Origin of the sequence: Litoribacter populi, assembly GCF_007483685.1 — a bacterium.
In the GTDB taxonomy this organism is placed as follows: Bacteria; Bacteroidota; Bacteroidia; order Cytophagales; family Cyclobacteriaceae; genus Litoribacter; species Litoribacter populi.
In genome coordinates this window covers 3,104,143-3,161,813 of sequence record NZ_VMKN01000001.1, presented here as the reverse complement: position 1 = coordinate 3,161,813, position 57,671 = coordinate 3,104,143, and the positions used below count along the sequence as shown (strand labels likewise).

At 42.8% G+C, this 57,671-nt stretch carries 49 protein-coding genes and 1 riboswitch (1 of these 50 running past the window's edge); of the genes, 40 read left to right on the top strand and 9 right to left on the bottom strand.

Annotated elements, in window-relative coordinates:
- The 5 genes from FPL27_RS13720 to FPL27_RS13700 form a co-directional block, all read right to left on the bottom strand.
- A protein-coding gene (locus tag FPL27_RS13720; RefSeq protein ID WP_143961632.1) for a trans-sulfuration enzyme family protein crosses the window boundary here: on the bottom strand, nucleotides 1–762 show its 5' portion. It extends 405 nt beyond the left edge of the window; only the first 762 of its 1,167 coding nucleotides appear in the window; the start codon lies at nucleotides 760–762; the stop codon falls past the left edge of the window.
- 7 nt (nucleotides 763–769) lie between these two features.
- A riboswitch (SAM riboswitch) is annotated at nucleotides 770–874 on the bottom strand.
- 574 nt (nucleotides 875–1,448) lie between these two features.
- The gene (locus tag FPL27_RS13715; RefSeq protein ID WP_143961631.1) at nucleotides 1,449–2,267 is read right to left on the bottom strand and encodes a universal stress protein; all 819 of its coding nucleotides are present in this window, start codon (nucleotides 2,265–2,267) and stop codon (nucleotides 1,449–1,451) included.
- A 393-nt stretch (nucleotides 2,268–2,660) separates the two neighbouring features.
- The gene (locus tag FPL27_RS13710; protein ID WP_143961630.1) at nucleotides 2,661–3,467 is read right to left on the bottom strand and encodes a universal stress protein; all 807 of its coding nucleotides are present in this window, start codon (nucleotides 3,465–3,467) and stop codon (nucleotides 2,661–2,663) included.
- A gap of 750 nt (nucleotides 3,468–4,217) precedes the next feature.
- On the bottom strand, nucleotides 4,218–4,586 hold the full coding sequence (locus FPL27_RS13705; RefSeq protein ID WP_143961629.1) for a four helix bundle protein: 369 nt from the start codon (nucleotides 4,584–4,586) through the stop codon (nucleotides 4,218–4,220).
- A gap of 1,156 nt (nucleotides 4,587–5,742) precedes the next feature.
- On the bottom strand, nucleotides 5,743–7,161 hold the full coding sequence (locus FPL27_RS13700; RefSeq protein WP_143961628.1) for an SLC13 family permease: 1,419 nt from the start codon (nucleotides 7,159–7,161) through the stop codon (nucleotides 5,743–5,745).
- A 472-nt stretch (nucleotides 7,162–7,633) separates the two neighbouring features.
- Here FPL27_RS13700 and FPL27_RS13695 point away from each other — a divergent pair, with 472 nt between their 5' ends.
- From FPL27_RS13695 to FPL27_RS13685, 3 genes are all read left to right on the top strand, one after another.
- Nucleotides 7,634–8,353, top strand: coding sequence for a LytR/AlgR family response regulator transcription factor (locus FPL27_RS13695; protein WP_143961627.1), 720 nt, complete (start codon nucleotides 7,634–7,636; stop codon nucleotides 8,351–8,353).
- A gap of 4 nt (nucleotides 8,354–8,357) precedes the next feature.
- Complete coding sequence (locus FPL27_RS13690) at nucleotides 8,358–11,402, top strand: histidine kinase (RefSeq protein WP_143961626.1); 3,045 nt, start codon at nucleotides 8,358–8,360, stop codon at nucleotides 11,400–11,402.
- Between the two features lie 553 nt (nucleotides 11,403–11,955).
- Complete coding sequence (locus tag FPL27_RS13685) at nucleotides 11,956–12,234, top strand: YciI-like protein (protein WP_143961625.1); 279 nt, start codon at nucleotides 11,956–11,958, stop codon at nucleotides 12,232–12,234.
- A 294-nt stretch (nucleotides 12,235–12,528) separates the two neighbouring features.
- On the opposite strand, the gene FPL27_RS13680 is transcribed toward FPL27_RS13685, so the two are convergent.
- Both FPL27_RS13680 and FPL27_RS13675 read right to left on the bottom strand, forming a co-directional pair.
- The gene (locus tag FPL27_RS13680; protein WP_143961624.1) at nucleotides 12,529–12,945 is read right to left on the bottom strand and encodes a hypothetical protein; all 417 of its coding nucleotides are present in this window, start codon (nucleotides 12,943–12,945) and stop codon (nucleotides 12,529–12,531) included.
- A 451-nt stretch (nucleotides 12,946–13,396) separates the two neighbouring features.
- On the bottom strand, nucleotides 13,397–14,002 hold the full coding sequence (locus tag FPL27_RS13675; protein ID WP_143961623.1) for a hypothetical protein: 606 nt from the start codon (nucleotides 14,000–14,002) through the stop codon (nucleotides 13,397–13,399).
- Nucleotides 14,003–14,626: 624 nt separating this feature from the next.
- Between FPL27_RS13675 and FPL27_RS13670 the strand changes: the two genes are divergently transcribed.
- Together FPL27_RS13670 and FPL27_RS13665 are read left to right on the top strand one after the other, a co-directional pair.
- Nucleotides 14,627–15,718 carry a glycosyltransferase gene (locus tag FPL27_RS13670; protein WP_143961622.1) on the top strand — a complete coding sequence of 364 codons (1,092 nt, stop codon included), beginning with the start codon at nucleotides 14,627–14,629 and terminating at the stop codon, nucleotides 15,716–15,718.
- 517 nt (nucleotides 15,719–16,235) lie between these two features.
- Nucleotides 16,236–17,246: a hypothetical protein gene (locus tag FPL27_RS13665; protein ID WP_143961621.1), complete on the top strand. Its 1,011-nt coding sequence runs from the start codon at nucleotides 16,236–16,238 to the stop codon at nucleotides 17,244–17,246.
- An 820-nt stretch (nucleotides 17,247–18,066) separates the two neighbouring features.
- Here FPL27_RS13665 and FPL27_RS13660 read toward each other — a convergent pair.
- Nucleotides 18,067–18,507, bottom strand: coding sequence for a hypothetical protein (locus tag FPL27_RS13660; protein WP_143961620.1), 441 nt, complete (start codon nucleotides 18,505–18,507; stop codon nucleotides 18,067–18,069).
- Nucleotides 18,508–18,638: 131 nt separating this feature from the next.
- Here FPL27_RS13660 and FPL27_RS13655 point away from each other — a divergent pair, with 131 nt between their 5' ends.
- From FPL27_RS13655 to FPL27_RS13490, 35 genes are all read left to right on the top strand, one after another.
- Nucleotides 18,639–19,340 carry a hypothetical protein gene (locus FPL27_RS13655; protein WP_143961619.1) on the top strand — a complete coding sequence of 234 codons (702 nt, stop codon included), beginning with the start codon at nucleotides 18,639–18,641 and terminating at the stop codon, nucleotides 19,338–19,340.
- Between the two features lie 98 nt (nucleotides 19,341–19,438).
- A complete protein-coding gene (locus tag FPL27_RS13650; protein ID WP_143961618.1) occupies nucleotides 19,439–19,993 on the top strand; it encodes a hypothetical protein in 555 nt (184 codons plus the stop codon).
- 133 nt (nucleotides 19,994–20,126) lie between these two features.
- Complete coding sequence (locus FPL27_RS13645; RefSeq protein WP_143961617.1) at nucleotides 20,127–20,744, top strand: hypothetical protein; 618 nt, start codon at nucleotides 20,127–20,129, stop codon at nucleotides 20,742–20,744.
- A 7-nt stretch (nucleotides 20,745–20,751) separates the two neighbouring features.
- Nucleotides 20,752–22,011, top strand: a complete 1,260-nt coding sequence (locus FPL27_RS13640; RefSeq protein ID WP_143961616.1) for a hypothetical protein — start codon at nucleotides 20,752–20,754, stop codon at nucleotides 22,009–22,011.
- A 24-nt stretch (nucleotides 22,012–22,035) separates the two neighbouring features.
- On the top strand, nucleotides 22,036–22,197 hold the full coding sequence (locus FPL27_RS19840) for a hypothetical protein (RefSeq protein WP_185974379.1): 162 nt from the start codon (nucleotides 22,036–22,038) through the stop codon (nucleotides 22,195–22,197).
- 3 nt (nucleotides 22,198–22,200) lie between these two features.
- Nucleotides 22,201–22,803, top strand: coding sequence for a hypothetical protein (locus FPL27_RS13635; RefSeq protein ID WP_143961615.1), 603 nt, complete (start codon nucleotides 22,201–22,203; stop codon nucleotides 22,801–22,803).
- Between the two features lie 26 nt (nucleotides 22,804–22,829).
- Nucleotides 22,830–23,735 carry a HEPN domain-containing protein gene (locus FPL27_RS13630; RefSeq protein WP_143961614.1) on the top strand — a complete coding sequence of 302 codons (906 nt, stop codon included), beginning with the start codon at nucleotides 22,830–22,832 and terminating at the stop codon, nucleotides 23,733–23,735.
- Nucleotides 23,736–26,809: 3,074 nt separating this feature from the next.
- Nucleotides 26,810–27,985 (top strand): hypothetical protein, encoded by a 1,176-nt coding sequence (locus FPL27_RS13625; protein WP_143961613.1) that lies wholly within the window; start codon nucleotides 26,810–26,812, stop codon nucleotides 27,983–27,985.
- Between the two features lie 70 nt (nucleotides 27,986–28,055).
- Nucleotides 28,056–29,015 (top strand): UDP-glucuronic acid decarboxylase family protein, encoded by a 960-nt coding sequence (locus FPL27_RS13620; protein ID WP_143961612.1) that lies wholly within the window; start codon nucleotides 28,056–28,058, stop codon nucleotides 29,013–29,015.
- Between the two features lie 57 nt (nucleotides 29,016–29,072).
- Entirely contained in the window at nucleotides 29,073–30,179 is a 1,107-nt protein-coding gene (gene gmd / locus FPL27_RS13615) for a GDP-mannose 4,6-dehydratase (protein ID WP_143961611.1), read from the top strand.
- Between the two features lie 14 nt (nucleotides 30,180–30,193).
- Nucleotides 30,194–30,949, top strand: coding sequence for a hypothetical protein (locus FPL27_RS13610; RefSeq protein WP_143961610.1), 756 nt, complete (start codon nucleotides 30,194–30,196; stop codon nucleotides 30,947–30,949).
- Nucleotides 30,950–30,953: 4 nt separating this feature from the next.
- The gene (locus FPL27_RS13605) at nucleotides 30,954–31,883 is read left to right on the top strand and encodes an NAD-dependent epimerase/dehydratase family protein (RefSeq protein ID WP_143961609.1); all 930 of its coding nucleotides are present in this window, start codon (nucleotides 30,954–30,956) and stop codon (nucleotides 31,881–31,883) included.
- Nucleotides 31,876–32,925, top strand: a complete 1,050-nt coding sequence (locus FPL27_RS13600; protein WP_143961608.1) for a glycosyltransferase family 2 protein — start codon at nucleotides 31,876–31,878, stop codon at nucleotides 32,923–32,925. The genes FPL27_RS13605 and FPL27_RS13600 overlap by 8 nt, the downstream gene beginning before the upstream one ends.
- A complete protein-coding gene (locus FPL27_RS13595) occupies nucleotides 32,897–34,072 on the top strand; it encodes a glycosyltransferase family 4 protein (protein ID WP_185974378.1) in 1,176 nt (391 codons plus the stop codon). Before FPL27_RS13600 ends, FPL27_RS13595 begins: the two co-directional genes overlap by 29 nt.
- Before the next feature lie 73 nt (nucleotides 34,073–34,145).
- The gene (locus FPL27_RS13590; RefSeq protein ID WP_185974377.1) at nucleotides 34,146–35,036 is read left to right on the top strand and encodes a glycosyltransferase family 2 protein; all 891 of its coding nucleotides are present in this window, start codon (nucleotides 34,146–34,148) and stop codon (nucleotides 35,034–35,036) included.
- Nucleotides 35,037–35,072: 36 nt separating this feature from the next.
- Entirely contained in the window at nucleotides 35,073–35,675 is a 603-nt protein-coding gene (locus FPL27_RS13585; protein ID WP_143961605.1) for a serine O-acetyltransferase, read from the top strand.
- 143 nt (nucleotides 35,676–35,818) lie between these two features.
- The gene (locus FPL27_RS13580) at nucleotides 35,819–36,673 is read left to right on the top strand and encodes an ABC transporter permease (RefSeq protein WP_143961604.1); all 855 of its coding nucleotides are present in this window, start codon (nucleotides 35,819–35,821) and stop codon (nucleotides 36,671–36,673) included.
- 1 nt (nucleotide 36,674) lies between these two features.
- The gene (locus FPL27_RS13575) at nucleotides 36,675–37,910 is read left to right on the top strand and encodes an ABC transporter ATP-binding protein (RefSeq protein ID WP_143961603.1); all 1,236 of its coding nucleotides are present in this window, start codon (nucleotides 36,675–36,677) and stop codon (nucleotides 37,908–37,910) included.
- A complete protein-coding gene (locus tag FPL27_RS13570; RefSeq protein WP_143961602.1) occupies nucleotides 37,907–38,692 on the top strand; it encodes a class I SAM-dependent methyltransferase in 786 nt (261 codons plus the stop codon). The genes FPL27_RS13575 and FPL27_RS13570 overlap by 4 nt, the downstream gene beginning before the upstream one ends.
- Nucleotides 38,682–39,647, top strand: a complete 966-nt coding sequence (locus FPL27_RS13565) for a glycosyltransferase family 2 protein (protein WP_143961601.1) — start codon at nucleotides 38,682–38,684, stop codon at nucleotides 39,645–39,647. The genes FPL27_RS13570 and FPL27_RS13565 overlap by 11 nt, the downstream gene beginning before the upstream one ends.
- Complete coding sequence (locus tag FPL27_RS13560) at nucleotides 39,610–40,719, top strand: glycosyltransferase family 2 protein (protein ID WP_143961600.1); 1,110 nt, start codon at nucleotides 39,610–39,612, stop codon at nucleotides 40,717–40,719. Before FPL27_RS13565 ends, FPL27_RS13560 begins: the two co-directional genes overlap by 38 nt.
- Entirely contained in the window at nucleotides 40,709–41,701 is a 993-nt protein-coding gene (locus FPL27_RS13555; RefSeq protein ID WP_143961599.1) for a glycosyltransferase family A protein, read from the top strand. The genes FPL27_RS13560 and FPL27_RS13555 overlap by 11 nt, the downstream gene beginning before the upstream one ends.
- A complete protein-coding gene (locus tag FPL27_RS13550) occupies nucleotides 41,698–42,558 on the top strand; it encodes an alpha-1,2-fucosyltransferase (RefSeq protein ID WP_143961598.1) in 861 nt (286 codons plus the stop codon). The genes FPL27_RS13555 and FPL27_RS13550 overlap by 4 nt, the downstream gene beginning before the upstream one ends.
- Nucleotides 42,559–43,395, top strand: coding sequence for an FkbM family methyltransferase (locus tag FPL27_RS13545; protein ID WP_143961597.1), 837 nt, complete (start codon nucleotides 42,559–42,561; stop codon nucleotides 43,393–43,395).
- 7 nt (nucleotides 43,396–43,402) lie between these two features.
- Complete coding sequence (locus FPL27_RS13540; protein WP_143961596.1) at nucleotides 43,403–44,539, top strand: glycosyltransferase; 1,137 nt, start codon at nucleotides 43,403–43,405, stop codon at nucleotides 44,537–44,539.
- Nucleotides 44,540–45,709, top strand: coding sequence for a glycosyltransferase family protein (locus FPL27_RS13535; RefSeq protein WP_143961595.1), 1,170 nt, complete (start codon nucleotides 44,540–44,542; stop codon nucleotides 45,707–45,709). It begins immediately after the preceding gene.
- Nucleotides 45,699–46,373: an HAD-IB family phosphatase gene (locus FPL27_RS13530; protein WP_143961594.1), complete on the top strand. Its 675-nt coding sequence runs from the start codon at nucleotides 45,699–45,701 to the stop codon at nucleotides 46,371–46,373. The genes FPL27_RS13535 and FPL27_RS13530 overlap by 11 nt, the downstream gene beginning before the upstream one ends.
- Nucleotides 46,366–47,175, top strand: coding sequence for a wbuO protein (locus tag FPL27_RS13525; RefSeq protein WP_143961593.1), 810 nt, complete (start codon nucleotides 46,366–46,368; stop codon nucleotides 47,173–47,175). The genes FPL27_RS13530 and FPL27_RS13525 overlap by 8 nt, the downstream gene beginning before the upstream one ends.
- A 397-nt stretch (nucleotides 47,176–47,572) precedes the next feature.
- The gene (locus FPL27_RS13520; protein ID WP_235893439.1) at nucleotides 47,573–48,391 is read left to right on the top strand and encodes a hypothetical protein; all 819 of its coding nucleotides are present in this window, start codon (nucleotides 47,573–47,575) and stop codon (nucleotides 48,389–48,391) included.
- Nucleotides 48,381–48,647: a hypothetical protein gene (locus tag FPL27_RS13515; RefSeq protein ID WP_143961591.1), complete on the top strand. Its 267-nt coding sequence runs from the start codon at nucleotides 48,381–48,383 to the stop codon at nucleotides 48,645–48,647. Before FPL27_RS13520 ends, FPL27_RS13515 begins: the two co-directional genes overlap by 11 nt.
- Before the next feature lie 1,086 nt (nucleotides 48,648–49,733).
- On the top strand, nucleotides 49,734–50,498 hold the full coding sequence (locus FPL27_RS13510) for a DUF6577 family protein (protein ID WP_143961590.1): 765 nt from the start codon (nucleotides 49,734–49,736) through the stop codon (nucleotides 50,496–50,498).
- Nucleotides 50,495–51,598, top strand: a complete 1,104-nt coding sequence (locus FPL27_RS13505) for a nucleotidyl transferase AbiEii/AbiGii toxin family protein (RefSeq protein ID WP_143961589.1) — start codon at nucleotides 50,495–50,497, stop codon at nucleotides 51,596–51,598. Before FPL27_RS13510 ends, FPL27_RS13505 begins: the two co-directional genes overlap by 4 nt.
- 528 nt (nucleotides 51,599–52,126) lie before the next feature.
- On the top strand, nucleotides 52,127–53,146 hold the full coding sequence (locus tag FPL27_RS13500) for a polysaccharide deacetylase family protein (RefSeq protein ID WP_143961588.1): 1,020 nt from the start codon (nucleotides 52,127–52,129) through the stop codon (nucleotides 53,144–53,146).
- A gap of 297 nt (nucleotides 53,147–53,443) precedes the next feature.
- Nucleotides 53,444–54,676 (top strand): hypothetical protein, encoded by a 1,233-nt coding sequence (locus FPL27_RS13495; RefSeq protein WP_143961587.1) that lies wholly within the window; start codon nucleotides 53,444–53,446, stop codon nucleotides 54,674–54,676.
- Nucleotides 54,677–55,552: 876 nt separating this feature from the next.
- Nucleotides 55,553–56,191: an FkbM family methyltransferase gene (locus FPL27_RS13490; protein WP_143961586.1), complete on the top strand. Its 639-nt coding sequence runs from the start codon at nucleotides 55,553–55,555 to the stop codon at nucleotides 56,189–56,191.
- A 157-nt stretch (nucleotides 56,192–56,348) separates the two neighbouring features.
- Here FPL27_RS13490 and FPL27_RS13485 read toward each other — a convergent pair whose 3' ends face one another.
- Nucleotides 56,349–57,290, bottom strand: coding sequence for a lysylphosphatidylglycerol synthase transmembrane domain-containing protein (locus FPL27_RS13485; RefSeq protein ID WP_185974376.1), 942 nt, complete (start codon nucleotides 57,288–57,290; stop codon nucleotides 56,349–56,351).
- Nucleotides 57,291–57,671: the final 381 nt, after the last annotated feature.

Sequence of the window (57,671 nt, the reverse complement as noted above, 5' to 3'; positions counted from 1 at the left end):
GGTTTCCATACTCTTGGCTAGCAACCATGAATTGAAAGGTGAAATTGCCGGGCCTGTATGACGGGTGAAGAATCTGACATCCTGGATCAATTCCTCTGTGCCAAGGATCAATCCCCCAAGCACTCTACCCTGGCCGTCAATGTACTTGGTGGCCGAATGCGTGACCAGATGCGTGCCCCACTTGGCGGGCTGCTGCAGATAAGGGGTGGCAAAGCAATTGTCCACCACCAAAATAAGGTTGTGGGCCTTGGCAAAACTTCCCAGCCATTCCAGATCTATGATTTCAAGGCCCGGATTGGAAGGGGTCTCCACAAAAAGCATCCTGGTATTGGGTTGGATCAGCTTTTCCCAATTGGCGATGTCGCTGATGTCACCATACGTATGCGTGATGCCCCATTTTGGAAAAACCCTAGTCAGCAATTGGTGGGTAGAGCCAAAAAGGGATCGGGCAGCCAAGATATGGTCGCCTTGCTGCAGAACGGAGGCAATACTGGCAAACATCGCAGCCATGCCCGAGGCGGTGGCAACCCCGTCAGAGGTGCCTTCAGCAGCGCAAACCTTGCTGATGAGATCGTCTGAATTTGGATTGCTGTACCTTGAATAGATGTTGCCCGGGATTTCCTCTGCAAACATTTGCCGCGCTTCCTCCGCGTCGTCAAAGGTAAAACTGGATGTAAGATAAATGGGTGATGAGTGCGTCCGTTGGTCCGAACGGCCAGCCGTGGTCCTAACCGCGCTGGTCTCTGGGTTTTGGTAAGCCATGAATGCTAATTTATAGTTCCTTTATGGGTAGGTCTTGGCACCTTTTTCCCCCGTATGGGGACGGTTGCCAGAGGGTCCTCGAGCCTAATCTCTCGCCTCTTCTTTATAAATCAGTTGCCTGAAGTGTAGGGTAAAGTAAGGGATTATTTTTTGGAGAACCAAGGTTTCCCCACTTCATTATTCATCATTCGACATTTATCATTCGACATTCATCATTAAAAGTATGTGATTGACTGTTTTTCTTCGTACTTCGTATTTCTAACTTCGTACCTCCGAATTGGTACAAAGATACCATGTACCATCTACACCGCTGATTTGACCGCTTTCTTCAGCCTTCTTGCCCAGACTTCATCATTCATTATTCATCATTTCGGTTAGAGGTTTATTACCCGGCGCTGACGCGCGGCGGGTGGATTAAAGTTGAAGGCAGATGAAGATTGCCACCCACATAAGGAGATCGTTGCGAGGGAGGCGGAACCCTGTCTGCCGGTAGGCAGGGTTCTATGTAGTGTGCAGCCACGGAAGGGATGAGGGTACCGCAGCGACGTCAATTAAGGTGGATTCCGGCAGCCCTCATCCCGGCCGTAAATAAAATTTCCTGCTGGGCGTCGAGATAGGACAATGACAACAACGACAACAGTCCCGGTTAGGCGCAGTTTACCTCTTTCGGGAGGCCGACCCCGAATCTAAATATTAACACTTAACACCGGGATATCCGATTTAAAAAGCACCGTATCCGTCACCCCAATCTGATAGCTGCGCGCCCCCTTTCTATTCCCGCTCGCAATGGCGATAATACCAATCTGGTTCATCTCAGAAAATTGGAGAATCCCTTTCTCCACTTCCGGGGCATTGAATATATGCTTTTGGATAATGAGATCATGCTCACCCACTAAAAATCTTTCCATGGCCTCCATGGCATTTTCGCTGTCCTTTTCAGGGGAGTTTATGTAGACAAAGTTGAGGCTAGCCTGCAGGAAGTTGATCAATGGCTTTAGCTTGATGTAGGCAGGCTTGCTGTCTGCCGAAAAGATGGAAGCAAACGCTATTTTTCTAAGGGAGGCACTGTCCAGTACCGACTTGACCGCTAGAACAGGGCAAATCGATTGGCGGATTACTTTTTGGAGATTGGAACCCAAGAATTTGTCCGGTGTGTGCCCTTTACCATAGGCCCCCATCACAATCAGGTCAGCATTGAGACGCTTGGCATTTTCCAGGATTTTATTGGCCGGCAAACCTATATCCACGAAAGTTTCCACTGGGTTGGTGCTGATGGCATGTTCCAGTACGAAGGTGTCCAGTTTTTCCTTGGCCTCAGCCTCGAGTTCCATCAGCTCTTTGTGCTTATTGCGTTGCTCATCCGAGAGGCTCCCCCAGTCCAATGGGGAATTAACCACATTTATACAAGTAATATGGGCATCGCCCTTCGCTGCGATTTTCACCGCACTCAGCAGCGCATTTTCCGAATAGCCGGAGAAATCAATGGGAACTAATATTCTTTTCATAGTACTTTGGGGTCAAAAACTATAGTTAAAAATATACTCCTAATTATAAGTAAGTTACTAAAAATTAATGGTTAATGCTCAAATCAATATAGCAAAGTTTCGTGTTTGTCACGTGGTTGTACGTCCCGAAAGCGCTGCGCGGTTCTGGGCTGTTGTCTCGTCCGCCACGGCGGACTAGGTTGTCATGGTTGTCATTGTTCTATTCAGTGTGCAGCCACGGCTGGGATGAAGGTACCGCAGCGACGACAATGAACCTAGGTTCCGGCAGCCTTCATCCCGCCCTTAGGTATTTTCCTGCTGGGCGCGAAGATAGAACAATGACAACCCGACAACCGAGCCGGGGAGGCGCAGCCGACCCACGGCGGGACAACAGCGCAGCGGACAACCACGCCCCTAACTCTTTATCACCATCAACGGCACATGCGTATGATACGCCGTCTCTACCGTATGACTCTTACTGAACAACTGCTCAAAAAAGCTCCTCGTCTTGCTGAACATCACCAACATGGTATTCGGATGGTCTTTTAGAAACCTGTCCAGTCCCTTATTAAAGTTCTCATCCTTTTGGTTGAAAAACTCGAAATGCAGGTGCGGGAAACTTTCGTTTAGGTGACTTTTAAAACCCTTAAAGCTTATTTCAGTATCAAAATCATCCCCTTTGTCAATATGCAGCACCTCATAGGGTAATCCCAATGGAGAAGTCAGTTCAATCAGGTTTTCAATCGCCTTGCGGTCCTCTTTCTTCAACTCCACCGCCACGGTGATTTCTTGTAATCTCGAAAAACTGGCGTCATTGGGGATAGCCAATATTGGGGTTTTGGTTTCCTTGATCATGTCCGCGGTATTGGAACCCAAAAGCACTTTTTTGATGCCGCTAGCCCCTTGGGTTCCCATCACGATAAGGTCACTTTTGAGTTCCCTCGCTGCGGTGTTCACGGAAGTGGTCACCGTTCCCTGCACGATGATGTAATCCATTTTAAGCCCCTCGGTTTGGTGTTCCTTGATGGTTTTTTTGAGGTGTTTCTTGGCGTCTTTTTCTATCTGGTGTATGATCTGGGTGGCCTGCGCAGCAAAATCATAGACTGCATAATAAGAAAAAAGAAGCATTATCTCCCCCCCGGTTTTCATCACCATCTGCTTGGCAAACTCCAAAGCCACATCAGCATTCTCCGATAAGTCAGTTGGCACGAGTATTTTCATTTTTTAAAAGTTTATAGAGTGGTTTAAGTATCTAGATTAAGTTACTTATTATTTATGGAAAAAGAAAGCGTAGTTGTCCGCCTCGAAAGCGCTGCGCTGTTCGGGACTGTTGTCTCGTCCGCCACGGCGGACTAGGTTGTCATTGTTGTCGTTGTTCTATTCAGTGTGCAGCCACGGCTGGGATGAAGGTACCGCAGCAACAACAATAAAGGTGGGTTCCGGCAGCCTTCATCCCAACCATAAATAAAGTTTCCTGCTGGGCGCGAAGATAGAACAATGACAACCCGACAACTCAGCCGACCCACGGCGGGACAACAGCGAAGCGGACAACTACTAGGTAATGGAGAATTAGGAATGAGGAATTAATAACGAATGATGAACGCTGAACGCTGAATGATGAAGTGGGTTCCGGCAGCCTTCATCCCAGCCATAAATAAAGTTTCCTGCTGGGCGCAGAACTAGAACACTGACAACCCTGACAACAGTCCCGGGGAGGCGCAGCCGACCCACGGGACGGACAACAGCGAAGCGGACAACTACTAGGTAATGGAGAATTAGGAATTAGGAATGAGGAATTAATAATGAATGATGAACGCTGAATGATGAATGATGAAGTGGGTTCCGGCAGCCTTCATCCCAGCCGTAAATAAAGTTTCCTGCTGGGCGCAGAACTAGAACACTGACAACCCTGACAACAGTCCCGGGGAGGCGCAGCCGACCCACGGGACGGACAACCCTGACAACCACAACTTACACCCTCCACTCCCGACTTACGTAATCAATGAAATTATAAATCTTCACCCCAAGTTTACCGTATTTATTTGATAAATCTGAAGATAGCTCCATGACTTCAGGATAGAGTATAGATATTTTTTTGAGATGATTAATTGTCTCCAGATTACTGGCGTGCGCATAGTTTAAAAACCTCAAAAAGTCATTTTTATATTTCCTCCTCCCATAGCCTTCCACGATATTCGAGTTAATGGAATCTGCCGATCTTCTTATTTGGCTTCCCAGCTCATAAAGCTCCTGCTTTGGCAGAAAATGGCTAAAGCGGTGAGTTTCAATAAACAGCTCGAAAGAAATCTTGTAAATTTCGAGGTCATGATAAGTTTTCATAGTATCTAAAAGATTGTTTAAAAAAATCGTAAAGGAAAAAGTTAGAAAAAAGTTAATAGAAGTAAACAGGGTAATAGAGCCTTAATTTACGATCAAATTTGCAGATTTAAAAATAGTTGTTGTCGTGGTTGTCCTCCCGAAGCGAAGCTTCGGGATTGTTGTCTCGGCCCGCTATCGCGGACCTGGGTTGTCATTGTTGTCAGTGTTCTATGCAGTGTGCAGCCATAGGTATTTTCCTGCTGGGCGCGAAGGTAGAACAATGACAACAACGACAACAACCCCGGGGAGGCGCAGCCGACCCACGGGGTGGACAACAGCGAAGCGGACAACTACTAGGTAATGGAGAATTAGGATGAGGAATTAATAACGAATGATGAACGCTGAATGATGAATGATGAAGTGGGTTCCGGCAGCCTTCATCCCAGCCGTAAATAAAGTTTCCTGCTGGGCGCGAAGGTAGAACAATGACAACAACGACAACAACCCCGGGGAGGCGCAGCCGACCCACGGGGTGGACAACAGCGAAGCGGACAACTACTAGGTAATGGAGAATTAGGAATGAGGAATTAATAACGAATGATGAACGCTGAATGATGAATGATGAAGTGGGTTCCGGCAGCCTTCATCCCAGCCGTAAATAAAGTTTCCTGCTGGGCGCGAAGGTAGAACAATGACAACAACGACAACAACCCCGGGGAGGCGCAGCCGACCCACGGGGTGGACAACAGCGAAGCGGACAACTACTAGGTAATGGAGAATTAGGAATGAGGAATTAATAACGAATGATGAACGCTGAATGATGAATGATGAAGTGGGTTCCGGCAGCCTTCATCCCAGCCGTAAATAAAGTTTCCTGCTGGGCGCGAAGGTAGAACAATGACAACAACGACAACAACCCCGGGGAGGCGCAGCCGACCCACGGGGTGGACAACAGCGAAGCGGACAACTACTAGGTAATGGAGAATTAGGAATGAGGAATTAATAATGAATGATGAACGCTGAATGATGAATGATGAAGTGGGTTCCGGCAGCCTTCATCCCAGCCGTAAATAAAGTTTCCTGCTGGACGCGAAGATAGAACAATGACAACCCGACAACCGAGCCGTGGAGGCGCAGCCGACCCACGGCGGGACAACAGCGAAGCGGACAACTTTCCCTACACAAACACCAAACTCCACAACATCACCGCCACAAACGCCGTCCACGGCCCCAGCAATATCAACATCAGCCCACCCGGCCTAAACTGCTTCTGCTCAATCAACCCAGTAGCATAACTAATCGCATTAGACGGAGTCGAAACCGGCAACAAAAGACTACAGCTGCAGCTGATCGCCACAATCAACGGAACCGCCACCGCATAAAGGCCAGGCAACGAAAGACCAAGTGGCACCAAGATGGAAGCCGCCGCCGTGTTGCTCATTACATTGGACAGCATCACCGCCACTAAGCTAAACACAATCGCAATCCCATAGGTGGGGATAGGTAGCCTGTTTACCTCACCCATGACAATGTCTGCAAGACCTACTTCCACAAGTGCAATGCCCAGAGCCAAGCCCCCGGCCACCAACATCAACGTATCCCAAGGCAAGGTTCTGACCTGATCCGCCATGATTACCTGCGTCATGGTCAGCAATACAATTGGAACAGCAGAAGTGGCTGCCACAGGAATGCCGTGAATAGGTTCGGTAAGCCACATCAGTATTGTCACCGCCAAAGTAAAAATCACCGCCTTTCTTTTGAACGGATCCACTTTGTCGCTGCTTTTGGGCAACTTTGAAATATCTATCTCCAAGCCCTTGAGCTTGTTGCGGGTCACCAGAAACTTCCAGAAAGCCACTACCAAAAATATACCCACCGGGAAACCAAAGATCATCCAATCCATAAAAGTCAAGTTGATTCCATTTTCCTGCAAGGCACCCACGGCGATGGCGTTTGGCGTGCTGCCAATTATGGTTCCTATGCCGCCAACTGATGCAGCAGCCGGAATACCCGTGAGCAAGGCAATTGAGTAGGGAGACTTTTTGCCCATCAGGTGGATGAGGGGGATGATACTGGAAACCATCATGGCTGTGGTGGCCGTATTGGACATCACCATACTGGCTACTCCGGTGGTGAGCATAAGGCCCAGAAGCAATTTTTCAGGCTGACTGCCAAACCTTCGGATGGTGAAGCGGAAAAGTGAACGGTCGAGTTCCACCACCCGCATACCCTCCGCCAAAAAGAACCCGCCCAGCAAGAGCCATATCACATTGCTGGTCCAGGTGCCGACGTAGATATCTACGGGACTGCTTTCATCAATTATATAATCTGTCCCGAAACCCAGCAGGAGGGTAGCGATGATAAAGATGCCGACGGCAAAAGGAGGTATTGCTTCTGTCACCCAGAGGCCTATCGAGAGCATGGAGAGAAAGAAGACGTAATTAACCGCCTCCCCATATCCCAACCCATCAAAAAAATATGTGACAACCAGCGCAATCACAAAATTCCCGATAAACGTGGAAGTATTAAATATCCACCCCAAACGTAATTTCCTGTACCATTTCAGAGCGGCATACCGCGAATCGCTATCAAACATATTTCAGGTAGTAGTTACCTCATAAAATTAGGAAACTATGTCAAGACAATCAAGTACCTTACTACCTTCATCTCCGCCCGTGGCTGCACACAGGATAGAACAATGACAACCATGACAACAACCCCGTCCTTTTGCGCAGCAAAGGCCACGGGGTGGACAACGGCGTAGCGGACAACCAACTATCTCAGCGGCGAATCTACTATCTACTATTTACCAGAATAGGATGTAGAAAGTAGATTCCCGGCGCTGTCGCGCGGCGGGAGGGTTAGAAGGTTAGAGATGAAGGCAGATGAAGGCAGTTGAAGGTTGCCACCCGCATCCCCTCGACCTCGCTTGCGCCTTAAATCATAAGCTTTAAACCTTAAACCCTCAAACCTTCCCGCAGGGAATTAAACCTCTACACTCTTTTTAGTTAAGAATTCTTTCACTATTTTGCCCCACAATCCCAGAATAATCCAAATACCTTCCCCAAATGAAAGTCCTAATAGTTGACGACGAAAAACATGCCCAGGATACCCTGGAGATCTTGCTGAAAAAAGACTTCCCCAGCCAGTTTCAGATCGTAGGCAAATGCTTCTCCCTGGATGAGGCCCTCCAGCACCTCAGGGAAAAAGGTCACCCCGACCTGGTATTTCTCGATGTGCAGATGCCCCACCGGAGCGGGTTCGAACTCTTTGCCGAAATGCCACACCGGGACTTTGAAGTCATCTTCACCACCGCACATGACATGACCCGCGAGGCTATCAACCTGCGACCCTTCGGCTATATCCTCAAGCCCATCAACCCGAATGAGCTCAAAAGCAAAATGGAGGAGTTTATCGAAAACTATGAGGAAACCAACATAAACCGCAAACTCGACTCTCTGATTGGCAATTCCCAATCGCTGGAACTCCAACTGTTCTCCACCAACGATAACATTGAGTTTGTCCATAACCATGAAATAGCCTACATGAAAGGTGATAGGGGATATACTTCCATCTATAAAACGGACGGCACAGAAATCATGGTGTCCAAAAACCTGAAAGCTGTCCAGGAAAATTACCCCGAAAAACAGTTTATGCGCGTCAGCAAATCCCTGGTGCTCAACATCAAAAATATCATCCGCTACGATAAAAAGCACAACAAGCTTTTTATGAAGGACAACCTAATTTTGGATGCCGGCTCCAATACCATCAAGAATATAAAGATTTAACACCTTGGCAAAGAATTTCCTCCTCGCCATCCTTGTCTTGCTGTTGGCCCTGCCCAGTATGGCCCAACAGCGACCGACTAAGCAGTACACCACCCTGGACGGCCTGCCCAACAACGGCATCCGCTCCCTGTATTACAATTCCCGTGGCGTACTCTGGATAGGCACCGAAAACGGCGTCTCCAAAATGCGCAACGGGGAATTCCTCAACTTCGACGAGTCCCACGGACTGGCCTTCAACAACTGCTGGGCTATCACCGAAGACAGCCAAGGAGACATGTGGTTTGGTAGCTATGGGGGAGGAGTAAGTTTGTTTGACGGGAACCGATTCAAAGTATTCGATCGAGAAAAAGGACTGGTCAACAACAAAGTCAGAAAGCTCTCCTACCACAACGGAAAAATATATGTAGGTACCGAAAACGGGGTTTCCATCATCGATGAAGTCACCCATGAGGTCACAAAGGTCTCCGACTCCCAATATGATCACGAACAAAGCTATGTGTCCAGCTTTCAGTTCTTGGATGATCGTGTCTTTTATACCACCTATGGGGTAGGCACTTTTGAGATCAAGGAAAGTAACAATGGAATTGCCAGTGTTCCCCACAATGAGCAGCAGCTGATTTACTTCAGCAAATCCCTCGATGATGAGATTTTCATGGCCGACAAAGGTCAGGTATGCAAGGTTAGTGCTTCCGGTTTTTTGGATAAAAAGCTGGCCAGCAACTCTTTTGGACAATCAGTGATTTGGGATCTGGTAGAAACCAATTCAAAAAAACGATTTGCCGCGGCCTGGGGACTCTACAACAAAGACGGAGGGTTGTTTGAGATCAAGGACAATACCATGATTGACATGAGCAGGCATTTCAACATGGAGTCAAAAACAATCCTTGCCCTTGCTTATGATCCACAGCAAAATGTGCTTTACGTAGGCTCCAATGATGAAGGACTGTTCAAGTTGTATCTCGATGAAACCATTATCTATAAACCCTTCATTGACCGAAAGGTAAAAGCATTTGCCGAAATTGAGGGACAAAAAGCCGTACTGCACTCCAAAGGTTTGTCCTTGAACAAAAATAATAAGCTGCAGGAAACGGACCTCGCATCCTTCAAAAATGCCCAAATAGACTACCTGAAATCCAATGCCGACCATCTGCCAAAACATAAAGATGATTTCTTCGAGCTCCAGTTTGACCTACCGGCTGAGGATATAGAGTTTTATGAACTCCATACCAACAAAGGTCATTATTGGCTCAACAGCAACATTGGGATATTTGAGGTGAACAGGGAAGGGGAGATCTTGACCTATATGCCGGTACATGCCTATCATATAGGGTTTACCCTTGATGGAAAATTGATGGAATCCAACTTTTATGGGGGAACAAGAATTTATGAGGACCCCAGGAAAATGGTGTACACCTACTTTTCAGATTTGGAGCCACAAAACCCGGTTCAGGTTGCCAATATCCGAAACTCAGGTTCGAGGACTTATCTGGCCTCTGTTTTCCATGGCCTTTACGCCTATGAAGATGGGAAATTCAAATCACTGGAAAAGGAGGGGCTATGGGACGAGCTCAAGCTGAAGCGTTTGCATTTTACCAAAAATGGCAAGCTTGTGATCGCTACAGAGTTTGGAGAGGTTTATATTGCTGAGGACCATCCTGATTTCCGCATTACCGAAAAGATAGAAAAAGACGTCATTGTAGGCAACACGGTACTGTTTGTCGAATCCTATCAGGATTATCTCATCATTGCCACCGAGCGGGGATTGAATTTCTTCAAGGATGGAAGATTGAGGTTTTTTGACGAGGAACAGGGTTTTACCCACAAGATCTTCACAGCCGCCAAAGTGGTGGGAGACGAGTTTCTGGTGGGTACAAATAAAGGATATTACAAAGTTAACCTGCCTGCCTTGCTGGAGGAGAAAAACTACGAATTTGAGTTGGGCCTCTATCAGCTCAATGTCAACCACAAACCTTATGAGGGTGGGGTATTTAAATGGTTTGTCTTTGAAAAAGAATACTTAAAACTTGACCACGACCAAAACACCCTTTCCCTGGCTTTTTCTCCCCATAGGCATCCTTTCCCTGAAAAGTTACTTTACAGGTACCGCTTGAAGCCTGGAGAGGAGTGGAGTCCTTACCAGACAGAGACAAAAATCACCTTGCCCTATTTGCCCAAAGGAGATTATCGAATAGAGGTGCAGGTGCATGATTTGCAAAATGATTCCCTCAGTATACATGAACTGTTGGCCTTTACCATCCAGCCCCCGATTTACCTGACCTGGTGGTTTTTGTTCTTTTCCAGCGTCTGGGTTATTTTGATTGTGTATGGGGTTTACCGCTACAGGATGCGTAAGGTCAAGCAGGAAGAGCAAAAGAAAGCCGCCATAGAAACCCGTATCGTGGAAACCAAGCTAGAGGCCCTGCGCAGCCAGATGAACCCTCATTTCATCTACAATGCAATGAATTCCATACAGTTCTACATGCTCAACAACGAGACCGATACAGCCTTGGAATTCCTGCATGCCTTCACAGGCCTGATCCGCAGCACCTTGTATTTCAGTTCTCAGCAGACCATTACCTTGGATGAGGAAGTACAGTTTCTGGGCAATTACATCAATTTGGAAAACATGCGATTTGACAACCGTGTGAGTTTTAAGATGAATATCGATGAAAGGTTAAACGTCAAAGAGACCTTGATTCCGCCTTTGTTGCTGCAGCCTTTTGTAGAAAATGTTTTTGTCCATGCCTTCGACCATCAGCATGATAATCCGGAGCTTACCCTTTCCTTCCATTTGACCGAAGACGGCAACATGCTTTGTGAGGTGAAGGACAACGGCATGGGCACCCCAAAGGTCAAGATGCCTAAGCTCCACCAGTCTAAGGGCACCTACCTGGTGAAAGAGCGCATGGAACTCATGCGTGGCAAAGTCGACACCCCGTATCACTTCAACTCCGTCCCCGGCCAAGGCACCATTGTCCAGCTTGTCCTGCCGGCCAGATTTGTGGTGGAGGGTGTGATTGAGGAGCTTGTGGTGAGTGCGGAGCACTGAGCAAGGAGGACTGAGCAAGGAGCACTGAGCGCTGGGCACGGAGTAAGGGTTCTCGCAACGAGCGCAACGAGTACGCAGCGAGCCTCCCTATGCCGGAAGGCAGGCGCAACGCAAGGGGCGATTGGCGCAGAAATAGCGTTTCTTTCCTGCCTTCACTTCATTATTCATCATTTCTACCAAGTAGTTGTCCGCTTCGCAGTTGTCCACCCCGTGGGTCGGCTTCGCCTCCCCGGGACTGTTGTCGAGTTGTCGTTGTTCTACCTTCGCGCCCAGCAGGAATTTATCTACGGGCGGGATGAAGGCTGCCGGAACCCACCTTCATTGTCGTCGCTGCGGTACCTTCATTGTCCTCGCTGCGGTACCTTCATCCCACCCGTGGCTGCACACAGATTAGAACAACGACAACCCTGACAACTGAGGGCCGTAGGACCGAGACAACAATCCCGAAGCTTCGCTTCGGGAGGACAACCACGTATCTCCCCAACAATTCCCCCCTCTCACCCGTTAAATTTTAAACTTTAAACTTTAAACCGTTTTAAACCTATAAACCAAAATGAACCACTACGTCCTCTTCTACACCACCATCGACAATTACATAGAAAAAAGAACGCCTTTCAGAGAAGAGCATCTGCGATTGGCAAATGAGGCAAGAGATAGGGGAGAGCTGATACTGGCCGGAGCCCTGGAAAACCCCGCCGACGGTGCCCTCCTCGTCTTCAAGGCCCCTTCCCCCGCCATCGCCGAGCAATTCGCCGAAAACGATCCTTATGTGAAAAATGGGTTGATTACAAAGTGGTTTGTACGCCCTTGGAAGGTAGTAGTGGAGAACTGAGCACGGAGCACTGAGCATTGGGCACTGAGCTTCTCCCTCATAGCGAATTAGGAGGGACGACGAGTGAAGCTGTTGTCGTTGTTCTACCTACGCGCCCAGCAGGAATTTACCTACGGCTGGGATGAAAGCTGCCGCAACCCACCTTCATTGTTGTCGCTGCGGTCACCTTCATCCCGCCCGTGGCTGCGCACTAAATAGAACAATGACAACCCTGACAACTGAGGGACGCAGGACCGAGACAACAATCCCGAAGCTTCGCTTCGGGAGGACAACCACGCCCTTAACCTTAACCCTTTAAACCTCTCTCTCCAGTTTCTCCAATATCCTGAATCCCAGCTTCTCATTATACTCCCTGATCATATCCGGCAGCCGGAAAAAGTCCGCGATCCACCACACCAGCAAACCACCGGCGGTAACCCAAAAAAGCACCTGCTTGCCCCATCTATCCTGATAGGCATAGTGAAACGGAAAAATAAGCACCAAGGCAATGTAGGCCCATAAAAGCGATTTGACCTGGGCCATATACAGGTCCAGAAACTCCATTTTCTTATTTGTAGGCAATAGGCTTAGTTCCGCCATCAGGGCGGGGGTCATGTATTTTCGGATATCCTCCGACACATGGGTCTGCTGGGACAAAAATTTCTCCATCCCCAAAAGTAACCCATGCCCTTCTTTTTCCATTATCCAATGTACCAAAGCCCATTTGAACAAACAAAAGTGGGTTTTGGGGGAACGAGCACTGGGTGGCGAGCACGGTTTCTCGCAAGGATCGCCACGAGACCGCAGCGGGCGAAACGATTCCTCATTCCTAACTCTCCATTTTTACCTCGTTGTTGTCATAGTTGTCCGTCCCGTGGGTCGGCTGCGCCTCCCCGGGACTGTTGTCGAGTTGTCGTTGTTCTATCTTCGCGCCCAGCAGGAATTTACTTACGGGCGGGATGAAGGCTGCCGAAACCCACCTTCATTGTCGTCGCTGCGGTCACCCTCATCCCGCCCGTGGCTGCACACTGCATAGAACAATGACAACCCTGACAACCCAGGTCCGCGATAGCGGGCCGAGACAACAATCCCGAAGCTTCGCTTCGGGAGGACAACCACGCACACAAAAAAAAGGCAGCCGTAACACAGCCACCTTTTTCAATTGTTCAACCACCCTTGTTTCCTAATGAAACAAAGCTTTTTTGATCTCAGCCAAATGGGTCTCGCTTTCCATGTTGGCCAGGACAATATCGTGAATGTTGAAGCCCAGCAGACAGTTGCCCAGCTGGTTTTCAAGAAAGAATTTCGATTCTAATTTGTGTGTGCCCAAGAGCTTTTTCTCATCCCTGTCCCTGAAGGTGGCGATGGGCACGATGATCTTGTGGCCGTTGATTACCCGGTTGATGAACTCCATATGCACCTTCACCTGTATGGCATAGTCCACATCGTCCAGAGCCCGCTTGCCGTCAAACATAAAGATGAAAGCATCCCTGTTCTCCAGTTCCTCCCGCATGCTATTCGCATCCTTCCTATGTATAAGCGGATCCTCCAGTTCAATCCTCCTGTCGCCTTCCACCATCACCGTCCGGTTGCGGCTCGGCTGGTTGTACGAACTTATCTTCTTAGACAGCGAAGCCTTCCGAAAGTATTCCACCAGCACATTCTTCGCTTGCTCCTCCAACCCCAGCAAACCCAATGACACGCTCTGCGCCCCCGCCTCGAAGAAACAAAATCCCCGGGTGCCGGTAAACATAAAGCTGCTGTCTTGAAGTAATACTATCGGGATCATAGAACCTGTATCATTATCACTCTACAAACATACCCGATGACCATCACCTTTCCATCCCCAATTGACAAACGCCACTTTCAGCAAACAAAACGGTGGTTTGGGTGAACAAAACGATTTCTCGCCACGGCGCAAAGAGGATGCAGCGGACGCAAGGAGGAGTGACGTTATGATCAGAACTAAGCGTTTCTTTCCTGAACCACTTCATCATTCATTATTAATTCCTCATTCCTAATTCTCCATTACCTAGTAGTTGTCCGCTTCGCTGTTGTCCCGCCGTGGGTCGGCTTCGCCTCCCCGGCTCGGTTGTCAGGGTTGTCTTTGTTCTACCTCCGCGCCCAGCAGGAATTTACCTACGGCTGGGATGAAGGCATAGTAGCGTGGTCTACATTTCTTCCCTTAATCTAGCTCCCCTTTAGGGGTTGGGGGTGTCGTCGCTGAAGAACCTTCATCCCTTCCGTGGCTGCACACTACATAGAACACTGACAACAATGACAACCCAGGTCCGCGATAGCGGGCCGAGACAACAGACCCGAACAGCGAAGCGTCTTCGGGAGGACAACCACGAATACCATTTTTTAATCCGCCATTTTGATCGTAAATTAAAACGAGTTAGCCACAACCACCATGCTTCTACGCAAATACAAATCCCTACGCTACCACCTTGCCGTCCAAACGCAAAATCTGCGGGATTATCTCTCCGTGCTGTGGGTTTACCAGCGGTACATGGGATCCCAAAAGGATAGGGGACAACCCATCGTCCATTTTGAACTCACCCAAGCCAAACGATACAGCCGATACCTCTACCTGCTGATCAAATTCTTTCTGATGAATGGCCATAGGGTGTATATACAGATGAGCCTGGGAGATAGGTACTACTTCAAAAAGGACAGCTCCACACAATACCTGTTTCAGGAAAAAGACATTACATTCGGCCACCCCCCAAAAAACACCACCTGCCTAACTTTCAACGATAGCAACATCAGCCTGGATTATTTTGGCCGTTCATCCCGGGATAAATCTTACCATATCCCCATCGGCCAACACCCTGAGATGTATTTCCGGGGTTATTGGAATGAGGAAATAAAGGAAACACAGCCCCGCAATAGATCCATAATCTTCATCGGAAGCTTTGAGGAGAAAAATTATAGCCAGACGGACAACGAGAACACCTTCAACGTCATCAGCCGGTATCCGCTATATAAACAGCTGAACCAACATCCAGCATTCTTGGAACTGTGCGGGGAACAGGAGTTGGAGGACTTTCTCGATTCCAAGCAGGATCACAAACTCGTAATCCTTAACTGCAGCAAGGGCACCCCGATCTGCCAATCGAAGATCAGAGCATACTTAGGCAGGTTTGAGTTTTTCTTCGCATTTCCGGGAGTGGTGATGCCCCTTTGCCACAACATCGTGGAAGCCATGTCCGCAGGTTGTATTCCCATCATGCAAAGCGAGTACGCCCGAGTGATGAAGCCCACCTTCGCACCTGATTTAAATTGCCTCACCTTCGAAAATCTGCAAGACGTAAATGAAAAAATAAACACCTTCTTATCTTTGCCCCAGGAAAAAATAGAGGAACTCAGAACTAACTTAACATCCCTCTACCAATCCCAACTCACCCCGCAAGCCATAGTGGCCAACCTTGTATCAGGAGAATACGATAAGGTCTACGTGCTTGGTGAGTATCATAGCGTACATTATGGGTGGAAAGAGTGAGGTGTCATTGTTGTCGTGGTTGTCCAGCCGTGAGTCGGCTTCGCCTCCCCGGCTAAGTTGTCATTGTTGTCATTGTTCTACCTTCGCGCCCAGCAGGAATTTACCTACGGCTGGGATGAAGGCTGCCGTAACCCACTTCATCATTCATCATTCAGCATTCATCATTCATTATTAATTCCTCATTCCTAATTCTCCATTACCTAGTAGTTGTTCGCTTCGCTGTTGTCCCGCCGTGGGTCGACTTCGCCTCCCCGGCTAAGTTGTCATTGTTGTCCTTGTTCTACCTCCGCGCCCAGCAGGAAATTATTTACGGGCGGGATGAAGACTGCCGTAACCCACCTTCATTGTTGTTGCTGCGGTACCTTCATCCATTCCGTGGCTGCACACTACATAGAACAATGACAACCATGACAACTGAGGACCGCAGGTCCGAGACAACAGACCCGAACAGCGGAGCGTCTTCGGGACGGACAACCACGAAACCCAAAATTGCTTATACGATATTTTAAACTTATAATTGTCGGTAATACCAAACCAATACACTTCCCCTTTCTTTCCGCAAGGCGCTGACATGCGGTTGACCGGGCGAAGCATTGCAAAGATGATAGAGGTAAGGAAATACAACCCCCAACTCCGACACGACTGGGAACGCCTAGTAGACAGCAGCTCCAACGCCATCTTCCAACATTCCCGCTCCTTCATGGAATACCACGGGAACAGGTTTGAGGACAGGTCGGTGATTATCTACCACCACAGCCAACCCAAAGCCATTTTCCCCAGCCACCGGATAGGAGATAGGATCTTTTCCCACAAGGGACTGACCTACGGGGGACTGGTGGTGCATAAGGGGCTTCAGCCTGACGAACTCGAAAGCTTCCTCCAGGAATTGGTCAGGTATTACAAAAAAGAAAAGATCACAGAAATCCATCTTAAATGCCTTCCCGACTTCTATGCGGATGGGAATCAGCAGGCACTAAAGGAAAGCATCCTGAAGGTAGGAGGGAGAAAAACCGGTGAGGACATTATACATGCAGTTCCTTTACCCAATGGGATAAAAGAGAGGGCACTTTACAAGATCAGGAACTCCCAACGCATAACCCCCGAAATCAAGAAAGCCGAATCCTTCCAGCTCTTCTGGGAAAAAGTGCTGATCCCGCATCTGGACCTTAAATTTGACAACCGCCCCGTACATTCCCTCCAAGAAATCACACAACTCGGACAGAATAACCCACTAGAACAGTGGGATCTGTACCATGAAGGAGAGCTATTGGCGGGAACAACTCTGTTTGTGGACAAGCACGTAGTAAAAGCTCAATATACCGCGACCACCGAAAGAGGCAGAAAGCTCAAAGCACTGGATTACCTCTTTTTCCACCTATTTGACCTCTTCAGCCACAAAAAGCTCTTCAGCCTCGGCACCTCCTACCATCCAGGTACGAGGGAGTTGGTTCCAGGTTTGGTTCAATGGAAGGAATCCTTTGGTGCTGTACCTTTTGAAAGCGAGGAGTACGTTGTAATGATCCGGTAAGCGCCCATAACACGTCTTTTCGACCGACACCGCCCACCGCTCACCGCCCAGCGCGCAATTCTGCAAGCTGCTCCTCCAAATCCCGGTTGTCCCGAGGCTGTGCCTTGGGACGGTGAAAATTGAGGCTGTGCCTCTCTGTACGTAATAAGATTTCTCGCCACGGCGCAAAGAGAGAACGCAGTGATCGCAGAGAGGAATGACGTTAGTTCAGAGCTGAGCGTTTCCTTCCTGCATCCACTTCATCATTCATCATTCAGCGTTCATCATTCATTATTAATTCCTCATTCCTAATTCTCCATTACCTAGTAGTTGTCCGCTTCGCTGTTGTCCCGCCGTGAGTCGGCTGCGCCTCCCCGGCTCGGTTGTCGTTGTTGTCATTGTTCTATTTCCGCGCCCAGCAGGAATTTACCTACGGGAGGGATGAAGGCTGCCAGAACCCACTTCATCATTCATCATTCAGCGTTCATCATTCATTATTAATTCCTCATTCCGAATTCTCAACTACCTAGTAGTTGTCCGCTTCGCTGTTGTCCCGCCGCGGGTCAGCTTCGCTTCCCCGGCTCGGTTGTCGTAGTTGTCTTGTTCTACTTCCGCGCCCAGCAGGAATTTATTTACGGCTGGGATGCAGGCATAATAGCGTGGTCTACGTTTCTTCCCCTAATCTAGCTCCCCTTTAGGGATTGGGGGTGTCGTCGCTGCGGTACCCTCATCCCGCCCGTGGCTGCACACAGAATAGAACAATGACAACTGAGGACCGCAGGTCCAGGACAACAGTCCCGAACAGCGGAGCGTCTTCGGGACCGACAACCACGACAACTCCCTATTTTTTCCCCTCTAATTTCTTCCTCAATTCCTCCACTTCTTCCTCCAAATCCCTTATTATCCTATCCTTCAACTGCACCACCTTTTCCTTCTCCTCCAATTGCCCTTCCAAAGCGTGAATCACTTTTTTCAGTGAATGAATCACCTCCTCCGTCTGGTTTTGAAATAGGGGATAATCCTGAATAGGATCATCCATCCTTGGTGGCTGATGGCCCTCAGAATTCAACAACACACTCCCTTTCCCCGTCAAAAGCCAAGTAGGGTTGACTTCCGGAAACTCCACCATAAATTTTGCCAGCCATCTCGTCTGGATATCCCTCTCCTTACCAATTGATTTTGATAGCGTTCCATTACTCGCGCCGATAGCGTGTTCAATCTTTCGGATACTGATGTTCCGAACCTTGGCAAATTCTCCAATCCTGTCGACAATATCATTCATTTTAAAATAATTTAGGATAAAAGACTTGACTTTGTGTCTTTAAGTCTCTATCTTTAGATAATAAAAAACAAGTATAGACTAATTAAACCATTTCAGAGATAAAATGCAACAAAACCTAAAAACACAAAGCTATGAACGTCATCAACTACAACTACGGAAAGTACAGCAGAGCCATATGCGGCACTGATTTCACCACCACCAAAACACAAAATAACCTACACCATATCCTACGGCGAAAAAATCCGATAGGTCCCCTGGAGACCATCCGAAACTTCTTCACCAACTCCCATACCCTGCCAGAAAGCAGATTGTTTCTGGAGACTATAGTCGCCAATATTTTTTCCCATACCCCCGACTGGAAAAAGGAAGAAAAAGCCCAAATGCATGCATTTTTACAGGAGTTTCGGAAACTCCTCGAAGCAGCATACCAGCTTTCCGAAAACCATAAAGAAACCCTCGGCACAGTCAAAAACATCACCAAACAAAACCTCATACCAGCCCAAGAATTGGTTCAAAACGCCAAACTAGACCAGGTATATAAATTTTTCCCACGTACCCTCGACCATGCCGAAATCCTTGTGCCTCATGACACCATCCGCAATATTACCAAACTGATTGAACTGGATGCCTTGAAAGCCGCCCTAACAGAGTGGGAACTCGAATCCATTAGTGCCAGATCAACCAGTACCTCACCAGTAGTAGGCTCCCTATTTTTCGTTCACATCGTCCTACACTGCTTTTTGGAAGCATGCCACCTGATATATGTAAGAGAACTGGCGCATGAATTAAGCGCCACTACCAATTCTGTATCAGAAAGTAGTAAAGGGGAATAATGCCTGTTATCCTGCTCCTATATAGATATAAATTGCGTGGGCAGGACTTTTAACTCTAGTATCAAAAAATAAATTTTTAATACTTTAATCATTAGCTCATGGAGAAGTGGAAAGTGTATCCGAATAATAAGAATGAAGAGTTAATCTTAATATTGAAAGAGTTAAAAAGACTTTTCGAAAGCATAGCCGAAATAACCATTTGGAAGGAGGATTTATGGGAGCTGCTTTGTGGAATTTGTTCTGAAGAGGCACGATGGATATCAGAAAGCCCTGGAAGCCATCTAGAAATGATTTCCGAATGGGAAAAACTTCTTGAAGTAGCTGAGTTGCTTCAAGTCCAAACTTATGTAGGAATTCAGCACAGCTCATGTGAATTTAATATAATAAAGGGCTCCACTTATTTTGATCGCATTTCACAACTTCCAAAATGGTTAAGCCAAGATGAGTTTAAATACCCAGTGATGGTATTACATGAATTTTTTCAAATTCAAAATTTGCAGTTGTGGAAAACCCTGATAGTTGATTGGGGAAAATTATGTTTATCCAACTGTTCAATTGATACTTTTAGGTCAATTGATGAAGTTCTCAATGACTACCGTAACCTAATCAAATTGCTCGAAGCCTGCCACCTGATATACCTGAGAGAAGGCTAAGGGAGGAAAAATTACTTTATAATTGATTGTGGTTGTAGATCCGGCGACAAAAATCTACAGATTAACCTTCCCGAGGTGAGGGAGGCTTTAAGAGAATTATAAATACATTCTTCTTTAACTAAACCTTATTAATATGGCTTCAATAGGATTCGATTACCTGAAAAATTTGCCGCTATACCTGAGTGAAGAGGAAACGGCTGACCCCATGTTGGTCTTAAAGAGTTTTTTTCTGATTCAGAAAGAACTTGTGGAGTGGCGGGAATTACTTAATACCTGGTTGAAAGGAATTTGTACCCCTAAGCCCATTTGGCATGGCGGAAGTCCTGGGGACTTTTTGTACCACGTGAAAATGATCAAAAAACTTGTTGAAGGGGCGTGGATCCTTAAAAGTCAGGAATCCCTTCCTGACCCGGTGGAGCAGCTGCACCCCTCTAATCTTACTACTTCAAAAGTGTTTGATTATAATGATAAGATTTTTTTCTGGTGGAAGCTTTACCCTCTTTTCCTTACTGAGGAAGAGATGTTCCAACCCTATACAACTTTTAAAAATTTCTTTAGTTGCCGGAATCTTTCCGAGTGGAGGCATGAGCTGGATGAGTGGGCAGAGGAATCCATTTCCAATTCAGCCTGGGAAGGATTTACAAGCCATGGTGAACTGATCCAGGATATGGAAAGTCTCCATAAGCTGCTGGAAGCTTCCTATTTAGTTTATTTACGCTCCCTTAACCCTATTAATAACCCTCAAAAATAAGAAAAATATGAAACCACAGGATTTTTTGAAACCTGAAGAAGTGAAGAACCCACTTTTGAAAATCAGTGAAATATTAACAATGGAGGAAAAAAATAATCCTTTTGAAATTTTCAAGGATTTTTTCCGGTATGACTATTCAATTATTGATTGGAGGGATAATCTTCAAGCCCTTTTTCTGGGTATTGCGAGGGACTCTCCTTATCATATGAGTGATGATCCCGCTAAACATTTAAGTTGTATAAGTGAATTTGAAAAGCTTATCGCCGCGGGTTATTATCTTTCCACTCCTAGGTCACCGAACAGGGATTTGTTTTTGGGAAAAGCGAGCGAAGTGGATGAGGCCAATTTAGTTCCTCCATCAATTTTAACAATCGGAGATAAATGGACAAATCTCCATTTTTTGCCCAGATTTTTAGATAAAAAAGAAATTTTAAACCCCATGATCTGCATTGAGGATTTCTTTAGACTTCAAGACCTTAATGAATGGGTTGAAATATTGCGGAAATGGAGCAATACCTGTCTTTCAGAGCAAACCTTTAACAGCACCTGGCAGTATGATGACATCATCATTGATTTTAATCAATTTAATAAATTATTGGAGGCCTCTTTTTTAATCTATCTAAGGGAATTCCTACTGGCAGAAATGGATGAAGCCGCCAGAAGAATAGAAAAAGAAAAAAGGGTAGAGGAGGAGCTGGTGAAAATCAGGTGGTTTTTTTCTACTTATCCTATTGCTTGGTCAAGGACGATCTTAAAAACCTTGAAGGAAGGCTTTTTCTCATCAGATGTGAAGTACGCGGGGGGAAGTCCTGGTGAATTTATGCATTCAAAATGTTTTATCATAGATCTGATTAACTCTGCCGATTTACTGTTAAAACATATGGTAGTGCCCGATCCTACCATCAATTTGGAAGCCTGCCACGTGTTTATTCCGAAGGAGGGAAATTTATTTCAAATAGAATTGAATGATGTAGAGCAATATCCTCATCATTTGACCGGGGAAGAAATCGTAGATCCTTTCCAAGTCTTGTTTTCTTTTTTCAAGCTAAGTTCCAAAGAAGGTTGGGAAGACCTTTTGGACCTAGCCTATATCGATTGTCTATCCGAATATGATCTCTTGGAAAGGACTTTTGATGACAAGACTTTCATACAGTTTGATTACCTGCTCAAGTTCCTTGAAGCCTGCCACCTGATCTATATCAGGGAGTATCTGTTGCCCCGTATGGAGGAGGAGTCTTCGAACAACTGCAGAGGGTCGGATAGCTAAAATGATTGTGGCGGGGAGGAATCCATGATGGGTATTCAGGAATTCGTTCCGATATGTGGAACTGAGCAATGGCTGGATTTTATCCATAACTGCATATTGAATACCCTTTCATGGAAATACGATCCTGTTTTGGATGCCGCTTATCTGATCAATAGTAAAATCAATATCAACCCAAACCACCTTTAACCTATGGAATTTCATCATTTATCCGGCCGGTACCTCATTAAGGATGATTACCAAAATCCGATCGAAACCATTTCAAATTTTATGTTAAACCAGCCTTACCTGGATACCCGAAATGAAATGAATGAAATGCTTTTGGCGGCTTCAAGTAAGAAAAAGAAAAAATGGATTAAGGAAAATCCAGGAAACTGCCTTTGGAATTATCAGCAGTTTGTAAGCCTCCTCCTGGCTGGCAACAAAATTTTCAGACTGAAGCTCTATGAGGATAGAAGCTTTAATGAACAGTTTGTTCAAAACCATGCTGAACAGGTAAAAGGGGAGCAGATTTGCAATGGGGTTATACTTCATCACCTGACAGGCAAAGAATTTAAAAACCCCAGTCTGGTATTCAAAAAGGCATTTAGTGAAATAGAACTGGAAGAATGGCTGGAATTTATTCACAGCTGTATAATGAATACCCTAAGTTGGGAATATAAACCCGAATGGTTTGATATTCCTCATCAAGTTCGATGCACCCTTTTTACTTTTAAGATTCTGGACGCTTGTTTCTTGATTAATTATCGAATTAAAAAAGCCAAAGCAGCAGTAGAAGCAATCCAACCCGAATAAATTTTCCACCACCAACCACATACACCATGAACAATCTACAAACAATCAATGGAAAAGCTTTTGAGCTTTCACACATCAATTTGGAAAAGCCAGTTACGAAGGCTTTCAATTTCAGTTCGCTATCATCCTCACATCAATTAAGGATTTCAGATAGAGTCAAGAGGATTGAGGAAGAGGAAGTCCTTCATCAGTTAACCAAGGCATTAATCATCCTCGTAAACCCCGATGATATTTTGCTTCTTGAGCAGCCGGGCAGTACAAACAATGAACCGAGTTTCAAGCAAGTGTATGTGGTCCTTCCACCTACAGAAATGTGCAATAAAGATATGTTGCTGCCCTATGTGGAATTTTTAATAAGCAGGAGATTTAATTTTTCAATCCAATTGATCGACAGGAGTCAGGTTTTTTCCAATTTTGAAAATGCCGACCTGTTTTTCCAGATCTTGCATCCGCAATTCCAGGTGCTTTATAGCCGCCCTGGACTTAAGCCTTACCCAGAAACCATCACTAAAGAATTAACTGAGGCAAAAGCGGTAGCTAAGCGGAGGTTTGATATTCATGTAGAAAAAAGCCAGACATTTCTGGACCTTTCAGATCGAGCAAGACATTTGGGGCAAAATGGACTCTCCGCCTACCTGTTGCACCAGTCTTTGGAATTATTGCTAAGAGGCTTGATCAAAGCCTGGGGTAAAAAAGAGAAGAAAACCCATGACCTCAAAACCCTGATCCTCCATTGCAAAAGATGGATTCCGCTCCTCTACAACCTTTTTCCTGAAGAGCCGGATATATTGAAACAACTCAACAATTCCTACATTGATGCCCGTTATAATCAAGGCTTCACCATTTCAGATGACATACTTGAAGCTGCCAGATCCAGCGCGGTCTCCTTGCTTAGCTACACCATCGCTGAAATGAACCGTGTTTTAGCGTGATTGTCGGGTAGTTGTCCGCTTCGCTGTTGTCCCGCCGTGGGTCAGCTGCGCCTCCCCGGCTCGGTTGTCGTAGTTGTCGTTGTTCTACTTACGCGCCCAGCAGGAATTTACCTACGGCTGGGATGAAGGCTGCCGGAACCCACTTCATCATTCATCATTCAGCGTTCATCATTAATTCCTAATTCCTAATTCTCCATTACCTAGTAGTTGTCCGCTTCGCTGTTGTCCACCCCGTGGGTCGGCTGCGCCTCCCCGGGGTTGTTGTCGTTGTTGTCGTTGTTCTACATCCGCGCCCAGCAGGAATTTATTTACGGCTGGGATGAAGGCTGCCGTAACCCACCTTCATTGTTGTCGCTGCGGTCACCCTCATTCCTTCCGTGGCTGCACACTGCATAGAACAATGACAACCATGACAACTGAGGACCGCAGGTCCAGGACAACAGTCTCGAACAGCGCAGCGTCTTCGGGACGGACAACCACGAATCAACCTTGGGGATATCTAGTCCGACCCAGCGGTTTATCCCCTCCCTATCATCTCCCGCTCAGCTACAGTTCAGGTCCCCATCAACTCCTGCTTGCATCTGAATTAGAAGTGCTTCTATTGCAGACCTGGTGCAAGGTTAATGGGCTTTATATACGGGGGATAGTCGGGGGAGGCAACCTATGGGTATCCCAATGGCCAGAAAAAATTAATCTAGCCGTTCCCTCTCGTCCAATGCTGCAACAAAGCCCTACTAGAGTAGCACCAAAGCTGGGGTAAAGCTGGGGTAAAGCTGGGGATAGGCTGATTAAACTTTCCCCATCCGGTATCCTTCCCCTATACCAGTCTAGCATCAACGTTGGGGTAACGTTAGGGTAACGTTGGGGATATGTAGACCTAAGGTGTATTTTACCTCGTAGTTGTCCGCTTCGCCGTTGTCCGTCCCGTGGGTCGGCTTCGCCTTCCCGGGACTGTTGTCGTTGTTGTCTTTGTTCTACTTCCGCGCCCAGCAGGAATTTACCTACGGCTGGGATGAAGGCTGCCGCAACCCACCTTCATCCACTTCATTATTCATCATTCGATATTCATCATTCATTATTAATTACTAATTCTCCATTTCAAATTCGTGGTTGTCATTGTTGTCCGTTCCGTGGGTCAGCTTCGCCTCCCCGGGACTGTTGTTCCGCCGCGGCTGATCATGGTTCTATCCTGACGCCCAGCAGGAAAATTACTTAGGAGCGGGATGAATGCTGCCGTATCCCAACCTTCATCGCTCCCCGTACCCCCGCGAATAGAACAACGACAACCCACCCGGTCTAGCTTTGGCAGGCGGGCACGTCACACTTACGTACGTAAGAACCTGCTGGGCGTAGACTCCACATCCGACATCTGACATCCGACATCCGACATCTCCCACCTTGCGATCTTTGCGCCATTCTTTGCGACCTTTGCGTGAACCCTTCCCATACTAAAAATTCTCCCAAATACATTTTTCATTATACAAATTACTTTGTAAATTATTGCTTTAATCCTATAGACGCATAGACCAAACTTTTGCGAAAAACCCAGGAACAAAAAAATATTTTTTATTTCACCAAAATCTCCTTGACAATCGCAGGATATGCGATATTTTAAACTTATAATTGTCGATAATACCAAAATAAAAGACTCGAAGATTATTGGCCACCAAGGCGCGAAGGCGCTAAGTGATTACTTAAACCTGGCAGGTTTTTCCAACCCCCGCTAAGCACCATCAAGTGACTGACCGGGCGAAGCTATGAAACCGTCATTGCGAAGGAGGAAGAATGACGACTGAAGCAATCTTAAGCAGATCTAAACTTAGTACGACCCTGCCTGCCGGAGCATCCCGTTAGGGATGGCATAGGCAGGTTCTTTTGAACTTAGGACTACTTTGTGACCAATTTCTCAGCGCTCAGCGCCCAGTGCTCAGCGCTCAGTGTGCGACTTTGTGACCCATTTAAACCTTCATCCCTTAGTGTCCTTCTTTTTCTTGGTGCCCATAGTGCCCCATTTAAACTTTCATCTCTCGTTTATTTGCACTATTCCAAGAAAAGTTACGGAAGGCCCCTCCGCTATTTCGCTAAAATCGTTGAATCCGTTCACTCAAGCCCGATTTCCCAGTCAATTTCGGGCGATATCCGTAACTGATCCGTAAGTGATGCGTAGGTGATCCGTAAGTGATCCGTAACTGATACGGGGGAACCCCGAATAGGAAAGCGCCAGGATTGATGAAAAACAGTCATTAGACCGGCCTGGGATAAAATAACAGTACGTTAATCGTAATAATAAGTTTTAAAAATTTGGCGAAATTTTTCAGCTCCCGTTAGAAGTGAGTTCGTGGTTGTCATGGTTGTCCTCCCCGTGGGTCAGCTCCGCCTCCCCGGAACTGCAACGAGGTCAACTCCCCCTTCGAAGGGGGCAGGGGGGATGTCGTTAGGTAGTTACTGTCTCGTTATTTGTGACGTGGTTGTCATGGTTGTCCGCCCCGTGGGTCAGCTCTGCCTCCCCGGGACTGTTGTTCCGCCACGGCGGATCATTGTTCCGTGTCAGGTCAGCCACGGTTGGAATGAAGGCCGCTTAACGACAACATTCATGTAAGGAATATCGGGTGAGAGCACGGTGATCTTTCCAGGCTTCGCCTCGGAAAGGATCTTCGTATTAAAAAAAACTCCGCGCTCTTTGCGCCTCCTTTGCGCCCTTTGCGTGAAACTGAAACGCCCCCAAAAAGTACAACGGTTTCCTAGATTTTAGCCAAACACTAACGAACCATAGGGACACCCATGGGAGACACCATTGACATCCCTAACACATGTATCCATTACCCCTGCTTCACACCCAGCTCATCCATGGGAGATCCATTGAGGAATGAGGAATTAGGAATTAGGAATGAAAAACACCGCCCAGTGCTCCGTGCCCACCGCTCAGTGCCCACCGCTCCGTGCTCAGCGCCCTACACCAAAGCTACATCAAAGCTGGGGTAACCCTGGGGTAAAGCTGGGGATAGTGGGACCCCTGCAAAAACTAGAGTAACCTGAACATCCCGGCTAATACCGTTCGGTGAAAATTTATAACAATGAGTTCTGTACTAGTCCATCAAAAAAAGCATCAGAAGCAAACCGGTTTAGGGGTTTTGTTCCTTTTTCTGTTGCTTGCCGGGGCTATAGTTTTGCGGGTCTCTGTGGAGGGTACTAACTACATTTCTCCGGATTCCGAGTTTTATATGAAGGTGGCGCAGAACATTGTGGAGGGAAACGGGATAGTAGCTCCTACCGAGTATCCATTTACAAATGAGGATACCCAGTCATATTTAGGAGTATGGCCTGCTGGATATCCTGTAATCATAGCAGCTTTTAGTTTCATAACTTCAGATTACCTTTGGGCAAGCAAAATTGCAAACTTGTTTTTCTTGGGAGGAATAGCCCTACTGTTTCTAATGAGATTTAATGATGCGGCACCTTGGGCCATGTTGGCTTTCTTTTCAAATGGCTTGTTGGAGGTTTTTTCCTATACTTGGTCGGAAGGGCCGTTTCTCTTTTTCACATTTTTGTTGGTGTTTAATTTAGAGAAGCTGCAGCTGAGACGACATTATTTTCTGGTTGCAATTAGCTTGATTTGCTTGTTTCTTTTAAGGTATGCAGGATTGGTTTTTTGGATTTTCACGGGACTTTATTCATTATATTTAGCCAATCAAGGTAAAAAGGAAACTGCATTACGTTTGACCCTTGTATTAGGCATTTTCAGCCTAATTCCCCTTGCTTATCTTTATGCAAACTATCTACAGACAGGTTTCCTTACCGGAGCGGAGAGATCTTATCCGGAGCTGGAGAGTGGTGGAACGTTTATGTTTTACCTGATCCGTGGGATTATCAATGAGATGACTTACTTCAGGGATATTTGGTTTGTGTGGCCAAATGATATACTTGCAATTGGGCTGCTGCTGTTTCAGGTTTTGGTTATTGGCTGGCTTTGGAAAGTGGGTATGTTCACATGGAAAATTTCCGCCTCATTACCACTCATGCTTGCCGGATTTTATATCTTGATGATCATTGCGCTTAGATTGGTCTCTCCCTTTGATTCCTTCAATTACAGGATATTTGCTCCTGCCACCGGTTTGCTTTATATGCTGCTGTTTTTAAACTTATACAAAAACTGGAATAAACATCCATGGGTTAAAAAAGCAGTGTTTGGAGTGGCTTTTTTTTCCCTGCTCATGAATTTACCTAAGGCCTATCTTTTGTCTTTGATTTGAACTTTGTGCGACTTCTTTTGACCTTGGTGTGACTTCGTGACCCATTTTCCATGAATAAGAAAATATAATAATGAAAAGAATTTTAGTAACAGGAGGATCAGGGTTTATCGGGTCGCATTTATGCAAGAGGCTTCTTGATGAGGGGAATGAGGTATTGTGTGTCGATAACTTCTTTACAGGCCGAAGAGAAAATGTCCATAAGCTTCTTGACAACAAGAATTTTGAATTGCTTAGGCATGACATCACTTTTCCTTTGTATGTGGAGGTAGATCAAATCTATAACCTTGCTTGTCCCGCCAGCCCTATCCAATACCAATTTGATCCGGTCCAAACTACCAAGACCTCGGTGATGGGTTCGATCAATATGCTCGGTTTGGCAAAAAGACTTAAAATAAGAATCCTACAGGCAAGCACTTCCGAGATATACGGAGACCCATCCGTCCATCCGCAACCCGAATCCTACTGGGGCAATGTAAACCCAATAGGTCCGAGGGCCTGTTATGACGAAGGTAAACGCTGTGCGGAGACTTTATTCTTTGACTATCACCGCCAACATAATTTGGATATAAAGGTCGTAAGGATCTTCAATACTTATGGTCCAAACATGCAACTCAATGATGGGAGGGTAGTGAGCAATTTTATCCTTCAAGCTTTGAAAAATGAGCCTATCACCATTTTTGGTGACGGGACACAGACCAGAAGCTTTTGCTATGTGGATGACCTGATTGATGGCATGCACCGGATGATGCAAACTGAAAAAGGATTCACAGGTCCAGTTAATATGGGCAATCCTGAAGAATTTACCATGCTACAACTGGCTGAAACTATTATAGAATTGACGGGGAGCAAAAGTAAATTGGTATTTATGCCTCTTCCTTTGGATGACCCTAGGCAGAGAAAGCCGGATATCAGTCAGGCAATGGAAGTTCTGAATTGGCAACCAAGTTTTAATCTAAAGGAAGGCTTGATTAAAACCATCTCATATTTTGAGAAGTCATTGAATCTAAAAGCCCAATTAGCTCATGAATGATAGATTAAACCAAACTTGTCGACATGAGATGTTAGGTTCTGTATTTTCATTTAAGCAATGAAAACAGCACTTATAACAGGAATAACAGGTCAAGATGGGTCGTATCTTGCTGAACTTTTATTGGGAAAAGGATATATTGTCCATGGCATAAAACGTCGTTCTTCTTCTCTCAACACTGATCGGATTGATCACCTCTATCAAGATCCTCATGATCCAGAGGCTAGGCTTTTTTTGCATTACGGTGATTTGACAGACTCCATGAATCTTACTCGGATCATCAAAGAAACCCAGCCCGATGAGATTTATAATCTTGGAGCAATGTCGCATGTCAAAGTCAGTTTCGAAACTCCGGAGTACACGGCAAATGCCGATGGTATGGGAACCCTTCGAATTCTTGAGGCTATCAGACTTTTGGGGATGGAAAAGATAACCAGATTTTATCAGGCTTCTACTTCGGAGCTATATGGAATGGTACAGGAAGTCCCTCAAACTGAGAAAACACCATTTTACCCACGTTCTCCTTATGGTGTAGCAAAACTATACGCTTATTGGATAACGGTCAATTATAGGGAAGCCTATGGTATGTATGCCTGTAACGGCATTTTGTTCAATCATGAGTCACCTCTGAGGGGGGAAACCTTCCTATCCCGAAAAGTCACCCAAGCAGTAGCCCGTATTGCCATGGGGCATCAGGATAAACTCTATGTAGGAAATTTGGATGCCCAAAGAGATTGGGGTCATGCCAAGGATTATGTGGAAGCCATGTGGATGATGCTACAGCAAGAAGAGGCGGAGGATTTTGTTATTGCCACAGGCAAGATTACCAAAGTCAGGGATTTTATTCAGATGGCTTTTGCAGAAGTGGGGATGCTAATTCAATGGAAGGGTGAAGGGGAGCACGAATTAGGGATTCTTGATAATATAGTTCTTGAGAAATATCAAAAAGCTACTGATCAATCATTAAACAATTCATCGATTAATAATTTACCATTCAAACTCGGCGACATTTTGATAAAAATAGACTCTCGGTACTTCCGTCCCACTGAAGTGGACTTACTGATAGGTGATGCTTCCAAGGCTAATCAGAAGCTAGGTTGGGAGCCTCAAATCACTTTGGAAGAGATGGTGAGGGAGATGGTTTTAAATGATTTATCAGCAAAATAAAAAAAATATAAATTTTGAACGTTGAGATCCTTGGGATTATGGGTTCAGGAAAAACTACTTTATGTAGAAGCTTAAATTACAAGTTTTACAAAAAGTTAGGTTATTTTCCCGCACCAATGTCAAGTTATCTCCAAATACCCTATGATCCTGTTTTATACTTATCTCATTTTTTTGTGAAACATTTTATTAAAAGGAATTGTTATAGGTTAGGAAAGATTCTTTATAACTCTAATGTTCCGTTAAAATTATTTAAAAATGAAAATGAATCTCTTTACAATGAATTAGAAAAATCGTATATTAATGGTAATAACAATATTAATAAAAATCAATTCAAAAGTGAAGAGTGGGATTATTTTTTAGCATTATCAGGCTTTTATCAACGACATAAAATTATTAATAAAAGAGACTGGTTTTTAATTGATGAAGGTTTTTTGAAATCAATCAAGCATTTTTTGGTTAACGGAGATGGTTCGATAAACAATGAAAAAGAATTTCTTTTTGATCTTGTTCCTAAAGTAGATATTTTGATTCATTGTAAAGTTCCTTCTAAAGTTGCTTATGAACGATTGGAGAAAAGACCAGCTGGAATTCCACCATATTTAAAGTTTTTTGATGAAAGTAAAAGACTGGAGATCTTAGATAAAATCGATCTAAGCAATTCATCAATGGCTGAATTTGCTAAAAAAAGAGGAGTGAAGGTAATTCAGTTAAATATGGAAAATAATATGGGACAAATCACCAACGAACTGTTGAGGGAAATAATAATATAATCGTATGAATTATTTAATCACCGGAGGTGCCGGCAATATAGGGAGCTCATTGGCATCTAAATTATCAGAGGATAAGGATAATGTTGTCATTATTTTAGACAACTTATCTACTGGTCATTTCTCCAAAGTGCCCCAAAGAGAAAACGTCAAATTCATCAAGTGCGATGTCAACGATTATCGGGACATTGCCCCCGTGTTCGGCCGATACCAGTTTGATTATGTATTCCATTATGCGGCAGTAGTAGGGGTGCAGCGGACATTGCAAAATCCTCTTCAGGTATTGAATGACTGTAAGGGAATGGAAAATATTCTGAAGCTTTCCAAAAATACAGGAGTGAAAAGGGTTTTTTACAGTAGTTCTTCAGAGGTATATGGAGAACCTTTTGAAATCCCGCAAAGGGAGCATTCCACACCACTTAATTCTAAACTTCCGTATGCTATAGTAAAGAATATCAGCGAGGCCTATTGTAGAAGCTATTATCAGGAATATGGATTGGAATACACTATATTTCGATTTTTCAACACTTATGGACCAAACCAAAGTGAGGACTTTGTTATACCTCGGTTCCTAAAAAGGGCCTTATTAGGGGAAGATATTATCATATATGGTGATGGTAATCAAACTCGGTCATTTTGCTATATCGATGATAATGTAGAAGCTTGCATTAATTCTATTGAAGATAAAAGCTGCATTAATGAAGTCATTAACATTGGTAGTGATAGGGAAATGACTGTCTTGGAATTAGCCAAAATGATTTTGAAAATTTCAGGGTCCTCCTCTCAAATTATTCACCATGCTCCATTAAAGGAAGGTGATATGACAAGGAGATGTCCTGAAATCTCCAAAATGAAAAAGCTTCTCAAAAGGGAATTATTGCCCTTAGATGAAGGAATTAAGAAGTTGTTTTTTCATAAAGAAGTTATAGTTGAGTAATTCTACCAAACTAGCAGCCCAGAACCAAAAGCCATTAGGGGTTTCTATAATTTGTTGTACATATAATGGAAAAAACAGACTTCAAAAGACTTTTGATGGTATAAGAAACCTAATTTATGATGAGGATTGGGAATTTATTCTTGTGGATAATAATTCCAATGATGGCACAACTGATTTCGCTAAATCATATTTACATGAATCCAACATTGTTTTTAAACTTTTACAATGTCCAACTCCAGGAAAAAACTTCGCACTTTGGATGGCATTTGAAGCAGTAAATTATAGGTATATCCTAATTTGCGATGACGATAATCAATTATTCCCGGATTACTTAGCTACAGGAGTGGATATTCTTGAGAAGAATTCCAATATAGGGGCTATGGGAGGTATTGGGATTATGCCGGATGATATTTCTAAACCTGAATGGTTTGATCGATATCAGTTAACCTATGCTATAGGCTCACAGGCGAAGAAGAATGGTTCAATTCCTAAAGGATGGGGTTTATATGGGGCAGGGTGTTTTCTTAGGGAGTCTGGAATTAGAAAATTAATTGAATTAGATTTAAAGATAACCTCAACTGTTTCAAGAGGAAAGGAATTATCCGGTGGGGAAGATATTGAAATCTGTTTAGCTTTAGAGTGCCTTGGTTTTAGCTCATGGTTTGATGAAAACCTAAAGTTTTATCATCATATAGAAGAGCAAAGATTAAGGTGGGATTACCTGCTGAAACTCAAGTCTAGTATTGCATCTAATTTCCCTATTCTGGAACCATACAGGTTTGTTATATCAGGTGAATCAGGAAGCTATTTGGTGTTTGTTTTAAAACAAATTCCATCTTTAATATGGAATTTTGCTTTCATTCAAATAGTTTATTTTTTAAGACCTCAGCCCAAAAACAAGGTATTTAGAATAATTTATCAGTATCAAATGAAAGGCTTATTTAAAAACTTCAGAAGGAGTTTAAATGCTTTCCAGAAAATTAAACCTATTTTTTTACTCAATCTTAATTACATTGAAAAAGAAAGTACTCTTTGTGATTGACACTATTTCTGTGGGAGGTGCTGAACTTTCCATCTATGAAGTGGTGAAAAACCTGCAACATACCGATCCAATAGTCTGTGTCCTATATCATGCGGCTAATGGTCTGCAAAAGGAATTTGAAAAAGACCATATCCCAGTGATTTTTTTTGATATCCAAAAACGTTTTGGTTTTAAGGAAGCCATCCGAAAACTGAATGACCTGATCCGCATAGAAAAGCCTGATGCCGTACATGCTACCCATTACAATGCTGAAATCATCTGTCGCTTAGCTGTGCCCAAATTTAAAATCCCCTTGATTTGTTCCTTGTTGAATGATACTTACAGTAAGGAGCGCTATGCACTTTTTCGTAAGCGGGAAATCTTAAAGCTAGAACTGTTCCGAGTTTTGGACCGGTTGACGGCTAAGCGTGCGGATAAATATATCTCAGTGGCAGAATGTATCCTGCAACCCAACAGCCAATATCTTAATCTTCCCATTGACCGGATGGTAGTAGTACAAAATGGAAGGGATATGGATTTCTATCATGATGCCAAACCTGTAGATAAAAAGTCCATTGTACCCGAATATCAGGAAGGTGATTTCTTTTTGGTGTCCAATTCCCGTGTGGTCAGGAGTAAGGGCTTTGAAGAGATGTTTGGGGCATTTGAAATTCTAGTAAAAAAGTTTCCCAACCTCTATCTAATCGTAGTGGGCAATGGCTATGACTATGCCCATTATCAAGAAAGAGCCAAACAATTGGCCAATGGTAATAGGATCAAATTTCTAGGACCCCGATTGGACATGCCCCAAATCTTAAAAGCCTGCGACATCTTTTGGTTTCCCACTCACTTCGAAGGTTCCCCGGGTGTTGTCATTGAGGCCATGGTCTGCAAACTTCCAATCATTTCCACTAATATTCCCTCTATCACTGAAAATCTTGTAGACGGAGAAAATGCCTTAATCTGCAAACTAGGAGATATCAATAGCCTAGTCGACAAAACAGAAATGCTTCTCCAAAATCCTGAACTTGGTAAGCAATTGGCCAAAAAAGCCTATGACTTGGGAGTTAAGAAATTTGATATCAAAACCCTTGCCGCCAAGCAAGAACAGGTATATTTGGATTTGATTGAAGAGTTTAAAGAAAAAAGGGTAATGGCTAAATATTAATGTTCAAGTATTATTCAGATCCCTTAACCCGACTAGCTACCTCTTAATTTACCTTTTAACATCTTACCTCACTTTGCCTTTTTTCACAATCGTTATCCCCACTTTCAACTGTGCTGATTTTATCAGGCAAACTGTGGAGATGGTGAAGGGGCAAAGTTTTCGGGATTGGGAAATGGTGGTGGTGGATGATGGGTCTACGGATCAGACTTGGGAGATTTTAAAGGAGTTTGCTGTTTCAGATAGTCGAATCATGATTGATCAGCGACCACAAAACAGGAGAAAGGGACCAAGTGCTTGTCGAAATATCGGGGTGGAAAACTCTTCAGGACAATATATAGCTTTTTTAGATGCCGATGATGAATGGTCTATTGACCGTTTGCAATGTGCTTATAATTATATCCAAGAGACGGGGGCCAATGCCATCTATTCAGGTGCTTGGGTGGTGGATCTAAAGGGTAAATATTTTAGAGAATCAAGGTCAATAAGACAAGGTGAAAGTATTTTTGATTTTACCATCAATGGTGACAGTTTTGCGCAAACATCCACTTTGATGGTTAAATCTGAAATCGCCAAACAAGTAGCCTTTCCTGAGGCCATCCGATTTCATGAGGACTTTGCCTATTTTATAGAAGTTGGCGAGATGGTATCCTGGTCTTATTACCCATCGAAAGATGTTTTAGTACGTTGGGAGGATAATCACCTTAAAAAAGTGGACTATAAAGATTGCCTTTGGTTCTATGATAGGTTTGAAAAACTAAGCACTGATCGGGATTCAAGAGTAAAATATTTGAAATATATGCTGATTGAATCAATCATGAAAAAGTCAGAACTTAAGGTTAATAATAGTTATAAAAAGTTACTTTCGGAAGAAAACTACAGATTCAACTTTAATTATATAATTTTAATTTTTGCTCCAAGATTATATAGGTTACTTTTTTCAATCTGGATGAAGTTTAAATATTAATAGTAAGTAAATTTTTATGTTGAACTAGCTTTGTTTATGATGACAAAAATCTTAAGGTTTCTTTTTTTTATTTTTGGGTATGTAAGATGTTTTCCTCATTTGATAGTATGGAAATTTGGCAAAAATAAATCTGTAATAGATTATGATATTCATGTTTGGTGTAAGCAAAAAAAATTGAATACAAAATCAATAAATTCATTTATGTATCTTTTAAATGTTTTACCTGAATTTAGAAACCTATTTTATTTTAGGGTTGGTGCGAATGCTGTTTTTTTGAATTTTTTTTGTAGAAAGTGCTCAACTTTATTTCTATCCACCCCCGAGATAGGTCCGGGGCTATATATCCAACATGGTTTTGCTACCATAGTAGCGGCCAAAAAAATTGGTAAAGATTGTTTTATCAATCAACAGGTCACCATAGGTTATACCGAATCGGGCAAAACACCTACCTTAGGAGACAATGTCCGAGTGTCAGCAGGAGCGAAAGTTCTCGGAGATATTCAAGTAGGCAACAATGTTAAAATCGGTGCCAATGCAGTTGTTTTAAAAGATGTACCAGCTAATTGTACAGTGGGAGGCATACCTGCTTATATTATAAAAAAAGATGGTATTAGAGTGGATCTTAAATTAGGTAAATGATTGATTGGGTTGGTAGATTCTCAGAAAAAATCACACAATTCCGAATATTTAGAGCTCAAAATGTTTGTTTCAATTAGGTCGTAATTCCTGTTTTTGTCTGAACTCTTGTTAATAAATCTTTTGGAGTAAGTAAATTCAAATTAATGGAAATTAATAAAGAAGAAAAGTGGGATTTGGAAGTGACCCCGGAACGGGGACTGTTCGAACTTCCCTTGAAAGATATTTGGCATTTTAGGGATTTGTTGGTCTTGATGGTGCGGAGGGATGTTGTATCCTTTTATAAACAGACCATATTGGGACCCCTGTGGTTTTTTATCCAACCGGTATTTACGACTTTGGTTTTTGTCTTTGTCTTTGGAAATCTGGCAGGGCTGAGTACGGATGGTTTGCCACAGGGTTTATTTTACCTTGCGGGCATCACGGCATGGAATTATTTTGCGGATTGCCTGATTAAGACCTCCACGGTATTCCGTGACAATGCACAGCTTTTTGGAAAAGTGTATTTCCCGAGATTGGTCGTTCCCATTAGTATAGTAACAGGTAATTTGATCCGATTTGGAGTTCAATTCCTATTGTTTATGGGCGTATGGCTTTACTTTTACCTACAAGGATCCGATATTTTTCTGACTTGGGTTGCCTTGCTTTTCCCTCTATTGGTTGTGCTGATGGCATTTTTGGGATTGGGATTGGGATTGATGATTACGGCCATGACTACCAAATACAGGGACTTGGCTTTTTTGGTCACTTTTGGGGTTCAGTTGCTGATGTATACGACCACAGTTATTTATCCACTTTCTACTGCCCCCGAAAAGTACCGGCATATTGTAGCCTTAAATCCCATGACCGGAATAATAGAAACATTCAGATATGCTTTTTTGGGAGAAGGAATGTTTTCTTGGTCTTTATTAGGATACAGTACTTTAGTGGCATTAGGAAGTATGATTTTAGGGGTTCTTATCTTTAATAAAACCGAAAAGAATTTTATAGATACTGTATAAGATGGCCCCAGCAATAAAAGTAGAAAATCTTTCCAAAGCTTACCAATTGGGACAGTTTGGTACCAATACCATTTCAGGGGATGTTCAGCGTTGGTGGATGACCAAAATATTGAAAAAGGAAGATCCTTTCCTCAAAATCGGAGAAAGCAATGACCGTAGTGTCAAAGGAGAAAGTAATATTGCTTGGAGTTTGAAAGATATCAACTTTGAAGTACAGCAGGGAGAAGCATTGGGGATCATTGGGCAGAATGGGGCGGGGAAATCCACCTTATTGAAAATCCTTTCAAGGGTTACTTCTCCCACCCAAGGCGGATTCAAAATCAAAGGTAGGGTAGCATCCTTGTTGGAGGTAGGAACTGGCTTTCATCCCGAATTGTCAGGCAAAGAAAACATTTTTTTGAACGGTGCAATTTTGGGGATGCGTAAACATGAAATCAAAAATCGTTTTGACGAAATTGTTGATTTTGCAGGAGTAGAGCGATATTTAGAAACCCCCGTTAAACGTTATTCTTCAGGTATGTATGTCCGTTTGGCCTTTGCAGTTGCTGCCCATTTGGATGCGGAAATTTTGGTAGTCGATGAAGTTTTAGCTGTTGGTGATGCAGAATTTCAAAAAAAATGTATCGGGAAAATGAACGATATTAGTAAAGGTCAAGGGAGAACAATTTTGTTCGTTAGTCATAATATGGGCGCAATTAAAGCTTTATGCTCGAAAGCATTTATATTGCATAAAGGAAAGGTTAATGGCTTAGGGGCTTCAAATGATATTATTGCGCAGTATTTGAAAATAAATGAAACCAAGTATAATTATCAACATTCAAACGGTAAAATAAATGTTAAATTTTTCGGGATTTTCAATGCTGAGACTAAAGAAAAATCTAATAATATACCTCACGATGTTGATTTTGAAATAAAAATTGTTTTTGAGTCTAATATTGATAATGATAATGCAATAATAGCTATTTTATTAAAAGATTCTTATGGGCTTAAAATTTCCACTATTCATATTAAACCCTTTCATATTCAGAGCGGTGAAAATAGAATTCATATTAAGATAAAGGGGGGATACCTTGTTCCTAATACATTTTCTTGGCTTTTAAATATTCATGACCAATATGAATCAATATTTAAAATAGATAATATTGCATCTTTTAAAATTTTTGATAACGGGAGTGATTTTTACAAGTGGGAAAGAATTGATTATGGAAAAGTATTTCTTAAACATACAGTTATATGATTATGAATATAAATGTTAATTATCCATATGGTTGGGTAGGACATATCCCATTTGCATTTTATTTGGTTCGTAATTTTAAACCAAAGTTAATTGTTGAGTTAGGAACGCATACTGGGAATTCATTTACAGCTTTTTGTGAAGCAGTAAAAATGTACAATATTGGCAGTAAGGTTTTTGCCATAGATACTTGGTCGGGAGACGAGCATTCTGGGTTTTATGAAGATTCTGTATATCTTAATTTAAAATCAGTTATTGAAAATCATTACATTCAAATTGGAGAAATGATTAGAAAAGATTTTAATGATGCAGTTCACGATTTTAATGATAAAAGTATTGATTGCTTACATATTGATGGATTACATACCTATGAAGCTGTAAAAAATGATTTTTATACTTGGCTACCAAAATTAAAGAATGAAGGATTAATCATAATTCATGATACAGTAGTTAAACGAGAAGGCTTTGGCGTTTATAAATTTTGGGAGGATCTAATAGAAATATTTCCAATCAATTATAATTTTTTGCACTCTAATGGCTTAGGCGTGTTATCTATTTCAAAAGAAAAAAACTCTGTTTCATCGAAATTTGTAAAGGGATTAATTCAAAGCTCAGATCTTATAAATTTAATGTCATGGAGTGGTGAATCCTTAAGACAAAAACATATACTTCAAGAAGAAAACAAAAGATTGAAAGAGATCCATGAAAGGGTATTAAAATCAAAACCTATGGTTGCTCGTAAATATATAAAGTTGTTGATTAAAAAGTTTAGGTTTGGTTACTAGTAAGAGCATTTTGTGTATTATTATATCTTATAATGGAGAAGATTATATTGAAAAATGTATTAATAGTTTGTATTTATCATCTATAAATCCTGATATAATCTGTGTAGATAATAATTCTTTTGATTCAACTGTCTCCAAAATTAAAATTAATTTTCCTAATGTAAAAGTATTTGTAAATAATCAAAATCAGGGTTTCGGTCAAGCTAATAATATAGGGCTTAGTTATACCCTTGAGAATAATTATGATTTTGCTTTTTTACTGAATCAAGATGCATGGGTAGAGCTGGACACAATTGAGAAATTAGTTAAAAATTCATTAGAAAGGCCCGAATTTGGCATATTAAGTCCGATCCACCTAAACGGAAGAGGGGATAATATTGATTTCCATTTTTCCAATTATGTAAATGAAATTCGTTGTAAAGGGTTAATTTCCGATTTTATTTTAGAAAGACCTCGGAAGGAAGTATATGAATTGCCGTTTGTAAATGCCGCTGCTTGGCTTATTACAAAAACATGTATTCAACAAATAGGTGGTTTTGATCCTTTGTTTTTTCATTATGGAGAAGATGATAATTATTGTCAAAGAGCTATTTTTCATGGATTTAAAATTGGCATTATCCCCGAGGTCAAAATTTTTCATGATAGAAATCAGGATTATGTTTATACTTATTTATTTCATGATTTAAAAAATTTTGATCGTGTAGTAAAACCAAAATTGGCAGACATCAATAAAGATTTTTATTTTGAATTTAGGAAGCAAAAGCGAGAATTAGATTCCTTTATTTTTTACTCGATAATAGATTTGAAAATTAGACGTGCTATAAAACTCTTTAAATTTCGATCCCATTTGATGAAAATGAAAAAGAAAATAAAAAGGTCTATAGAAATAAATAAGAAAATAGGTACCAATTATTTAAATGAATCCATTAATTTCCATTCTTATTCCAAACTTTAATAAAGCCTCCTTTTTAAAGGAAACATTGGATTCAGTTATGAACCAATCCTATAATAATTGGGAATGCATTATTGTTGATGACCATAGCAGCGATAATTCTTTGGTATTATTAAAAGAATTTACTGAAAAAGATAAACGTATAAAGTTTTTTAAAAGACCTTCAGGATTGCCTAAAGGAGGTAATTCCTGTAGAAACTTTGCCTTTACCTTGGCTAAGGGTGATTATATTCAATGGTTTGATTCCGATGACATCATGGCTTCAAATATGCTGGAAAATAGGGTCAATTCCTTGGTTGGCAATAATTCAGATTTTGTTGTGTCTAATGGAAGAAGATTTGAAATTGACCTTAGGGATAGAGATATTGTTTTAACCCCTTTATTTGCAATAGAAGATTTTTTGAAATCCTTTGTATTGATTATGACGCCCTGGTTATCACAAAGCGTGATGTACAGAAGGTCTTTTATGGAAAAGAATCAAATAACTTGGAATGAAAGCTTAAGTGGATTACAAGATGTTGCCTTTAATTTTTTGGCATTGACTAAAGCCTCCAAAATTGAAATCAATGCGGATTCAATTGATTGGTATTGGCGTGAAATCATAGATAATACCAATACCATGAGTAAAATATATTCTTCTGAAAATTACTCTTCCCTTTTAATGTTTTTTCAGGAATTGCAAACCCTTATTCCGAACAGTTATATAAGATATTATAAAAGGACGGTATGGGAAACGCTTAGGATTACATCTAAAAGTTTTGGTAGATATCAAATTCAAAATTTGATTGCTCCATTTTATAAAATAGGAATTTTAAATAAGCCTGAATTTTATTTATTAAAAACTCAATTTTATTTAAAAAGTCTAAAAAAAGTAATGGGGCTGAATTGGCAGGATGATTATTTAGAGTTTTTAAAACGAAATTACCCGACAATTGATATTGTAGGCTTCTCACTTCTTTCCATCACCCATCAGGAATACCAAAAAATGCTTGATAGTTTAATCGTACAGGAAAGATATAAAAAAAAGATAAACCATCTTGAGGTTAATTTTAATTTTGGATTAAATGCCAATTAAATATAGCATTATCTTATTCACTTATAATCCTCACAAAGGATTTATCAAAAGGATTCTTCAAAGTATTGCAAAACTTAAAATACCCAAAGACGCTACTGTTGAATATATCATCTCAGACAATAACAGCTATAATAACTGGATTGACGAAATACTTTGTGAATTTGATGGTATACCCTTTTCCATTTTAGAAGAAAAGAAACAAGGGAAAATTTATTCTATTCTCAATGCTTTTTCAAAAGCCAAAGGAGAATTCCTTGTGTGCTTGGATGATGACAATGAAATAGATTCCAATTATTTGATGGGCTTGCAAGGGTTGATACAAATGCGTCCCCATGTATGGGCCTGGGGACCTGGAAAGATTACAGTAGAATATGAAACAGAAATTCCAGATTGGTTGGACTTATATCCATGGTTGTTTCAGGAAAAGAACCAAGATGAAGTGGTCTTTGATAATACCAAATACTGGAATATAAAGTACCCCTCCGGAACCGGACTTGCTATAAAAAAAGACGTTGCTCAGCTATACTTGGAAAACGTCAATCACAACAAAATGACGGCAACTTGCAGAAAGGGAGGAGCTTTGACCTCAGGAGGAGATAGTCAGATTGTTTACTGTGCCATCCAATTGGATAAGTACGCAGGTACTGCACCCCAATTAATCATCAACCACCTGACAGAACAAAAAAAGATTTCTTTAGCTTATTGCAAAAGGTTAGTTTTCGGAGTTTTTTCCTGCGCGGTATATCATGTTGAGGTATTTGAGGAAGCCAAAGTGAAATTGATTTACAGATCTCCTTATCAAATTTTGAAAGAAGTGACAAAAGAATTAGCAAATAGAAAATTTAATTTAAATCATGCTTTATTCCAGTTGAAATTGGCCAGATTGATGGCAGATGCATACTCTTGGTATGAATCACATGGATATCAATTTCCTTGGTTTTATAAACAAATTGTGAAAATTTTTAAAATTCAAGAGTCTTGATAATAGTTAGATTTTGGGGTGGGCTTGGGAATCAAATTTTCCAGTATGTCCATGGAAGAAAATTAGCAGAAAAAGCTAACACTTTTTTAACCTCAGATATACATGCTTTTACTTCCTTCAAGGATAGGGAGTTTGGATTAAATCGGTTTCAAATTTATTTAAGACATCTTCCCAAAAAAGTGATTAATGTATTAAATCACCCAATAATAAACCACCCCATTTCTAATTTCATTTATCATCCATTAATTGAAGAACGTCCTAATCAATGGACTGAAATCCCAAAAAAAGCTAATTTATTGGTTAAGGGATATTGGACCTGGAATGCCTATTTTGATGACTTTGTAGATGAAATAGCTAAGGAGTTGGAGTTGAAGCCACAGTTTACCAGTAAGGCATATCTTAAAGAGAAAAGTCAAGTTAATTCTGTTAACTCAGTTGGCATTCATATCAGAAGAGGAGACTACGCCAGTAACACCCAATACAATCAATACTTTGGCCTGACACCGATCACCTATTATGAATCTGCGATCAATCTAATCAAATCCAAGATTGAAAATCCTATTTTCTATGTTTTTTCAGATGATCAGGAATGGGTAAGAAAGAATATGCCATTTTTAAGAAATGCGGTCTTTGCTGGGGAATTGTGTGAACATCAAGATTTTTTGGAATTTGATCTATTGAAATCCTGTAAACATCAGGTTATTGCCAATAGCACCTTCAGTTGGTGGGCTTCCCGATTAAATCCCAATCCAAATAAGATCATTGTCCAGCCAAACAGATGGTACAATGATGAAGCAGCCCAAAATATCTATGAAGACAAAAAAGCCTTTTACCAACCTCAAGCGATCATCATTTAAATGAAAATACTCAATCAAATTCTTAAATATGCTTTGAGCAAGCATCGAGGGAAACTGAAATATCAGGCTATCTTTCAGTATCTCTATCGTCTCGGCTTATCAGGGATGAATATAGGTGGTTACAATATTGAAGAAAGTGGTGAGGTAGTTGCCCTTAAGCATGTAAAATCTTTATTTTTGAATAAGGACCACCTGATGCTATTTGATCTTGGAGCGAACAAAGGGGAATATTCAATCTTGCTCAAAAAGCTTTTTCATGAAAAGGCCGATATCCATGCCTTTGAACCTTCTAAACATACATTTCGAATATTGAAGGAGAAAGTTGGAATACAAAATCAGGTTTTCCTTCATCAAAAAGCCTTGGGTGAATTAGCTGCAAAACTGACACTTTTCTACCCTGAAAAAGGAGCAGGATTGGCTTCATTGTACGATAGAAAATTAGATCACTTTGGTATAGAGACCAAAGAAATGGAACAAGTGGAGGTGACGACTTTGGATAGCTTTTGTCATGAAAGAGAAATAGGAGAGATTGATTTTTTGAAACTCGATGTGGAAGGACATGAATTGTCTGTTATGAAAGGAGCGAAGCAAATGCTTGATGCTGGAAAGATTAATACCATCCAATTTGAGTTTGGAGGTTGTAACATTGATTCGAGGACATTTTTCCAGGATTTTTATTATCTGCTTTCACCTACCTTTCGAATTTACAGAATTGTTAAGGACGGATTGTTTCCAATCCAAGAATATTCGGAGGATTTAGAGGTTTTCAAAACCACCAATTACCTCTGCATTTCAAAGAAGATGGAAGCTCAACAAAAAATGAATTTTACTTCCTAAGGATCCCATGAAAATAATCAGAATAGTCACAGAACTGGATTTTGGTGGGGTAGAAAAACATATGGAATTGACAGCCGATGGTATGCTGAATTACCCGAATTATCAAATGATTTTTTTGGCTTTGGGCAAAGGCGGACAGACCAGCAGGCTATTATTAGCCATGGGATATCAGGTGAGGGTATTGAATGAGAATCCGCAAATTCCCAACTTTAAGCTAATCCGAATATTGGTTCGGATTTTCAAGGAAGAAAGGCCTGATGTGGTGCATTGTTCTAATGGGGAAGGGAATTTTCATGGGATTTGGGCAGCTTGGTGGGCGGGCGTACCGCTGAGGTTAGGAGAGGAGGTGGGTTTTCCCAATCACCATTCTTATTGGAAACAGATTTTCAGATTGACCTATATCAAAGCAAATAAAATCATCGCCATCTCCAAAGCGGTCAAAAAGGTGTTGATGGAATTGGGAGAAGCTTCGGATCGAAAAATTGAAGTGATCTATTATCCCATGGGCAAACCCAAACTGGAATTGTCTCAAGAGGAAAAGGAAAAAATAGATACGCTGATTCATAATTTGAAAGAAAAGAGAAAGAAAGAGCAGTTTGTGTTTATTACTACTTGCAGGTTAGTAGGTATCAAAAATCTAGATGGATTAATTAATGCTTTGGCCTCCCTCCAAACTGAAATAAAGGAAAAGGAATTACAATTTTGGATTATAGGGGAAGGGCCTGATAAAGAAAGTCTCAAAACCCTTGCAATGAACAAAGGGCTAGATTCACAGGTGCATTTTTTGGGATTCCATGCTAATGTCAATCCTTTTTTGATTGCAGCCGATGCCTTTGTATTACCTTCCTTTTCGGAGGGATTTTCGCTTTCTTTGGCTGAAGCCATGCAATTGGGTTTGCCCAGCTTGGCCACCAAAGTAGGCGGGCCAAGCGAAATCATCAAAGCCCATACAGGATTGTTGCTAGATCCCAACGATCATAACAATATGGTTGCCCAGATGAAAGCCATGGTAGAAATGGACAGTGAAGAAAGAAAGCAAATGGGAATTAGGGGAATGGAGGATGTGAAGAGTAGGTTTTCTGTTGAAATATATACTAAAGCATTAACTGAATTTTATACCCAAGAATTGAAGCTGGCCAAATAAATGGAGAAAATTTTATTTATCACTTGGGATGGACCTGACGTCAATTACCTTGAAAATTTATTTGGACCCATATTTCAAGAGCTTCAAAATTGTTATGGTTATGATTTTCATGTAGCACAATTTACTTGGGCGGATGATGAAAAGGTCTGCCAAAGAAGCAAAACTCTTGAACAACTTGGTATAAATTACTTTCCTATTAAGTTGAACCTAAAATTTAGTCTTTTAAACTTTCTAAAAGCTAAATACTGGGATCATTTTAAGCTTAAGCAGTATATTGAAACGAATAACATTCAGGTTATAATGCCACGCGCAGTTACCTCATTTTTTGTTTCTAAGAAACTTCTGGGCAAGAAGCAAATGTTAATTTTTGATGCCGACGGGTTTCCCTTAGAAGAAAGGGTGGATTTTAATGGTTTATCAGTTAAAAACTTAAGGTACAGATTCTTTAAATTGGTTGAATTAGATGCCTATAAAAAGGCCCAATCTATCATCTGTAGAACTGAACATGCACGGCAAATAATAGCAAAGACACTCCCGAAGGGCCAGGATAAAGACAAAATATTTAAGGTTAATAATGGGACAATAAAAAAGTTTAAGGATGCGTTTCCTATCACTGATCAACCCTTTCCTCATCTGATTTATTCAGGTTCATTAGGTCCCCAGTATATGTTACCTGAACTTATAGACTTGTTTCTGCTGATTAAGTCAAAATTTGTACATGCGAAATTGACTATTTTAACAATGCATTTGGAAAGGGCTAAATCTATTATTGAATCCCTCTCCCTTGAACTTGATTCATCGATTATAATTAAATGTGTGCCCCCAGCTTCTGTGAATGAGGAACTACGAAAAGCAGATATTGGCATATCTTTCAGAAGAGCTACATTCTCCATGAAAGGAGTTGCTCCAATAAAAATAGCAGAATACTTGGGAGCAGGCTTACCGGTTATTTTTTCACCTGGTATAGGTGACCTGGATCATGTGCTTGGTCGAAAGGGTTTTGCTTATTGTTATGATGTGGAAAATTTTGATGAAGGGGGTTTTACGGATTGGCTTAGCGCTCAACAAAAAGCCGAGTGCAAGAAGGAAATAACTGATTTTGCCTATCAGGAATATTCCATAAGCAAAACAGCTAGTATTTATCATCAAGCCTTTCAATATGGCCTCTGACGCAAAGAAAATCCTTTTTGATGTTTGTGGGACCTTGTATAGGTCTAACACAACCTATGATTTTTTGAAATATTACCTGAACAAAAATAATAATCTTCAATATTTAAAAATTTGCCTCTTACTTTCCCTTCCTGGAAAAGCGCTTGTTGTGGCGCTTAGTAAAATCGGGTGGAACTTGCCCTTGCGGGAATATTTAGTTGGTTTGTTAAAGGGAGCCCCGAAAGAAGAGGTAGCTTTGGAAGCAGAAAAGTTTGTAAAGGAGATATTGTGCTCCAAAAAAATTGATAGAGTTCACGAGGTTCTTAAGAGTGCTTCATGTGAAAAAAAGGAAATTATTTTAATTAGTGCATCTATTGACCCTGTGGTGAAGGCTATTGCTGATGAACTAGGGGTAAGTTCTTTTATTTGCTCCACTTTGGATGTAGACGCTAAAGGATGCTATACCGGTAAATTCTCAATAGATATCAAAGGGAAAAAAGCAGGTTTTGCTTTTGAGAATGGCTGTATTCAAAGTGAATTTACCACTGTGTTTACCGATAACAAGGATGATATTGATTTGATTGAACTTTGTGAGACGTCTTTTGTCATCTCTAAAAGGCAGAATGTTAATTATTGGAAAAAGAAACTCAAGCCCTATCCCAACTGGCAATTGATCCATGTTTAAATTCATAGCCCCCTTCAATTATCTCTATTTTTCGAGGTTGAGGATAAAGGCAGAAGTTTACTCCCTTATCTACATCTATCCACTGTTTCTGGCAGTTTTCCTATTTGGGTTTTACGGGGTGAGCATCCATGAACAGGGTGTCCTTTTCATATTAATACTAGTCATGTGGATGTTACCTTATGAAATTGGGTATATAGTGAATGACTCTATAACCATCAACAAGGAACGATATCCCAATCTTAGAATTCCGGCTGATGATATTAATTACATTTCGAAAAATCTTCCTTCTATTGTAGCTATCAGATTGAGTTTCCTTGGGGCTATTATAGGAGTTATTATATTTACTAATCTGATGGAATGGAGGCAAATAGTTTATTGTGGACTATACCTGGCTTTGATTAGCATTGCTTTTCAATTGCATAATTGGATCAGGTCAAGGTACAATGTGTTAACTTACTTTGTTCTATGTGTTTTGAAATATTGGTTTCCAGTCTATTTTCTCCTTGATTTCCAATTTGGTTTTGAGCCTTATATCATCTTGCTATTTTCTTTCCCGATATTACGTACAATCGAGCATTCCGTAAAGCCAAAGTATGAAATGTCGAGCCTGCAAGAGTTAATAGGGCCGCTTGACACCTTCCGTGCCGTTTATTATGGAATAGGATTGTTATCGATTGGTGTTGCAGGGTTTTTCTGGGGAATTAATTCCATCTGGTTGTATGTGTTTATCTATTTCTTTCTATTTCGGGCTGGAATCTTTCTTATGATTAAGTCTGGTGTTTATAGAAGGGTAGTATCTTAGTATGCTAGATATATTCTTTTCCATATTGCTTTATATCCTGAGCTTGGTTTTTATTTCTGAGTTTGTGAAACCAAGAACCGGTGTAAAAGGCCTTAATTTTTCCATATTGCTTTATCATTACCATGTGTTGATAGGCTTTTATTATGGATGGTTTGCACAAGGCACTGATACAAGTTTTTATTGGAACTTGGGTGATAGGTTTAGACAATTCAATTTTGAGTCATGGCTGAGTACATATGGCACGCATAATAATTTCGTGTTTTTCATTAACTACCCTTTTTCCCGTATTCTAGGTCTTGACTTCTGGACCGGTACATTTCTTTATTCCAGTGTTTCAGCCTGGGCCTTTATCCTTCTGTACTTAATTGGGCAGGATTTATTCAAGGAAAAGGTTAAAATGAACGTTTTCGGAATAGGGATTTGGCCTAATATCCTCCTTTTGCCAAGTCTTCATTTTTGGTCTTCGGGAATAGGAAAAGATTCCTTGGTATTCTTATTTTTAGTCATGTTCTTTTATGGGATTAGGGATTTAAGAAAGTATGTGGTGTTGGTGGCAATTAGTGCTTTATTAATTTATCATGTGAGACCTCATGTTGCCTTTATTGTGCTTTTTTCTGCGGCAATGATGCTCTTATTGGACAGTAAGCTTCATTTCTCCTACAAACTTATCTTTTTCGCTGTAGCAATTCTTGGCTTTGTCTTTATATATGGAGAGGTAATGATATTCTTAAAAATAGAAGAACTTAATACCGAAAACGTTGAGGAGTTATTTAACAAGACAAGTGTGAATTTGAGCTATGGTGGATCTTTTGTTGATATGTCTGGATACCCATATCCCCTTAAAGTGTTTACTTTTCTATTCCGGCCATTATTTTTTGATGCGCATAATTTTTCAAGTCTTTTGAATTCCGTTGAAAATTTGATCTGCCTAATACTGGTTGTTCATGTAGGTATGAAAACTAACCTGTTTCAAGCATACAAAAAATCCCCCAATGCTATCAAGGTGATGTTGATGACATTCATAATTGCTACATTGGCTTTTGCAGGTTCATTAAGTAATTTTGGAATAATGGTTAGAATGAAAAATATGACCTTTATCTTTTTTCTCTTCTTCTTGTTGTACTCCTATTATAATTTTTTAAAGGATCAAAAAATAAAGAAGATCAAAAGGTTAATGAGAATAAAGGCTAGATTAGAGCTAAAAAGTGTTTCTTGACCCAGGCGAATACCTCCTCATGTCCCTCCCCACCATCGCCACCCAAGGCATCGGCGACACCGATTCCCTCCTCCAAACCCACCCCCAGGTCCACCTCTACAACCACAACAATCCCAACCGCGTGAAGCAAGCTGTTAAATGGATAGAGGCCCTTGAACCCAGCAGAAAACGGGCTGCCGGTCTAGAAGCCACCTTTTCTTTAGGTACCTCCATCTCACAATATGCCAAAGCACTGGGTGTTAGCCTATTGGTTTAGAGCCTGCCTGGACGGCAGTCAGGGTTTATTTCTGGATTGGTGCTGCGCACATCCAGAGGTTTAGAGGTTTAGAAACCGCAAGCGACGCCAAGGGATGCAGGTGGCAACCTTCATCTGCCTTCATCCCTAAACCTCTACACCTCCCGCCGCGCGTCAGCGCCGGGAAATAAACCTCTACACCGATAATAGGTAGATAGTAGATAGTAGATTCGCCGCTGAGTGGCCGGCTGCGCCATGACCACTGCGGCGAGGTTTAGAGATGAAGCGTGCCCTCTTCTTGTAGCGCCGTTGTTCTCTCTACCTTCTACCGTCCCGCCTTCACCTGCCTTCATTACTAACCCTCTAACCCTCCCGCCGTGCGTCAGCACCGGGAATCTACTTTCTACATCCTACTCTGGTAGATAGTAGATAGTAGATTCGCCGCTGAGTGGTCGGCTTCGCCATGACCACTGCGGCGAGGGTTAGAGATGAAGCGTGCCCTCTTCTTGTAACGCCGTTGTTCTCTACCTTCTACCGTCCCGATGCGCCCTCGTGATATACCTTTTGGGCGCCAATCGGGACATCTACCTTCTACTTATTCTATCCAATTTTCACGAGACCTGGATTTGTCCCCGTCCTTGCGCCTGTCCCGAGAGCGGAGCGAATCGGGAAGTCCCGGCTCCATTATTATTTTTCACAACGTCGCCGGGGCGAAGCAATCTAGACTTGGCTTTAATTACAGGTCAAGATTGCCACACCCGACCTATTCACTGGAAGTACAGGTTGGTCGGGTTTCCCGATCCGCAAGGCTACTCGGGACTATGCGCAATGACGGGAGGCCAGCACCGGGAATCTACTTTCTACCCCAGTCCGTCAATCCATGGCGAAGCTCCTTAATCCGTTAATCCCATCAACCCTGTCTGCCGCCAGGCAGGCCTTAAACTTATTTCTCCCGCCGCGCGCCAGCGCAGGGAAATAAACCCTGACTGCCATCAGGCAGGCTCTACACCGATCCCCAATATTTGCCAGTATTTCTAATTACTGGCATTTTTTTGATTTCAAATATTCACCAAAATTTTGTATTTTTGGTAAAAATTGGGAAATGAAATGCTGAAAATTATAGAAAGTAAATTGATTAAAGAGTTTAAAGACCGGGAGCACTTTACTCGTGAAGATCTCTTTGAATTTTACCACCAATTTGAACCGGATCTGAAAGAAGGGACCTTTGGATGGAGAATCCATGACCTGAGAGATAAAAATATTATTAGTCCGATTAAGAGAGGACTTTATGTTATTTCTGACAAACCTAAATATATGCCGGAAATATCCCCTGAGCTACTTAAGCTAGCAAAACGTATCACAGACAAATTTGAGGACGCCAAGCACTGTATATGGGAAACTGAATGGCTCAATGAATTTTCCCAACACCAGGCTAGCAGACGAATTATACTTATTGAGATTGAAAAGGAATTCATGGAGTCCCTGTACTATGAATTGAAAGACTCAACAAAAAAGGAGCTTTACCTCAATCCTGACGATAAAACTATCGATTTTTATATTGCTGAAAGTAACTATCCGGTAGTCATCAAAAAGTTGATTACGCGTTCTCCGGTTATAAAAAGAACCGAGAAAAGAGTGGAGTTTAATACTCCTTTCTTGGAGAAAATTCTGGTTGATCTCTTTGCAGAAGAAAAGCTTTTCTACTTCCTGCAAGGTTCTGAATTGATGCACATCTACGAAAATGCCATTAACAGCTATGGCGTCAATTTTACCAAACTCTTCAGCTATGCAAAGCGCAGGGAAAGAGAACAAGAAATCAAACAGTTTATGAAGAACCACATGTACCATCTCATAAAAGATATTATCGAATGATAAGGGAACATTGCTTTAGGGATGAATGGTTAGAAGGATTTAAGAAACAAAAAGTCTATAGAAGAATTGATAAGATCATTTTGGAAAAGATGATTTATGCCTTGCATTTGTTGGAAAGGTTGGAAAACCAAGGTCTTGATTTCGTATTCAAAGGTGGTACCAGTTTGGTGCTTTTGTTGGAAAAAGCGAATCGGTTCTCCATTGATATTGACATTATAAGTAAAGTTGATCGAAAAAGTTTGGAAATCATTCTGCAAAAGGTTGTCGATTCTTCCAATTTCATCGGTTTTGAACTTGATGAACATCGTAGCTATCAACCCGGTGTTCCTAAGGCTCATTATAAGTTTAAATTTGAATCGAACAAGCAAGGTTCCGGTACTATTTTATTAGATGTTCTTATAGAGGATTCGATCTATCCGGAGGTGATCCAAAAGCCTGTGCTCACAAAATGGATCGAAATAGATAATGAGACACTTGTCACGGTACCTTCTATTGATGCTATAACAGGTGATAAATTGACTGCATTTGCTCCTAACACCATCGGAATTCCTTACTTCAAGGGGAAAGACAAACAGCCGTTTTCCATGGAGATATGTAAACAGCTGTACGACTTGAGTAAACTCTTCGAGTACATTCAAAACTTGGAAGTGGTCGCTGCCAGTTTTAAGGTATTTGCGGAGCATGAGATCGCTTATCGTAAGAATGAAAACCCGGAAGCTGAGCTCACCCCGGAGATAGTATTGCGAGATACAATTAATACATGCATCACCTTGGTCAAAAGAGATCGGGGCAATAATGATGAAAAAGCCAAATTCAAAGAGTTACAAAAAGGAATCACTGCTTTTGGTACCGGGTTCTTAATGGCCGGCAATTTTAGGATAGACGATGCAGTATCGGCAACTGCCCGAATTGCTTACCTAGCGGCCAAAATTTTGGTCAATGATCTCTCACCGATCATCTATTATGCTGGTGAGGATGTTAAAGACTTGGCCATTACAGATCCAGATTGGAACTTCCTGATGCGCTTGAAAAGACAACCAGATAAATCAGCATTCTATTATTGGCACCAGACGATTAAATTGATAGCTAAAATTAAATAGTCTAGAGGTTTATTTTCCCAGCGGGAAGATTTAGAGCTGGCTGGCCGGCACTCAGGTTTTTGGTACAAAGCGACGTCAAGGAAAAGGTTTACTGTTGTTTACTTCATCCCTCGTATTTCGTACTTCTTACTTCGGGACGCCTTCATCCCTAAACCTCTAACCCTCCCGCCGTGCGTCAGCACCGGGAATCTACTTTCTACATCCTACTCTGGTAGATAGTAGATAGTAGATTCGCCGCTGGGTGGTCGGCTATCAGTTTAGAGGTTTATTTCTGGATTGGTGCTGCGCACATCCAGAGGTTTAGGGGTTTAGGCGCAAAGCGACGCAGAGGGATGCAGTTGGCAACCTTCATCTGCCTTCATCCCTAAACCTCTAAACCTCTAAACCTCCCGCCGCGCGTCAGCGCCGGGAAATAAACCCTGACTGCCATCAGGCAGGCTCTACACCATTATTTACCCGCCACTATTTGTAATTCCCCAATAATTCCCTATTTTTCTACTACTATATAAAACTTTTTAAAGGTAAGAAATGGATTCCTCAGGGCATTTTGTTGTTTCGTTGGATTTTGAACTGTACTGGGGGCGGTTTGAGAAGTTGGGAAGCCGTAGAGCAGACCAATACTACCAGAATACCCTGGATAATATCCCCCGCGTATTGGAGCTCTTTGACCGTTACGGCATTCGTGCTACTTGGGCCACCGTGGGGATGTTGATGGCCGAGAACCCACAGGAATGGAGATCCTATATGCCCGAGGAACTCCCCATGTATCGGCAGTCGAAGTTTTCGGCCTATGCCTGGTACCTTTCCCATCCCTTTCCTTCCAAATATCTATTTGCCCCCCAGCAGGTTGCAATGATTGCAAGTGCCCCGGGGCAGGAACTCGCCAGCCATACCTTTTCCCATTACTATACCTGCGAACCTGGACAGGAAGTCCAGCAATTTAGGGCTGATCTTAGGGCTGCTAGGAAAATCGCCTCGGACAAGTTTGGGGTCGAACTCACTTCCCTGGTTTTTCCCCGCAACCAGGTTAATTTCCAGTATCTTCCCATTTGTAAGGAGGAGGGTTTTACCTGTGTCAGAAGCAACCCCCGTGACTGGTATTGGCAGGACACCTACAGGGAGAATTATCTAAAAAAAGCCTTCAGAACTGCCGACACCCTGTTTCCTATAGGGGGGAGAAGCAGTTTTAAGTTGGAGAGTTTAAAGGTTATGGACACCACCATGCCCCTCCAACTCCCTGCCAGCCGTTTTTTCCGCCCCAACCACCCCGACAGAGGCATCCTCAATCATTGGCGCCTGTCCCGTATTGTGCTGGAGATGACCCGCGCGGCCAGGTTCGGCGAAACCTACCACCTCTGGTGGCACCCCCACAACTTCGGCCACCACCCCGCGGAGAACCTGAAGGACCTGGAAGCACTGTTGAACCATTATCAATTCCTCAAGGAGCATTTCGGCATGGAGTCCAGGAATATGGGGGACTTTGTGGGAAATGGTCAGAAAGAGCAGGAGGGGAAATTGGTCACAAAGGAGAACACTTGTCCCGAGTAGCAGAGCGGATCGGGAAATTTGAGTAAAGAGTTCACGCGACGACGCACCGGATTACGCGACGTGCGCAACGAAGCCTTTGGACATGGTTGGTTTAGAGGGTTAATTCTGGATTGGTGCTGCGCACATCCAGAGGTTTAGAGGTTTAGGCGCAAAGCGACGCCAAGGATCAGCGGGTGGCGCCAAGTAGATGCGAGTGGCAACCTTAATCTGCCTTCATCCCTAAACCTCTAAACCTCCCGCCGCGCGACAGCGCCGGGAAATAAACCTCTAAACCACATTTTTTCACTATAATTGCACATGATTGAACTCCTAATCATAACGGTCGCCTACGGCTTCACAGCCTACACCAACCATTCCCGCCCAAAGCAGGATCGGTGGGTGCTGCATGCATTGCTGGGGTACCATCTACTTTTTACATTTGCCTTTACCTACTTCATCCTCCTGCAAGGCGGGGATGCAATTGCCTACTGGGAACTCAGTACCAACGTGATGGAGGCTCCCAGCGAGCGCTGGATGGATTATTTTGGGCTGAGCACCAGGTTTGTGCAGTGGTTAAACTTCTGGCCGCACCAATGGGGATGGTCATTTTTGGGGCTGAACCTGATTTATGGTTTGCTCGGCTATCTGGGGATTCAGCTAATTTATCTATCCCTCTTTAAAAGAACATCCCAGGAGGACAAGACCGAAAATATTATCCAAAAATCCGGGTGGCTGGTTCTCTTCCTGCCAAACATGCACTTCTGGACCGCCGGGATCACTAAGGAGGCTCTGACCATTTTGGGTCTGGGCTGGGTGTTTTATGGGTTGAGGTATTGGAAAAGTGCAGGTTGGCAGTTGCCCCTGGCCATAGGCTTTCTCTTTCTGGCCCGTCCGCATATTGGTTTCCTGATGGCAGGGTTGAGCTTTCTTTTCTTTCTGCTGGAGCCTTCTTTGGATAGGCGCTGGAAACTTGGTATCGGTGGAGTAGGGGTGCTGGGGTTGGTGCTGCTGTATCCCATGCTGACGGCCTACCTGGTCATAGATGATTTTTCATGGGATTCGCTTAAAGCCCTGATGGACTATCAGCTGGACTTCCTGCATGGGGAAGGCGTGGGCTCCATGGTCGATATGCAGCACTACAACCTCCTCCAACGCCTCGGCACCTACCTCTTCCGCCCCTTGTTTTTCGATGCCTACAACCTGCAAACCTATTTAGCCTCCTTGGAAAATTTGGTGTATGTGGGATTGAGTGTATATGGGTTGAGCAGGATAAGAGGAACGAAATTGACCAATATTCCTCTGCTGTATTGGATAGTCCTGCTATTCTTCCTGATCACCACCTTCCTCTTCGCCAACTCCCTGAGCAACCTGGGCATCATGATGCGGATGAAGAGTTTCTGTGTGGTCTTTTATCTTAGCCTTCTACATTTTCCCACTACCAACCATCCAGCAGGCAACAGCGCAGCGTTCGCCATCTCTAACCTTCTACCCCTCCCGCCGTGCGTCAGCACCGGGAATCTACTTTCTACTCAGGTAGATAGTAGAAAGTAGATTCGCCGCTGGGTGGTCGGCTTCGCCATAACCACTGCGGCGAGGTTTAGAGATGAAGCGTGCCCTCTTCTTGTAGCGCCGTTGTTCTCTACCTTCTACCGTCCTGCCTTCATCTGCCTTCATTACTAACCTTCTACCCCTCCCGCCGCGCGTCAGCGCCGGGAATCTACTTTCTACATCCTACTCTGGTAGATAGTAGAAAGTAGATTCGCCGCTGAGTGGCCGGCTGCGCCATGGCCACCGCGGCGAGGGTTAGAGATGAAGGGTGCCCTCTTCCCGTGCGACTGTGGTTCACTCTACTTTCTACCGTCCCGATGCGCCCTCGTGATGTACCGTCTGGGCGCCAATCGGGACATCTACCTTCTACCTTGAACAGTGCTTTACCAAAGCGGCGCCAAGTAGATGCGGGTGGCAACCTTCATCTGCCTTCATTACTAACCTTCTACCCCTCCCGCCGCGCGTCAGCGCCGGGAATCTACTTTCTACATCCTACTCTGGTAGATAGTAGAAAGTAGATTCGCCGCTGAGTGGCCGGCTGCGCCATGGCCACCGCGGCGAGGGTTAGAGATGAAGGGTGCCCTCTTCCCGTGCGACTGTGGTTCACTCTACTTTCTACCGTCCCGATGCGCCCTCGTGATGTACCGTCTGGGCGCCAATCGGGACATCTACCTTCTACCTTGAACAGTGCTTTACCAAAGCGGCGCCAAGTAGATGCGGGTGGCAACCTTCATCTGCCTTCATTACTAACCTTCTAACCCTCCCGCCGTGCGCCAGCACCGGGAATTAACCCTCTACACCTCTACTCATTTGGCACTCTCAATATTATCCCTTATTTTAAAGGTTAACTAAAACCCAATATCAGCCAAATCATTCTAAATGAACAGTCTACTAAAACGAAGAGTCCTCAACAAAGCCGCCTTCTGGATCAGTTACATCAAACTCATTCCCATCTTAAAAAAAGTAAACGAATCCTCCCTGATCATCGACTGTGGAGCAAATGTAGGGGATATCAGTGCCCTGTTTTTAACCAAGAATGCCTCCGTCATCGCCTTTGAACCCGATCCGATAGCGTATGAAATGCTCGAGGAGCGGTTTAGGGGAGAGGGAAATATTGAACTGATCAATAAAGCCGTAGACCATAAAGCCAGTACGGCAAAATTATATTTTCATACCAGCCAGCAGGAGAGTAACAATTCCGCCTTTACGGTAAGCTCCTCGATAGTTCGGGATAAGTTGAATATTAATGCCCAGGACAGTATTGAGGTAGAAACGGTGGATCTGGACAGTTATATTTCTGCCCTGGACAGACCCGTAGACATTTTGAAAATGGATGTCGAAGGTGCCGAAATAGAAATCCTGCACAAACTCATCAAAAACGAAACCTACAAAAAAATCGGTGTCCTCCTGGTGGAAACCCACGAAACCAAAATCCCCGGACACAAGGAAAAAGTAGCTGAACTGAAAGCCATAATTGCTCGGTTGAAAATAGAGAATATTAAGCTTAATTGGGTTTGAGTATGGTGGTTTAAGGCTTAAGGTTTATGGTTTAAAGTGATGCAGGTGCCAACCTTCATCTGCCTTCATTACTAACCTTCTAACCCTCCCGCCGCGCGTCAGCGCCGGGAATCTACTTTCTACCCCACTTAATCCGTTAATCCCATCAACCCTTAAACTATCCCAGTTTTACCTCGTCCTTCGTATTTCGTACTTCGTACTTCCCCATCGGCTGGGCCTTCAGAAAAGCTCCCGAGAATGACACCAACGCAGTAATAGCAAAAAACAGCAGGCTAAAACTCACTCCAATTCCCTTATCCAAACCCAATACCTGGTAACTGGCAATAAAAACCATCTCCCTCACACCGATGCCCCCAAATGTAATCGGAACAATCGTCGCTATGGAGGCCAGCATAAATAAGGCTTGATATTCCAGAATATTGTGGTCTACTCCCAAACTCATCAGGAGAAAAAAAGTACAAACCAGCTGCAGATTCTGTGTCAGCAGGGACAGGGCAGAGGTTTTATAGAGGTTTTTATGGTAAAGGGGGAAAAGTTTTTTGGTGATGAAGATGTAGGCCGGGTAGGCCAGGATCAACAGTATAAGGCCGTAAAATTCCAGTTCGTCGAATATCAGCCGGATGGAGCTGATGTAGGAAAGTACCAGGGCCAGAAACATGAGGGCCACCAGTCCGCTGATCCGGTCGAAAAGAACCGAGCTGACCAGTTTTTTGACCGGCTTTTTACTTTCCTTATTCAGCAGGTAAACCTTATACCCATCTCCCCCCACGCCTCCGGGAAGGTAAAGGTTGTGGAACATACCGATCAGGTACAGCCTGAAATTGTAGGGATGGGAAAGCTGCACGTCAATTTCCTCAAAGAAGTACTTCAGGCGAACCGCCGAAACGATCTTGGAAACGACAAAAAACAACAGAGCGAGAAACAAGTAGCCTGGGTGTGCTTTGATAATGGTGGCAGCCACCTCATGGAGATCCACTTTGGTAGATACCAGCCAAATAGCCAGCCCCGTAACAGCCAGCTTGACTATCAGCTTTAACTTGTTTTTAATTTGTTCACTCACCGGTATCTGCTCTATATGCCCCTTTTCGATCGTGGGCAAAGGTATGGTTTATTTGTTTAAGGCTTATGGTTTATGGTTTATAGTTTAAAGCTTAAGGAAGCAAAAACCTTCCAGGTCTATCAAATTTTCTAGAGATCTGGAAGGATTATTCCCGTCCTTGCGAGTCCCGGCTCCATTATTATTTTTTACAACGTCGCCGGGGCGAAGCAATCTAGACTTGGCTTCAATTACAGGTCAAGATTGCCACACCCGACCTATTCACTGGAAGTACAGGTTGGTCGGGTTCGCAATGAATTGTGTTAAATGTCAAGTTTTGAGTCCAAATTTTATTTCGCTACAGCATTGAAGTTTGAATAGCTTTTGTCATATGCAATACCTGATTTGGCAATGGCAAATGCCTGCTTGATTAGCTTATTCACT

Bases quoted from the DNA above. Each gene is read 5' to 3' on its own strand.
- FPL27_RS13555 (WP_143961599.1), top strand. From the start codon at position 40,709: ATGCCAATTAAATATAGCATTATCTTATTCACTTATAATCCTCACAAA.
- FPL27_RS13655 (WP_143961619.1), top strand. From the start codon at position 18,639: ATGAACGTCATCAACTACAACTACGGAAAGTACAGCAGAGCCATATGC.
- FPL27_RS13510 (WP_143961590.1), top strand. From the start codon at position 49,734: ATGCTGAAAATTATAGAAAGTAAATTGATTAAAGAGTTTAAAGACCGG.
- FPL27_RS13705 (WP_143961629.1), bottom strand. From the start codon at position 4,586: ATGAAAACTTATCATGACCTCGAAATTTACAAGATTTCTTTCGAGCTG.
- FPL27_RS13540 (WP_143961596.1), top strand. From the start codon at position 43,403: ATGAAAATAATCAGAATAGTCACAGAACTGGATTTTGGTGGGGTAGAA.
- FPL27_RS13700 (WP_143961628.1), bottom strand. From the start codon at position 7,161: ATGTTTGATAGCGATTCGCGGTATGCCGCTCTGAAATGGTACAGGAAA.
- FPL27_RS13490 (WP_143961586.1), top strand. From the start codon at position 55,553: ATGAACAGTCTACTAAAACGAAGAGTCCTCAACAAAGCCGCCTTCTGG.
- FPL27_RS13635 (WP_143961615.1), top strand. From the start codon at position 22,201: ATGGAATTTCATCATTTATCCGGCCGGTACCTCATTAAGGATGATTAC.
- FPL27_RS13500 (WP_143961588.1), top strand. From the start codon at position 52,127: ATGGATTCCTCAGGGCATTTTGTTGTTTCGTTGGATTTTGAACTGTAC.
- FPL27_RS13605 (WP_143961609.1), top strand. From the start codon at position 30,954: ATGAATTATTTAATCACCGGAGGTGCCGGCAATATAGGGAGCTCATTG.
- FPL27_RS13685 (WP_143961625.1), top strand. From the start codon at position 11,956: ATGAACCACTACGTCCTCTTCTACACCACCATCGACAATTACATAGAA.
- FPL27_RS13495 (WP_143961587.1), top strand. From the start codon at position 53,444: ATGATTGAACTCCTAATCATAACGGTCGCCTACGGCTTCACAGCCTAC.
- FPL27_RS13530 (WP_143961594.1), top strand. From the start codon at position 45,699: ATGGCCTCTGACGCAAAGAAAATCCTTTTTGATGTTTGTGGGACCTTG.
- gmd (WP_143961611.1), top strand. From the start codon at position 29,073: ATGAAAACAGCACTTATAACAGGAATAACAGGTCAAGATGGGTCGTAT.
- FPL27_RS13640 (WP_143961616.1), top strand. From the start codon at position 20,752: ATGAAACCACAGGATTTTTTGAAACCTGAAGAAGTGAAGAACCCACTT.
- FPL27_RS13710 (WP_143961630.1), bottom strand. From the start codon at position 3,467: ATGAAAATACTCGTGCCAACTGACTTATCGGAGAATGCTGATGTGGCT.
- FPL27_RS13545 (WP_143961597.1), top strand. From the start codon at position 42,559: ATGAAAATACTCAATCAAATTCTTAAATATGCTTTGAGCAAGCATCGA.
- FPL27_RS13520 (WP_235893439.1), top strand. From the start codon at position 47,573: ATGAACGTTTTCGGAATAGGGATTTGGCCTAATATCCTCCTTTTGCCA.
- FPL27_RS13505 (WP_143961589.1), top strand. From the start codon at position 50,495: ATGATAAGGGAACATTGCTTTAGGGATGAATGGTTAGAAGGATTTAAG.
- FPL27_RS13580 (WP_143961604.1), top strand. From the start codon at position 35,819: ATGGAAATTAATAAAGAAGAAAAGTGGGATTTGGAAGTGACCCCGGAA.
- FPL27_RS13675 (WP_143961623.1), bottom strand. From the start codon at position 14,002: ATGATCCCGATAGTATTACTTCAAGACAGCAGCTTTATGTTTACCGGC.
- FPL27_RS19840 (WP_185974379.1), top strand. From the start codon at position 22,036: ATGATGGGTATTCAGGAATTCGTTCCGATATGTGGAACTGAGCAATGG.
- FPL27_RS13525 (WP_143961593.1), top strand. From the start codon at position 46,366: ATGTTTAAATTCATAGCCCCCTTCAATTATCTCTATTTTTCGAGGTTG.
- FPL27_RS13560 (WP_143961600.1), top strand. From the start codon at position 39,610: ATGAATCCATTAATTTCCATTCTTATTCCAAACTTTAATAAAGCCTCC.
- FPL27_RS13585 (WP_143961605.1), top strand. From the start codon at position 35,073: ATGATGACAAAAATCTTAAGGTTTCTTTTTTTTATTTTTGGGTATGTA.
- FPL27_RS13620 (WP_143961612.1), top strand. From the start codon at position 28,056: ATGAAAAGAATTTTAGTAACAGGAGGATCAGGGTTTATCGGGTCGCAT.
- FPL27_RS13625 (WP_143961613.1), top strand. From the start codon at position 26,810: ATGAGTTCTGTACTAGTCCATCAAAAAAAGCATCAGAAGCAAACCGGT.
- FPL27_RS13650 (WP_143961618.1), top strand. From the start codon at position 19,439: ATGGAGAAGTGGAAAGTGTATCCGAATAATAAGAATGAAGAGTTAATC.
- FPL27_RS13535 (WP_143961595.1), top strand. From the start codon at position 44,540: ATGGAGAAAATTTTATTTATCACTTGGGATGGACCTGACGTCAATTAC.
- FPL27_RS13660 (WP_143961620.1), bottom strand. From the start codon at position 18,507: ATGAATGATATTGTCGACAGGATTGGAGAATTTGCCAAGGTTCGGAAC.
- FPL27_RS13715 (WP_143961631.1), bottom strand. From the start codon at position 2,267: ATGAAAAGAATATTAGTTCCCATTGATTTCTCCGGCTATTCGGAAAAT.
- FPL27_RS13570 (WP_143961602.1), top strand. From the start codon at position 37,907: ATGATTATGAATATAAATGTTAATTATCCATATGGTTGGGTAGGACAT.
- FPL27_RS13670 (WP_143961622.1), top strand. From the start codon at position 14,627: ATGCTTCTACGCAAATACAAATCCCTACGCTACCACCTTGCCGTCCAA.
- FPL27_RS13645 (WP_143961617.1), top strand. From the start codon at position 20,127: ATGGCTTCAATAGGATTCGATTACCTGAAAAATTTGCCGCTATACCTG.
- FPL27_RS13575 (WP_143961603.1), top strand. From the start codon at position 36,675: ATGGCCCCAGCAATAAAAGTAGAAAATCTTTCCAAAGCTTACCAATTG.
- FPL27_RS13630 (WP_143961614.1), top strand. From the start codon at position 22,830: ATGAACAATCTACAAACAATCAATGGAAAAGCTTTTGAGCTTTCACAC.
- FPL27_RS13695 (WP_143961627.1), top strand. From the start codon at position 7,634: ATGAAAGTCCTAATAGTTGACGACGAAAAACATGCCCAGGATACCCTG.